General features: G+C 34.1%; 47 protein-coding genes (1 of these 47 only partly in view). 36 read left to right on the top strand and 11 right to left on the bottom strand.

The window, feature by feature from the left end:
- On the top strand, positions 1-1509 hold a 1509-nt coding region (locus tag DFQ05_RS04825; RefSeq protein WP_132704096.1), incomplete at its 5' end, for a T9SS type A sorting domain-containing protein.
- A gap of 114 nt (positions 1510-1623) precedes the next feature.
- On the opposite strand, the gene DFQ05_RS04820 is transcribed toward DFQ05_RS04825, so the two are convergent.
- Entirely contained in the window at positions 1624-4176 is a 2553-nt protein-coding gene (locus DFQ05_RS04820; RefSeq protein WP_132704094.1) for an ATP-dependent Clp protease ATP-binding subunit, read from the bottom strand.
- 260 nt (positions 4177-4436) lie between these two features.
- On the opposite strand from DFQ05_RS04820, the gene gyrA reads away from it, so the two are divergent.
- The gene (gene gyrA / locus DFQ05_RS04815) at positions 4437-6962 is read left to right on the top strand and encodes a DNA gyrase subunit A (RefSeq protein WP_132704092.1); all 2526 of its coding nucleotides are present in this window, start codon (positions 4437-4439) and stop codon (positions 6960-6962) included.
- A 24-nt stretch (positions 6963-6986) separates the two neighbouring features.
- Positions 6987-8270 carry a tetratricopeptide repeat protein gene (locus DFQ05_RS04810; RefSeq protein ID WP_132704090.1) on the top strand — a complete coding sequence of 428 codons (1284 nt, stop codon included), beginning with the start codon at positions 6987-6989 and terminating at the stop codon, positions 8268-8270.
- A gap of 48 nt (positions 8271-8318) precedes the next feature.
- Here DFQ05_RS04810 and DFQ05_RS04805 read toward each other — a convergent pair whose 3' ends face one another.
- Positions 8319-9068 carry a C40 family peptidase gene (locus DFQ05_RS04805; RefSeq protein WP_132704088.1) on the bottom strand — a complete coding sequence of 250 codons (750 nt, stop codon included), beginning with the start codon at positions 9066-9068 and terminating at the stop codon, positions 8319-8321.
- A 9-nt stretch (positions 9069-9077) separates the two neighbouring features.
- Positions 9078-10256 carry an acetyl-CoA C-acyltransferase gene (locus DFQ05_RS04800; protein ID WP_132704086.1) on the bottom strand — a complete coding sequence of 393 codons (1179 nt, stop codon included), beginning with the start codon at positions 10254-10256 and terminating at the stop codon, positions 9078-9080.
- Between the two features lie 112 nt (positions 10257-10368).
- Between DFQ05_RS04800 and DFQ05_RS04795 the strand changes: the two genes are divergently transcribed.
- Positions 10369-12420, top strand: coding sequence for an HD family phosphohydrolase (locus DFQ05_RS04795; RefSeq protein ID WP_132704084.1), 2052 nt, complete (start codon positions 10369-10371; stop codon positions 12418-12420).
- 43 nt (positions 12421-12463) lie between these two features.
- On the opposite strand, the gene DFQ05_RS04790 is transcribed toward DFQ05_RS04795, so the two are convergent.
- Positions 12464-13615 carry a TlpA disulfide reductase family protein gene (locus tag DFQ05_RS04790; RefSeq protein WP_206750662.1) on the bottom strand — a complete coding sequence of 384 codons (1152 nt, stop codon included), beginning with the start codon at positions 13613-13615 and terminating at the stop codon, positions 12464-12466.
- 118 nt (positions 13616-13733) lie between these two features.
- Between DFQ05_RS04790 and mnmE the strand changes: the two genes are divergently transcribed.
- The 27 genes from mnmE to DFQ05_RS04655 all read left to right on the top strand — a co-directional run bounded on the left by mnmE (position 13734) and on the right by DFQ05_RS04655 (position 41435).
- A complete protein-coding gene (mnmE, locus tag DFQ05_RS04785; RefSeq protein ID WP_132704080.1) occupies positions 13734-15125 on the top strand; it encodes a tRNA uridine-5-carboxymethylaminomethyl(34) synthesis GTPase MnmE in 1392 nt (463 codons plus the stop codon).
- A gap of 163 nt (positions 15126-15288) precedes the next feature.
- The gene (locus tag DFQ05_RS04780) at positions 15289-15708 is read left to right on the top strand and encodes a helix-turn-helix domain-containing protein (RefSeq protein WP_241974210.1); all 420 of its coding nucleotides are present in this window, start codon (positions 15289-15291) and stop codon (positions 15706-15708) included.
- A gap of 6 nt (positions 15709-15714) precedes the next feature.
- Positions 15715-16809, top strand: coding sequence for a site-specific integrase (locus tag DFQ05_RS04775; protein WP_132704078.1), 1095 nt, complete (start codon positions 15715-15717; stop codon positions 16807-16809).
- The gene (locus tag DFQ05_RS04770) at positions 16809-17756 is read left to right on the top strand and encodes a DUF6617 family protein (RefSeq protein WP_132704076.1); all 948 of its coding nucleotides are present in this window, start codon (positions 16809-16811) and stop codon (positions 17754-17756) included. Before DFQ05_RS04775 ends, DFQ05_RS04770 begins: the two co-directional genes overlap by 1 nt.
- 158 nt (positions 17757-17914) lie before the next feature.
- Positions 17915-18214: a helix-turn-helix domain-containing protein gene (locus DFQ05_RS04765; RefSeq protein WP_132704074.1), complete on the top strand. Its 300-nt coding sequence runs from the start codon at positions 17915-17917 to the stop codon at positions 18212-18214.
- Positions 18211-18507 carry a helix-turn-helix domain-containing protein gene (locus DFQ05_RS04760; RefSeq protein WP_132704072.1) on the top strand — a complete coding sequence of 99 codons (297 nt, stop codon included), beginning with the start codon at positions 18211-18213 and terminating at the stop codon, positions 18505-18507. Before DFQ05_RS04765 ends, DFQ05_RS04760 begins: the two co-directional genes overlap by 4 nt.
- Positions 18494-19402, top strand: a complete 909-nt coding sequence (locus tag DFQ05_RS04755; RefSeq protein WP_132704070.1) for a BT4734/BF3469 family protein — start codon at positions 18494-18496, stop codon at positions 19400-19402. The genes DFQ05_RS04760 and DFQ05_RS04755 overlap by 14 nt, the downstream gene beginning before the upstream one ends.
- Positions 19399-21153 carry a DUF3987 domain-containing protein gene (locus tag DFQ05_RS04750; RefSeq protein WP_132704068.1) on the top strand — a complete coding sequence of 585 codons (1755 nt, stop codon included), beginning with the start codon at positions 19399-19401 and terminating at the stop codon, positions 21151-21153. Before DFQ05_RS04755 ends, DFQ05_RS04750 begins: the two co-directional genes overlap by 4 nt.
- Positions 21154-21304: 151 nt before the next feature.
- Positions 21305-21601 (top strand): helix-turn-helix domain-containing protein, encoded by a 297-nt coding sequence (locus tag DFQ05_RS04745; protein ID WP_132704066.1) that lies wholly within the window; start codon positions 21305-21307, stop codon positions 21599-21601.
- Between the two features lie 7 nt (positions 21602-21608).
- On the top strand, positions 21609-22841 hold the full coding sequence (locus tag DFQ05_RS04740) for an ApeA N-terminal domain 1-containing protein (protein WP_132704064.1): 1233 nt from the start codon (positions 21609-21611) through the stop codon (positions 22839-22841).
- 44 nt (positions 22842-22885) lie between these two features.
- Positions 22886-24997: a Piwi domain-containing protein gene (locus DFQ05_RS04735; protein WP_132704062.1), complete on the top strand. Its 2112-nt coding sequence runs from the start codon at positions 22886-22888 to the stop codon at positions 24995-24997.
- Between the two features lie 49 nt (positions 24998-25046).
- Complete coding sequence (locus DFQ05_RS13805; RefSeq protein WP_132704060.1) at positions 25047-25364, top strand: DUF6660 family protein; 318 nt, start codon at positions 25047-25049, stop codon at positions 25362-25364.
- A 49-nt stretch (positions 25365-25413) separates the two neighbouring features.
- Positions 25414-27600, top strand: coding sequence for a TonB-dependent receptor (locus DFQ05_RS04725; RefSeq protein ID WP_132704058.1), 2187 nt, complete (start codon positions 25414-25416; stop codon positions 27598-27600).
- Positions 27601-27602: 2 nt separating this feature from the next.
- The gene (locus DFQ05_RS04720; protein ID WP_062618769.1) at positions 27603-28016 is read left to right on the top strand and encodes a Fur family transcriptional regulator; all 414 of its coding nucleotides are present in this window, start codon (positions 27603-27605) and stop codon (positions 28014-28016) included.
- A gap of 56 nt (positions 28017-28072) precedes the next feature.
- Positions 28073-28435 (top strand): DUF3703 domain-containing protein, encoded by a 363-nt coding sequence (locus DFQ05_RS04715; RefSeq protein WP_062619731.1) that lies wholly within the window; start codon positions 28073-28075, stop codon positions 28433-28435.
- A complete protein-coding gene (merTP, locus tag DFQ05_RS04710) occupies positions 28432-29019 on the top strand; it encodes a mercuric transport protein MerTP (RefSeq protein WP_062618771.1) in 588 nt (195 codons plus the stop codon). The genes DFQ05_RS04715 and merTP overlap by 4 nt, the downstream gene beginning before the upstream one ends.
- Before the next feature lie 5 nt (positions 29020-29024).
- Positions 29025-29231, top strand: a complete 207-nt coding sequence (locus DFQ05_RS04705; protein WP_076692386.1) for a GDCCVxC domain-containing (seleno)protein — start codon at positions 29025-29027, stop codon at positions 29229-29231.
- Between the two features lie 11 nt (positions 29232-29242).
- The gene (locus DFQ05_RS04700) at positions 29243-31195 is read left to right on the top strand and encodes a heavy metal translocating P-type ATPase (RefSeq protein WP_062618773.1); all 1953 of its coding nucleotides are present in this window, start codon (positions 29243-29245) and stop codon (positions 31193-31195) included.
- A 60-nt stretch (positions 31196-31255) separates the two neighbouring features.
- Positions 31256-31669: an HYC_CC_PP family protein gene (locus DFQ05_RS04695; protein WP_241974209.1), complete on the top strand. Its 414-nt coding sequence runs from the start codon at positions 31256-31258 to the stop codon at positions 31667-31669.
- 109 nt (positions 31670-31778) lie between these two features.
- Positions 31779-35480 (top strand): efflux RND transporter permease subunit, encoded by a 3702-nt coding sequence (locus tag DFQ05_RS04690; protein ID WP_132704056.1) that lies wholly within the window; start codon positions 31779-31781, stop codon positions 35478-35480.
- Positions 35477-36712, top strand: coding sequence for a TolC family protein (locus DFQ05_RS04685; RefSeq protein ID WP_132704054.1), 1236 nt, complete (start codon positions 35477-35479; stop codon positions 36710-36712). Before DFQ05_RS04690 ends, DFQ05_RS04685 begins: the two co-directional genes overlap by 4 nt.
- A gap of 3 nt (positions 36713-36715) precedes the next feature.
- Entirely contained in the window at positions 36716-37453 is a 738-nt protein-coding gene (locus DFQ05_RS04680) for a heavy-metal-associated domain-containing protein (RefSeq protein ID WP_132704052.1), read from the top strand.
- Between the two features lie 2 nt (positions 37454-37455).
- Complete coding sequence (locus DFQ05_RS04675; protein ID WP_132704050.1) at positions 37456-38040, top strand: DUF2911 domain-containing protein; 585 nt, start codon at positions 37456-37458, stop codon at positions 38038-38040.
- Position 38041: 1 nt separating this feature from the next.
- Positions 38042-38758, top strand: coding sequence for a PepSY domain-containing protein (locus DFQ05_RS04670; RefSeq protein WP_132704048.1), 717 nt, complete (start codon positions 38042-38044; stop codon positions 38756-38758).
- Positions 38759-38769: 11 nt separating this feature from the next.
- A complete protein-coding gene (locus tag DFQ05_RS04665; protein WP_132704046.1) occupies positions 38770-39246 on the top strand; it encodes a DUF305 domain-containing protein in 477 nt (158 codons plus the stop codon).
- Positions 39236-40963, top strand: coding sequence for an efflux RND transporter periplasmic adaptor subunit (locus DFQ05_RS04660; protein ID WP_132704044.1), 1728 nt, complete (start codon positions 39236-39238; stop codon positions 40961-40963). The genes DFQ05_RS04665 and DFQ05_RS04660 overlap by 11 nt, the downstream gene beginning before the upstream one ends.
- Positions 40964-40994: 31 nt before the next feature.
- The gene (locus tag DFQ05_RS04655) at positions 40995-41435 is read left to right on the top strand and encodes a heavy-metal-associated domain-containing protein (RefSeq protein ID WP_132704042.1); all 441 of its coding nucleotides are present in this window, start codon (positions 40995-40997) and stop codon (positions 41433-41435) included.
- A 942-nt stretch (positions 41436-42377) separates the two neighbouring features.
- On the opposite strand, the gene DFQ05_RS04650 is transcribed toward DFQ05_RS04655, so the two are convergent.
- A complete protein-coding gene (locus tag DFQ05_RS04650; protein ID WP_132704040.1) occupies positions 42378-42704 on the bottom strand; it encodes a YegP family protein in 327 nt (108 codons plus the stop codon).
- Between the two features lie 423 nt (positions 42705-43127).
- Between DFQ05_RS04650 and DFQ05_RS04645 the strand changes: the two genes are divergently transcribed.
- The 3 genes from DFQ05_RS04645 to DFQ05_RS04640 all read left to right on the top strand — a co-directional run bounded on the left by DFQ05_RS04645 (position 43128) and on the right by DFQ05_RS04640 (position 44637).
- Positions 43128-43769, top strand: a complete 642-nt coding sequence (locus DFQ05_RS04645) for a DUF6266 family protein (protein WP_132704038.1) — start codon at positions 43128-43130, stop codon at positions 43767-43769.
- 265 nt (positions 43770-44034) lie between these two features.
- Positions 44035-44172, top strand: coding sequence for a hypothetical protein (locus tag DFQ05_RS13665; protein ID WP_199221959.1), 138 nt, complete (start codon positions 44035-44037; stop codon positions 44170-44172).
- A 126-nt stretch (positions 44173-44298) separates the two neighbouring features.
- A complete protein-coding gene (locus DFQ05_RS04640; protein WP_132704168.1) occupies positions 44299-44637 on the top strand; it encodes a DUF4870 domain-containing protein in 339 nt (112 codons plus the stop codon).
- Positions 44638-44716: 79 nt separating this feature from the next.
- Here the strand turns inward: DFQ05_RS04640 and dnaN are convergent, their stop codons facing one another.
- The 6 genes from dnaN to DFQ05_RS04610 all read right to left on the bottom strand — a co-directional run bounded on the left by dnaN (position 44717) and on the right by DFQ05_RS04610 (position 50049).
- A complete protein-coding gene (dnaN, locus tag DFQ05_RS04635; protein ID WP_132704036.1) occupies positions 44717-45835 on the bottom strand; it encodes a DNA polymerase III subunit beta in 1119 nt (372 codons plus the stop codon).
- A gap of 108 nt (positions 45836-45943) precedes the next feature.
- Positions 45944-47611, bottom strand: coding sequence for a gliding motility-associated ABC transporter substrate-binding protein GldG (gene gldG / locus DFQ05_RS04630; RefSeq protein WP_132704034.1), 1668 nt, complete (start codon positions 47609-47611; stop codon positions 45944-45946).
- Positions 47601-48098: a hypothetical protein gene (locus DFQ05_RS04625; protein WP_132704032.1), complete on the bottom strand. Its 498-nt coding sequence runs from the start codon at positions 48096-48098 to the stop codon at positions 47601-47603. Before DFQ05_RS04625 ends, gldG begins: the two co-directional genes overlap by 11 nt.
- Positions 48095-48820 (bottom strand): gliding motility-associated ABC transporter permease subunit GldF, encoded by a 726-nt coding sequence (gldF, locus tag DFQ05_RS04620; RefSeq protein WP_132704030.1) that lies wholly within the window; start codon positions 48818-48820, stop codon positions 48095-48097. The genes DFQ05_RS04625 and gldF overlap by 4 nt, the downstream gene beginning before the upstream one ends.
- Positions 48821-48890: 70 nt before the next feature.
- Positions 48891-49211 carry a putative quinol monooxygenase gene (locus DFQ05_RS04615; RefSeq protein ID WP_132704028.1) on the bottom strand — a complete coding sequence of 107 codons (321 nt, stop codon included), beginning with the start codon at positions 49209-49211 and terminating at the stop codon, positions 48891-48893.
- 1 nt (position 49212) lies between these two features.
- Entirely contained in the window at positions 49213-50049 is an 837-nt protein-coding gene (locus DFQ05_RS04610; protein ID WP_132704026.1) for an SAM hydrolase/SAM-dependent halogenase family protein, read from the bottom strand.
- A 110-nt stretch (positions 50050-50159) separates the two neighbouring features.
- Between DFQ05_RS04610 and DFQ05_RS04605 the strand changes: the two genes are divergently transcribed.
- Together DFQ05_RS04605 and DFQ05_RS04600 are read left to right on the top strand one after the other, a co-directional pair.
- A complete protein-coding gene (locus DFQ05_RS04605; protein ID WP_132704024.1) occupies positions 50160-51113 on the top strand; it encodes a PhoH family protein in 954 nt (317 codons plus the stop codon).
- Positions 51113-51475 carry the start of a phosphoribosylaminoimidazolesuccinocarboxamide synthase gene (locus tag DFQ05_RS04600; RefSeq protein WP_132704022.1) on the top strand. The gene runs 594 nt beyond the window's last position, so the window shows 363 of its 957 coding nt (coding positions 1-363); the start codon lies at positions 51113-51115; its stop codon lies off the right edge, out of view. The genes DFQ05_RS04605 and DFQ05_RS04600 overlap by 1 nt, the downstream gene beginning before the upstream one ends.

Below are 51475 nucleotides of genomic sequence, written 5' to 3'. Positions count from 1 at the left end.
AGTGATATCGAAAAAGTCTCTGGCGATTATGTTCCAAGTTCAGAATGTCCACAGAGTGGTAGTTACACGAACACCTGGACAGTAACAGACGACTGTGGTAATGTCTCAGCCGTTTACACGCAAGTGATAACCATCGTAGATACGACAGCACCAACCTGGAGCACAGCAGACAATGCCTTAGATGTGACTTTAGAATGTGATGATGCGACAGGCTTAGCCGAAGCACAAGCGTTATTCCCAGTAGCTATGGACAACTGTGATATGGATGTTAGTGATATCGAAAAAGTCTCTGGCGATTATGTTCCAAGTTCAGAATGTCCACAGAGTGGTAGTTACACGAACACCTGGACAGTAACAGACGACTGCGGTAATGTCTCAGCCGTTTACACGCAAGTGATAACCATCGTAGATACGACAGCGCCAGTAGTTGAATGTCCTTCTGAGGACATGCAACCTATTTATTTCTGTAACCCTGAAATTGGTGATGACAAATTACCAATAGACATTCCTGAAACCCTACCCGTAATTGATAATTGCGATGATGATGTAGAAGTCATATATTCGGACAGCGGCATAACCTATGATGAATGTGTCTATAGTGTAACACGAACATACACGGCAGAGGACGACTGTGGTAATATGAGTTCTTGTTCTGTTGAGTATACTTGGTCGATTGATTCATACAGTAATTGTGAAACTGCATTTGCGAGATATGAAGGTGATGACATCAATGCAGAAGGCGCATGTTTTATCCCAGATTTTGATAGATGGGGTTGGACAAATCAATTTGTTCCTAGAGAAGAAGCTTATATAATGCCTTTCTATGCAGGAGCTGCTCAATGCGACTATGAGAACAAAGGTACGCAAGTTGGTACTATTAGTATTTTGTACTGGAATGATGAAATCACAGTTACTTATAATCTCGAGACTAATACTGATGGTGGTTTTACAACAGGATATGTATTAAATGAGGCTCACGTCTATGTTGGGTGTGATCCTTATCCTGAAAATAATGGAACTCCTACAGTAGCGCCAGGGCAATATAATTACAATTTAGGTGAGTACTTAGATTATGTTTCAAACTATACTGTAGGACCTATAAGTGCTAGCGGCCCTGTTTACGTTATAGTACATGGCGTAGCTTGTGAAATTGTTTGCAAATGTTCTAATCCAACAAGAGACAGCTTTGACACTTCAGGTTTAGATGGACAGAATTGTTCTTCAAATTTCAAAGAAACTTTAGATGAAACGATAAGCTTTGTTGCATATCCAATTCCTTTTAAAGATTCGGTAACTTTAGAATATGAATTTGATTATGATACTGACGTTAATTTTGATGTCTTTGATGTTAAAGGAACAAAGATTGAATCGATTTCGGACACAAACTATAACAAGGGTAAAAAATCTGAATTAACTCTGAACATGGCTAGATATAATGATCAGATGTACTTTGTAAGATTAACAACAAATAGAGGTTCTATAGTTAAGAAAATAATTACAAGGAAATAATAGAGTGATTAACTTTAAAACTCGCTATTAAAATTACTTTAATAGCGAGTTTTGTATAATAAAAAAAAGCCATTTCAAAAGAAATGGCTTTTCTAATATAATTAAATGAATGTATTACGATTCTTTAGGCTTTTCTGATGATTTTACTTTAATTTTTAAAGTATCATTCTTCTCATCTAAATCCATAGAAATGGTATCACCTTCCTGAATTTTCGAGTTAATTATCTCCTCAGCTAATGCATCTTCAATATATTTTTGGATGGCACGCTTTAAAGGTCTAGCTCCGTACTGAGAGTCGAAACCTTTCTCGGCAATGTAATCTTTTGCTTTAGCAGAGAGTTTAAGTTCGTAACCTAAATCGCTTATGCGCTTAACTAATTTTACTAACTCTATGTCAATTATTTTGTTGATGTCTTCTTTTTCTAGCGTATTAAATACAACAACATCGTCAATTCTATTTAAGAATTCTGGTGCAAACGCTTTTTTTAGAGCATTTTCAATAATTCCTTTAGCGTGGTCTGCTGCTTGAGATTCTCTTGCGGCTGTTCCAAATCCTACGCCAGTACCAAAATCTTTTAGTTTACGTGCACCGATGTTAGATGTCATTATGATGATTGTATTTCTGAAATCAATCTTACGACCCAAACTATCCGTTAGATAGCCGTCATCTAATACTTGAAGCAACATATTAAATACATCCGGATGTGCTTTTTCAATTTCATCAAGCAGTACAACAGCATATGGCTTACGGCGCACCTTTTCTGTTAACTGACCTCCTTCTTCGTAACCTACATATCCTGGAGGTGCACCAACTAATCTAGAAATGGCAAACTTTTCCATGTATTCGCTCATATCAATTCTTATAAGCGCATCATCATTGTCAAATAGCTCGTTAGCTAACACTTTTGCTAATTGAGTTTTACCAACCCCAGTTTGTCCTAAGAATATAAATGAACCAATAGGTTTATTTGGGTCTTTTAATCCAGCTCTGTTACGCTGAATTGCTTTTACAACCTTCTTAACAGCATCGTCTTGACCAATAACTCGACCTTTAATTAAATTTGGTAATTCGGCTAATTTATTAATTTCGGTCTGGGCAATTTTATTAACAGGTATTCCAGTCATCATTGAGATGACGTCAGCGACGTTATCTTCTGTGACAACCTCACGATGTAGTTTAGTTTCGTCTTCCCATTTTTCTTGAGCTAGCGCTAAATCCTTCTCCAAACGCTTTTCGTCATCTCTAAGCTTAGCGGCTTCTTCATATTTTTGCTTTTTAACAACAGAGTTTTTCGTCTCTCTTACTTCTTCGAGTTTTTTCTCTAACTCAATGATTTGCTTTGGCACATCAATATTTGTAATGTGTACACGAGAACCAGCTTCATCTAGAGCATCGATAGCTTTGTCTGGTAAAAAACGTTCCGTCATGTAACGGTTAGTTAATTTTACACAGGCTTCGATAGCTTCGTCCGTGTAATCGACATTATGGTGCTCTTCGTATTTACCCTTAATATTATTTAGAATTTCTATTGTTTCTTCAACGGTTGTCGGCTCAACCAAAACCTTCTGAAAACGACGTTCTAATGCGCCATCTTTTTCGATGTATTGTCTATATTCGTCTAGAGTTGTAGCGCCTATGCATTGAATTTCTCCTCTTGCAAGGGCAGGCTTAAACATGTTTGAAGCATCTAAACTTCCTGTTGCACCGCCAGCACCTACGATGGTATGAATTTCGTCAATAAACAGAATAATATCATCGTTTTTTTCGAGTTCATTCATAACTGCCTTCATTCGCTCCTCGAATTGTCCTCTGTACTTAGTACCTGCAACTAGACTTGCTAAATCCAGTGTTACAACACGCATATTAAATAATGTGCGAGAGACTTTGCGTTTTACGATACGCAGTGCTAGGCCTTCGGCAATTGCTGATTTACCTACTCCAGGTTCACCTATTAAAAGAGGATTATTCTTTTTTCGTCTGCTAAGTATCTGAGAAACACGCTGTATTTCTTCTTCCCGACCCACTACAGGGTCTAACTTTCCTTCTTCGGCTAATATGGTCAAATCACGACCAAAGTTGTCTAAAACTGGCGTTTTAGACTTTTTGTTTCCTTTTTGAGATGTACCACCAAAAGGATTTTGCTTTTCATTTTCTTGAGATTCGCTCATGTCATCATCAGAAAAAGACTCAGCTCTTGGTGTTTCTAAGAAATCATCTTCGTTTGTTATCATAGATTTAAATTCTTCTTTTGTATTATCGTAATCTACCTTCAACTTATTTAATAGCTTAGTTGTAGGGTCGTTTTCATTTCTTAAAATACACAACAGTAGATGTGCAGTGTTTATTGATGTGCTCTGAAACAATTTTGCTTCCAAAAACGTTGTTTTTAAGGCACGTTCGGCTTGTCTAGTGAGGTGTAAGTTCTTTTTTTCGTTAGATGTAACTGACACATTTGGATTGGCAGGACTAAGGATTTCAACTTTTCGTCTTAGCAGATTTAAATCTACATCTAAGGAATTAAGTATATCTATAGCTTTCCCATTGCCATCTCTTAGAAGTCCAAGCATTAAATGTTCAGTCCCAATAAAATCGTGACCCAATCGTAACGCTTCTTCCTTACTGTAGGCAATTACATCCTTTACTCTTGGTGAAAAATTATCGTCCATATAATATATCGTTCAGCATTAAAAATAATAAATTCAATAATCAAAAAAGCAAAAACTATACCTTATTAATATGAAATTAACGAATTGACTAAAAAAGCTAATGAAATCAAAATTTATACTAGGATACTTATTAACGAAATTACCCTTAAAAATTGTTAATAAATACCGTTAAATGTACCGATGAAAAACCGGTCTAAACCCAATGAAATTCCTATATTAGCACGTTATGAAAATTAAGTAAATAAATTAACATTTATAATATGGCAGAAGGCGAAAAATTAATCCCTATTAACATTGAAGATGAAATGAAATCGGCTTACATCGACTATTCGATGTCAGTCATTGTGTCACGTGCGTTACCAGATGTAAGGGATGGATTAAAACCTGTGCATAGACGCGTATTATACGGGATGCACGAATTAGGCGTAAAATCTAATACAGCACATAAAAAATCGGCAAGAATTGTAGGGGAAGTGCTAGGTAAGTATCACCCACATGGAGACACATCCGTTTACGATACTATGGTACGAATGGCGCAGGAGTGGAGCTTACGTTACATGTTGGTCGATGGTCAAGGAAACTTTGGGTCTATCGATGGCGATAGTCCTGCGGCAATGCGTTATACAGAAGCACGTATGCGCAAGATTTCCGAAGACATGTTGGCAGATATCGATAAAGATACTGTAGACCACAAGCTAAACTTTGATGATACATTGAAAGAACCAACTGTTTTACCTACTAGAATCCCTGGTTTATTGGTTAATGGTGCTTCTGGTATCGCTGTTGGTATGGCAACAAATATGCCTCCACATAATTTAACCGAAGTAGTTGACGGAACAATTGCATATATCGATAATCACGACATTGAAATTGATGAATTAATGCAACACATTAAAGCTCCTGATTTTCCTACTGGTGGTACAATTTACGGTTATGATGGAGTGAAAGAAGCCTTTCATACTGGAAGAGGTAGAGTTGTTCTTAGAGGAAAAGCTAATATAGAAGAAGTTAATGGTAGAGAATGTATTATAGTTAATGAAATTCCTTATCAAGTTAACAAAGCAGATATGATTAAGAAAACTGCTGATTTAATTAATGACAAGAAGATTGATGGGATTTCAACTATACGTGACGAGTCTGATAGAAACGGAATGCGCATAGTGTATGTATTAAAACGAGATGCTATTCCTAACATTGTTTTAAATAAGTTATACAAATATACAGCGCTTCAATCGTCGTTCAGTGTTAATAATATCGCACTCGTTAATGGACGACCAGAAATGTTAAATCTCAAGGACTTAATACATCACTTTGTTGAGCACAGACACGAAGTGGTTGTTAGACGTACTAAATACGAATTAAAGAAAGCTGAAGAGCGTGCTCATATTTTAGAAGGATTAATTATTGCTTCTGATAACATAGATGAAGTGATTGCCTTAATTAGAGCATCCGCCAATGCAGATGAAGCTCGCGAAAAACTGATAGAACGTTTTAAACTTTCAGAACTTCAGGCGAAAGCTATTGTAGAGATGCGTCTACGTCAATTAACAGGTCTAGAACAAGATAAGTTAAGAGCCGAGTACGAGGAATTAATGAAAACAATAGAAGACCTTAAAGATATCCTTGATAAGAAAGAGCGTCGTATGGACATCATTAAAGAGGAATTAAGAGAGGTACAATCTAAATACGGGGATGAACGTCGTTCTACTATAGAGTACGCTGGTGGCGATTTAAGTATTGAAGATATGATACCTGATGAGAAAGTAGTTATAACTATATCTCATGCAGGTTATATAAAACGAACATCATTAACCGAATATAAGACTCAAAATAGAGGTGGCGTTGGTCAAAAGGCGTCTACGACACGTAACGAAGATTTCTTAGAGCATCTATTTGTTGGTACAAATCACCAATACATGTTATTCTTTACACAAAAAGGTAAGTGTTTTTGGATGCGAGTTTATGAAATTCCAGAAGGAAGCAAAACATCTAAAGGTCGTGCGATACAAAACTTAATAAATATTGAGCAGGACGATAAAGTCATGGCGTTTATTTGTACTCAAGATTTAAAGGATGAAGCGTACATAAATAGTCATTATGTAATAATGGCAACAAAAAACGGCCAAGTAAAGAAAACATCATTAGAGCAATATTCTCGACCAAGAACTAATGGTATTAATGCAATTACCATTAAAGAAAACGATGAGTTGTTAGAGGCTAAACTTACTACCGGAGAAAGTCAAGTCATGTTAGCACTGCGTTCTGGTAAAGCCATTCGTTTCGAAGAGGCTAAAACACGTCCAATGGGTCGTAATGCGTCTGGTGTTCGTGGTATAACGCTTCAAAATGAAAATGACGAAGTTGTTGGTATGGTCGCCGTTGATGATATGGATAGTAATATCCTAGTTGTATCAGAGAACGGATACGGTAAACGCTCAAGTTTAGAGGACTATCGAATCACTAATCGAGGAGGAAAAGGCGTCAAAACCATATCAATTACCGAAAAAACTGGTAAATTAGTGGCAATTAAAAACGTTACAGACGAAGATGATTTAATGATTATCAATAAATCTGGTATAGCGATTCGTATGGCCGTTTCCGATTTACGAGTTATGGGTAGAGCAACGCAAGGTGTAAAACTCATTAATTTAAAAGGAGACGATTCTATCGCAGCAGTAGCCAAGGTAATGAAGGATGATGAGGAAGAAATTGACGTTGAAGCTCCTGAAAATGCTGATACCACAGACAATGGCACGGCTATTGATAATACAGAAAGCGAAAACTAAGATTAACTAAAAATAAATTTTAAAATGAAAAAAATTATAACTTTAATTTGTGCTTTAGTAATTAGCACGATGTCGTTTGCGCAGAAAAACGAGATTAAGGCTATAGAAAAAGCACTAAAAAATAACGATTTTGCCACAGCTAAGGCAAATGTACAGTCTGCAGAGTCTTTATTATCTAATATGGATGATAAGATGAAGTCAAAATTTTATTTTATTAAAGCTGAGTCTTTTTATGCAAATGGAAATGCATCAGATTCCGATTTAGATAAAGCGATAGAAGCATTAGAAATTTTGAAAGAACATGAGAAGCAAATAGGCAAGCTTAAATATACTGATGAAGCCAACGAGATTAAATCAAGAATGCTTGAATCTGTATTAAAAAAAGCCGACGAAGCATTACAAAATAAAGACTATCTAAAAGCGTCTAAGAAATTTAGTAGGGCCTATAATTTGTCTCCTCAAGATACTAGCTATTTGTATTATGCTGCTTCTACTGCTGTTTCAGCAAAAGCATATGATACTTCATTAGGATTTTACGTAAAACTTCGTGATTTAGGGTATACAGGGATTAAAATGAATTATTATGCTACCAATGTCGACACTGGTAAGGAAGAGGTTTTTTCTACAGAAAAAGCACGAGACTTTTCAGTACAGGCTAAATTACACCAAAATCCTAGAGACGAAATGTCTGATTCTAAGGCATCAGAAATCGCAAAGAATATTGCTTTAATTTACGTTTCTCAAGATGAAAATGAAAAAGCTTTAGACGCCATTGAATACGCAAAAAAGAATTTAAAAAATGATTATAATCTAGTTTTAGCAGAAGGGAATATTTACCTAAAACTCGATAATAAAGAAAAGGCTTTCGAATTATTCAAAAAAGCTTTAGCTATGGAGCCAAATAATGCAAGTCTAAATTTCAACGTTGGTGTTTTATCGATGAATTCTGGTGCTTATGAAGATGCCTCAAATGCTTTTAAAAATGCCTTAAGGATAAAACCAGATTATTCAGATGCAGCACTTAATTTATCTACAATAGAAATAAACAAAGGAAATGCTCTTAATGATGAAATGAATAGTTTAGGAACATCCGCCGCAGATAATAGAAAATACGAAGAGCTTAAGAAAAAGAAGATTGATTATTTAACAGAAGGTGCCAATATACTTGAGAATTTTATAAGTAACAATCCGAATGTAAAAAATATGGATATATTAAATCAACTTAAAAGTATATATAGCTTTGTAGGTGATACGGTAAAATTTAAGATTATTAAGGAAAAAATTGAAGCAATAGAAGCAGGCAATTAAAAAACATCTATAAAAAAAAGCGGTCAAAATTAATTTTGACCGCTTTTTTTATATCACTTTTTTTATAACTCTTAATTTATGGGTGTGCTTATTAGATTCAACATTATAAATCCCACTATGGTCTAAGCGGTCTATTCTTACTTTGCCGTGCGCATGAATTATATAATTGTCTTCCATAATTATACCAACATGGATTATGTCTCCATCAGCATTATCAAAAAAAGCTAAATCACCTGGTTCACTTTCTTCAATAAAACTTAGAGCATCGCCTTGCGTGGCTTGTTGGGAGGCATCGCGCTTCAAAGTATAACCATTAAGCCTGTATACCATTTGGGTAAAACCAGAACAATCAATTCCAAAAGGCGTTTTACCGCCCCATAAATAGGGAGAATTTAGATACAAGAATGCCGTTTTTATGATATTGGATTTATCTTTTTTATCTGTTTCTTTATGTCCATCGAAGGTATGTTTTAAGATATCACATCCGTTTAATGTGGCGCCTAAAGGTATGGTGTATATACCTTTTCTTTCGTCAGCAACATATTCTAATAAATCTCCTGATAAAACAGGTATAGATTTAGATATAGTTTCATAGTTTTCATTAGAAATTTCCAAATACTGCTTATTATCTATCCAACCTTCATATTTATCGTAAGAGATGCGAATGCGGCTCCATTTCTTTCGTTTTTCTAGTACCTTAAATGTTTCACCGTACAAAACTTGCGACACAAGCTCCGATGTGTCACTAGGTTCTAAACGCATAGGTACAATTCCAAGATTACAGATGCCGTATTGCATAGATGATTCTTAAGAGCGCTCTAAAACTAATGCAGAAGCACCACCACCGCCATTACATATAGCAGCTGCTCCGTATTTAGCATCATTTTGTTCAAGAACATTAAGTAGAGTTACTAAAATTCTAGCACCGGAACATCCTAAAGGGTGACCAAGTGATACTGCACCACCGTTAACATTTACATTTTTATCGTTAAGACCTAAAATTTTCATATTTGCTAAACCAACTACAGAAAACGCTTCATTAAATTCAAAATAATCAATATCACTTAATTGTAAATTAGCTTTTGCTAAAGCTTTTGGTAAGGCTTTCGCAGGGGCAGTAGTGAACCATTTTGGTTCTTGCGCTGCATCGGCATAGCTCTTAATGGTGGCCAAAGGCTTTAGCCCTAATTCAAGAGCTTTGTCTTTACTCATTAGTACCATTGCAGCGGCACCATCATTTATCGTAGAAGCATTCGCAGCAGTTACGGTTCCGTCTTGAGTAAAGGCCGGACGCAACGCTGGTATTTTTTCCATTTTAACGTTTAGATATTCTTCATCTTTATTAACGATAATGGCATCTCCGCGTCTTTGCGGAACTTCGACAGAGACAACTTCATTATCAAATTTACCAGAATCCCATGCAGACTTAGAACGATTGTAAGATTGGATAGCAAAAGCATCTTGGTCCTCACGCGAAAATTTATATTCTTCAGCGCAAGCATCTGCACACACACCCATAGCGTTTTTGTCATAAGCATCAACCAAACCATCCTTTTGCATGCCATCTTCCAAAGAAGCTGGACCAAATTTTGTAGCAGTACGTGCATGAAAGTAATGCGGTATTAAACTCATGTTTTCCATTCCGCCGGCAACAATTATTTCTGCATCTCCAAGTTGAATTGACTGCGCGGCTTGCATTATAGCTTTCATACCAGAGGCACAAACCTTATTTACAGTTGTACAAGGTACAGTGTCAGGAATCCCTGCATAAATAGCAGCTTGTCTCGCCGGTGCTTGTCCAGTACCAGCTTGTACTACATTTCCCATCAACACTTCTTGTACCATTTCTGGTTTTAAACTAATCTTATCCAATGCACCTTTAATGGCTACTGCTCCTAATTTTGGTGCCGGTACAGTAGATAACGCTCCCATAAAACTACCTATCGGAGTTCTTGCAGCAGATACAATAACAACTTCTTTGCTCATGATTGCTTTCTTTATTTTAATGATGCGAATTTAATGATTTTTGAATGATTAGATAATGAAAACTGATTTAAACAAACTTCAAAAACTATATATTTATTACATTTGATTATATATGAAGGAACTTATTAATAAATGGTATAGAAATCATGCGCTTATCTATAAGTTGCTACTACTTCTAAGTACTACGTTCTTTATAGTTTACCTTTTTCCAAAGACAGGGAAATTTAGATACTCGTTTGAAAAAGGCAAGCCTTGGCAGTCCGAGAATTTATACTCACCCTTTGATTTTGCCATTAAAAAATCAGAAAGTCAACTCGAAAAAGAACGCGAAACTGTTATCAGTAACAGTGAAGTTTATTTTGAAATTGATTCTGAAGTTGCTGCGTCCGTAAAAGATTCGTACTTACAAAAATTTAATGCAGTATTTAAAGACTCATTAACAGGATTCGAGGATAGAGTTCTCTTGTTTAAGGTTGGTCAAAACGCTTTAAAATACTTGTATCAACATGGGATTTTAAATTCTGTGTTTAATTATCCAGACAATCAAGATGTAATTTTAGTTGAAAACAATAAGGAATTAAATAGAATTCAGTTTGGAGAATTAATAAAGCAAAGTGAAATAAGGAGCTATCTTGAGCGATTACTTAATCAAAATAATTTAACGAAGTATAACAAAGAATTTCTAGCTTTGTTTTTCGATTTAATTGAAGGTAATGCTAGTTTTAATAAGTCACTTACCAATAAGGCTTTAGAGGCTGAATTGTCAAAGGTATCACCAACGAGAGGTGTAGTCTCCGAAGGGACTTTAATTATATCCAAAGGGCAAGTTGTAGAAGAAGGCCAATACAATATTCTTAACTCTTTAAAGTCAGAATACGAGTCTCAGGTATGGAGTTCTAATAGCTATAATTGGGTAATTGTAGCCTATACGTTATTAGTAGCCTTAACTTTATTAATGTTGTTATTATTTCTTAGAAAGTATAGACCTAAGGTATTTGAAAATAATACAAAAGTTACTTTTATATTTTTCAATGTGGTCGTAATGATTTTGCTAACTACATTGGTGATTAACTATAATTCACAATACTTATATGTCGTACCATTATGTATTTTACCTTTAGTTTTAAAGGCCTTTTTCGATGCACGATTAGGACTTTTTGCTCATGTATTAACAGTTTTACTGCTTGGTTTTATAGTACCCAATAGTTATGAGTATATGTTTTTGCAGATTATTGCAGGTATTGTAACAATCCTTACAGTTTCAGAATTATATAAAAGGGCAAATCTTTTTATTTCAGTAGGTCAAATAACACTGATATATATAATTGCCTATTTTGCATTTTTTGTTATTCATGAAGGCCAGATATTTACATTAAAGTGGACAACTTTTGGGCTATTTATCTTGTGCGGATTAGCAACGCTTTTCGTGCAGCCATTAATTTATATCTATGAAAAGTTATTTGGATTGGTTTCCGACGTTTCATTATTGGAGCTATCAGATACAAACACAAAACTTTTAAAAGAACTTTCTAATAAAGCGCCAGGTACGTTTCACCACTCGCTCAATGTAGCAAATTTAGCTGAAGCATCTGCGAATGAAATCGGTGCCAATGCAATGCTGGTTAGAGTAGGTGCTTTATATCATGATATTGGTAAAATGAAGAATCCTACTTTTTTTACAGAGAATCAGTCTACAGGAATTAACCCTCATGACGAATTATCTCCTAAAGAAAGTGCTAGTGTAATAATAAATCATGTCTTAGACGGAATAGAAATTGCGAAAAAGAATAATCTACCAGATCGCGTTATCGATTTCATAAGAACTCATCACGGAACCAGTTTGGTTTATTATTTTTATATGAAAGAGAAAGCGGCAGACGATACTGTTTCAGAGGAAGATTTTGAATATCCTGGACCCAAACCATTTAGTAAAGAAACAGCAATTTTAATGATGTGCGATAGTGTTGAAGCCGCATCAAAAAGCCTTAAATCTCCAACAAGTACTAAGATTAATGACTTTGTTGAAAGCATCATTGATAAGCAAGTGGAAAGCGGTCAGTTTTTAAATGCAGACATCACATTTAAAGATATAGAGGCAATCAAAAAAGTATTGAAGCTTAAACTTGCAAATATTTATCATCTTAGAATTGAGTATCCAGAATAAAATAAGCCAGTTAAAAACTGGCTTTTTTAGATAGTGCTATACCTTAATTCAGAAGCTCTTCAATCTTTTTTTCTAAGGCTGGACCTCTTAAGTTTTTAGCAATTATTTTTCCTTCATTATCTAGAACGAACATAGCAGGAATAGCATTGACATTGTATTTCTTAGCAATTTCATCAAAGTAGTTTAGGTTAGATACTTGGTGCCAAGTCAATTTATCATCTTCAATTGCTTTTAACCATGCTTCTTTAGGATTTTGTTGCCCTCTACGACCATCTAATCCTACACCAATAATCTCTAATCCTTTATCGTGGAATTTTTCATAGACCTTTACTACGTTCGGATTTTCTCTTCTGCACGGTCCACACCATGCGGCCCAAAAATCTACAATTGTAATTTTACCTTTAGAAACAACGTCACTTAATGCTAATAATTCTCCGTTTGGTGTTGGAGCCGAAAATTCAGGAGCTTTTACTCCAATAGCTGTGGCTTTTTCTAATTTTTTAATTTCTAGTAATTGGTCTATTCTTTTTTTTATTATTTCGCCATCGGATGTATTTCTAATCTCAGCAGGCATTTTATTGAATAGTTCATTTGCCATTTCTATATCGACATCGGTACGTCTAAGTTCATTTTTGAATACTTCTATTGCAGAATAATCATCTAAATTTTCTCTTATATATTCTAAACCTATATTGGCCAATTTTTTTGATTCGATATTTATTTTATTATCTAATTCCGACGATTTCAAAGTGTCATTTTTTAGTTTGGCTTGTCTATAAGAGATGGATAGTTCTTTAATCCCAGATTTTATAGTTTCAATCCTTTTTCTAAAGTCTATAAGTTTTTCATTCGATTTTAAACCAAGAATTTCAGATTCCATTAAATTTTTGTCATTTATATTAATTTCAATTTGGGAATTTTCTAGAATAATAGGGAGTCTTCCATTAATGCCATTAACAGTTAAAAAATACAACGAAGGATGGTCTAGGGAACCATTTAAAACAAACTTCTCCTTCATGATAATTGCTGTGTCTACTGAAATCATTCGCCCACGTTCATCCATTTTGTTTAGGTATACTCTAATTCCATTATACAAGCCTTCCGCAGTACCATTTATTACATAATCTGTTTTAGGTTCGGTTTTACAGCCTAAAATAGTTAAGCCTAAATAGGCAATACAAAGTAACTTTTTCATCATTCAAAAATTTAATTGAACAAATATAAAAAGTCTATTAAAAGTATAGCTATATGATTAGTGCAAATAATATCTTAAAATATTCAAAAGCCTTACTTTTGTTTAAATTTTTGATGAGATGGTAACTAACGACACTATAGTAGCATTGGCAACAGCATCTGGGAGTGGAGCTATAGCGGTAATACGGCTTTCAGGTAAAGACGCTATCGAGATTTCTAATCAATTTTTTAAATCCGTAAGGCCTTCTAAGACGTTGCTCAATCAGAAGACACATACAATACATTTAGGTCATATTGTAGACGGTTACAGAGTTGTAGATGAGGTCTTACTATCCATTTTTAAGAATCCAAATTCTTACACAGGAGAAGATGTTATAGAAATTTCTTGCCATGGCTCTACCTATATACAACAAGAAATTATACAACTATTTTTACGAAATGGTTGTCGAATGGCAAACGCTGGAGAATTTACACTTCGCGCATTTTTAAACGGAAAATTAGATTTAAGTCAAGCTGAAGCTGTAGCCGATTTAATAGCTAGCGATAACGCTGCTTCGCATCAAATAGCTATGCAGCAAATGCGCGGTGGTTTTTCTAGCGAGATTGCCAAACTACGAGAAGAACTAATGAATTTTGCTAGTTTAATAGAACTTGAACTCGATTTCTCTGAAGAAGACGTAGAGTTTGCAGATAGAACACAATTTAAAGAGCTGATTGATAGAATTATATTTGTTTTAAAGCGCCTTATAGACTCATTCTCAGTTGGTAATGTTATTAAAAACGGAATACCGGTTGCTATAGTGGGTGAGCCCAATGTTGGTAAGTCAACATTATTAAATGCGCTTTTAAACGAAGAACGGGCAATCGTTAGTGACATAGCAGGAACAACACGAGATACTATTGAAGACGAAATTTCTATCGGAGGTATTGGTTTTAGATTTATTGATACAGCAGGAATACGAGAGACTGAAGATGTTGTAGAAAGTATAGGGATAAAAAAAACGTTTGAGAAAATGGAACAAGCACAAGTGGTTGTTTTGTTATTTTCTGCTGAAGAATTTAAAACTGAAAGCCAACGCTTGAAAATTGAAATCGAAAAAATAAAAAACCGTTTTCCACAAAAGCCTTTGGTGATTATTGCGAATAAGATTGACAAACTTTCAGATGACGAGTTGAACAATTTAAAATCTGAATTTGAAGACATACATTTATTATCTGCAAAAACTGGTATTGGGGTAGAAGAATTAAAAGAAAAATTAATTGGATTTGTTAATACAGGATCCCTCCGAAATAACGAAACCATAGTCACTAATACACGTCATTATGATGCACTTTTTAAAGCCCTAGAAGAAATATCTAAAGTGAAATCAGGATTAGAAATGGGACTTTCTGGTGATTTAATGGCTATAGATATCCGGCAAGCCCTATTTCATTTCGGTGAAATCACTGGTGAAATCACAACTGATGATTTATTAGGGAACATTTTTGCAAATTTCTGCATCGGGAAGTAACTTACTTTCTTTTTATTGTTAATGTATTGATTTTATTGACTTTATAGAATTTTATCTTCTCTTTTTTGTTGCTTTTTTGCTCTTTTTTAACTAAATTTGTTGTATATCTGTTGCCTTAAATACGGATTTGTTGCCCAAATCTGTTGGCTAAAAGATTGGCGAAATGATGCACCATATTGCCCCACGTTGCACCATAACGCTACATAAAGCACCATTTATGAGCAGTAATTTATACATCCCAAAAACCTGTAAACATTGCGGTAATGCTTTTACAGCACGCACAACAGTAACTAAATACTGTGGTGATACTTGCGCTAAAAAAGCCTATAAGGCACGTAAGCGTAAAGAAAAAGTACAAGCTACTCTCACAAAGGATATGCAGCAGCAAAAGGAAGCTGTCCAAATTCCAAACCTCAACACGGTAAATAACAAAGATTTTTTAAGCGTGACAGAAGCTTCACAATTGATTGGTGTAAGTAGATGGACCATTCAAAGAATGATTCAACAAGGACGCTTAAAAGCAGTCCCTTTTGGAAGAAAACGTATTGTAGCCAGATGGCAAATAGAAAACCTCTTTAATTAACATCCTATGAAAGTAACATTAAGACAACGCAAAAAGAATGATAAGATAAGTCTGTATTTAGATTACTATCATAAAGGAAAACGCAAAACCGAGTATTTGCGATTATACCTTACACCTAATCCTAAAACTAAAACTGAAAGAGAGGTTAACAAGAAAACCAAGCAATTAGCAGAAACCATTTGCGCACAACGTCAAATAGAAATACAAAATGGTATTTATGGCTTTCAGGATATTGAGAAATTAAAAGGAAGCTTTATTACTTATGTTACGGCTTTAGCTGAAAAGAAAAACACAAGCTCTGGCAACTACGGGAATTGGAACAGTATGCTAAAACATTTGAAAATCTTTTGTCCTACGGATGTAAGTTTCCAAGATTTGGATAAATCATTTGTTGAGCGTTTCAAAGAGTATTTAGACAAAGATGCTATGGCAAGAGCAGGTAAAAAATTGTCTCAAAACTCTAAATATTCATACTATGGTAAATTTTGCGCAGCTTTAAAGCAAGCGGTAAAGGATGGTATTTTAAAAGTCAATCCAGCTAATGGTGTAGATTATTTCAAACAAGGAGAACCTCAACGAGAATTTTTAACGCTTGATGAATTACAAAAAGCAGTTAACACAGAATGTGAATTACCACTATTAAAAAATGCGTTTATATTTTCAGCCCTTACCGGATTACGTTGGTCAGATATTGAAAAATTGTTGTGGTCAGAAATCCAACACTCTAAAGAAATGGGTTATTACATACGTTTCAGACAAAAGAAAACCAAAGGAGCAGAAACTTTGCCAATATCAGAACAAGCAAGAGAATTATTAGGTGAAGCAGGAAAACCCGAAGCAAAAGTTTTTGAAGGCTTACATTATAGTGCTTGGTCAAATCTAAAATTGCAACAATGGATGTTAAAAGCAGGTATTACTAAAAATATTACTTTTCATTGTGCGCGTCATACCTATGCCACTTTACAATTAACTTTGGGTACAGATATTTACACAGTATCAAAATTATTAGGACATAAAGAGTTGAGAACAACACAGATTTATGCCAAAGTAATTGATGATAAAAAGAAAGAAGCTGCTAACCGTATTCAATTGGATTTATAATGAAAGGAAATGTATTTGCAAGTTTGGTATCGATTACCAACGGGTTACATAGAGACAATAGATCAGAACGAGAATTTAATTTTTTGGACTCTGAATTAAAGGAACTACCAAAAGCTGATAATGCGGTTTTTAAAGTAAACTTTAAAAGACCTTTGAACAGTAAAAAAGAATATTACTTTAAGCTGATTTCAAATGATACCGAAACTGAATTAGCAGCATTAAAATCCGAATTTCCAACCGATGCAGGAGAACCCGAAAGCAAATACAGATATACAAGACAATTTAATAAATACGATAAGTATCTAAAGGATATTGCCGCCTACATCAAAAAGCAGTCTATAAGTAACGATTTAGGCAACGATACTGATTACATCATCAATTACTTAAAAGTAGCTGCAATTCGCTTATACATTGAACTACAAGAACAATACGGACAATTTTCAGAAACTGGGTTATTCTCAATTCAAGAAATAGCAGAAAAATATTTTAGTGATACTGATTTTGATACTTCAGTATTTGTAAAATTAGAAGTAGATAAAAAAGAGGTAGTTAAAAAGCCATCTAAACCGAAAAGCAAACAAAAAACCTCATTTGGATATTTAAAAGATGATTCTGAATGGTTGTCTAAAATATTGAGCAGGCTTCAATTAAGTATTGATTTACTTGATGCAAAAACAGATGTTAAAGACTTGCATAATTTATTAGTGGCTAAAGATTTTAAAGGTTTTCAAAAGAAAATCTATTTAGATTGTAAAACAACCGAGTTTAAATATGTTGTTAAACGGTTGCAGCCACATTTCAAAAATATGACACCCACTTTAATTGAATCTACGGGTTTATTTTATACAAAATTGGGTAAACCATTGACAGCTCAAAATCTTTATACCAAAAGTAAAGCACCTCTAAAAAAGGAAACCATTGATAATATCTTCAAACAAATACAATAAAAAACAATGAGATTATTTAGAAATCTCATTGTATTCTCACACTCATATAAAACTCTCACACTTTAAAAATCATTGATTTTAAACCTTTGTCCTGTTCTTGAAAACCAAGAATGACATTTGGCCAGATGTCCATTTCTATTACTTAAAATTAATTAGTTATGGACGAAATATTAGAACGTCTTAAAATTATCGAAGCACACGTTTTAGACAGAAACATTATTGTAAAAAACGTATTGAGCTTTAACGAAGCCTGTAAATTTTTGGAATTGTCACAATCCCATTTATACAAGCTTACGAGTACTGGAACCATTCCGCATTACAAACCGAATGGTAAGAAAATTTATTTCAACAGAGTTGAACTGGAGCAATGGTTATTAACTAACCGTGTTGATTCACAAGATGAAATCGAACAGCAAGCTGCCGATTACTTAATTAAGAAAGGAGCGGTGAAGTTATGACTGAAATAATCGATTTACTCTTGGCACTCTCACAAGAAATAAAGGACTTAAAAGCACGTATCGAGTTGTTACGACATTCGAGAGCAGAAGTACTAAAAGATAAGTGGATAGACAACCAAGACGTATTGCAGACCTTACACATCAGTAAGCGAACCTTACAGACCTTTAGAGACAACGGAACACTACCTTATAGCAAGGTAAAGGGTAAGTTTTATTACAAGGTTTCCGATGTGGAGCAATTGCTTCAAGATAACTACTACAACCATAATTTCAAACGAGATGGAAGTAAGTAGAGAGGCAATTTTAGACAAAACACATTACGGCTTAAAAATTTATGCCTACGTGTTAAGACAGTATTATCCTGAAACAACAGTCCTTTCTGTAAAAGGAAGGGACTGCGGGATAACCCGAAACCCTTTTAATGGTGGTAACGAAACCTTACGGATTCATATTGATGGTGTAATAGCAACACATCGAGACACAGAGCTAAAGACCTTTAACGGTGATGTATTTGATTTTGCACAATACCATTTTAGAATTACCGATGAAGAAGAATTGTTGCTCAAGATTAACCAAGAATTACATCTCAATTTAGAAGTCAAGGAAAAAAGCGAATTAGATTGGTTGAATGGTCCAGACGATACCTGGTATGCTTACTGTAGCTTTTTCAAAGCCCCAGTTCGCAATGTGTTTCCTGCGGAAACTATGCGGTTACATCAAGTATTTGCATTAATCACAAGTGATAAATACAAAAGAATTACTGAAGATTTAAGAGCAATAACCGATGTAAAAGAAGCACGTAAATTCAAAGCGAATCGCTTTGATTACGTCACCTTTTCAGGAACGTTTGAAAAGCGAAATGATAGTAATTTGTTACAGCATTCCAATCTATTAACTATTGATTTTGACCATTTAGATAATCTTCAAGAGTTAAAAAAGCAATTACTAAACGATGAATACTTTGAAACCGAAATGCTATTTACATCACCATCTGGAGATGGACTAAAATGGATTATCAGAATTGATGTTTCAGAAGTAACACATTCAGAGTATTTCACCGCAGTAGCCAATTACATTAAGCATACCTATAATATTGAGGTTGACCAGTCAGGTAAAGACGTTTCCAGAGCGTGTTTTTTACCATACGACCCAACAGCCTTTTTACATAAAAGACACCAAGCATTATGACCAAAATATTTAATCCAAAAGAATGGTTGGAAGTTCCAGAAGAGCAACCGCAACCAACAAGCAACAACGCAACAACATTTGTTGTTGCTGTTGCTGATAACGACATTGAAACCTACATTTCTACAATTGAGCAATCAGGTATAGACATCACAGGAAATTATGCCACTTGGAGAGATTTAGGATTTTCTTTGGCTGAAGAATATGGAGAGACAGGAAGAGATTATTTCCACAGAATAAGTAAAAACTATGTAGGTTATGATTCAAAAGAATGTGACGAACAATTTAACAAATGCCTAAATGCAAAAGGTCACGGCATTACCATTGCAACGTTTTACCATTATGCACATCAGGCAGGTATAAAACCGATGAAGCAACAAAACAACAACGAGATTGTAACAAATGTAGCAACTGTTGTTGATGTACCAGAGCAAGCAATGCCAACAATACCGGATGAGGTATTTAATAGCTTACCGCAGTTTTTACAACAAGTTGTAAATCCTGCGAGCAGTCAAGAGGAAAAAGACATTTTGTTATTGGGAGCTTTAACCGCTTTTAGTGCCTGTTTTCCTAAACTCTTTGGTATTTACGACCAACGTAAAGTCTTTGCCAATTTATATCTTTTTGTTACTGCACCTGCATCTGCAGGTAAAGGCAGGCTTAACCAAATTAAAAATTTGGTAGATCCTGTACACAAGTTAAAGCGTGAACAAGCTAAAGTGCTAAAGCAACAATTTAATACAGAAATGGCAACCTATAATATGAACAAGGGTAAAGATGAAAACTTGGAGAAACCAGGTAAACCACCCGAAAGGATGTTGTTCATTCCTGCTAATAATAGTGTTACGGGTGTCTATCAATTAATTTCTGATAATGAAGGCAAAGGACTGATTTTTGAAACTGAAGGAGACACATTAGCACAAGCTTTTAAAAGCGATTACGGTAATTATAGCGATGGTTTTCGTAAAGCCTTCCATCACGAAACCATTAGTTATTATCGTAGAACCGACAGAGAATATGTGGATATTGAAAAACCGTGTTTATCTACTGTATTATCAGGAACACCCAAGCAAGTAGCTACATTAATCCCGAATGCCGAAAATGGTTTGTTTAGTCGTTTTATGTTTTATTATATGAATATAAAACCTACTTGGAAAAACGTGTTTTCAAGTAATAATAATGTTGGGTTAGATGATTATTACTCACAATTAGGAAAGGTATTTTTGGACTTGTATAAAACCCTCAAAAACAATCCCGAAATTGAAATAAGGTTAACTACACCTCAACAACAGCAATTCAATACGTTTTTTGAATCCTTACAGACTAAATACATCAACTTACAACCCGAAGAGTATATTGCAACCATAAGGCGATTAGGCTTAATTGCATTTCGGCTAATGATGCTATTCACAGCATTTCGCATTATGGAAGATGGTGATGTGAATCAAGTAAAAGAATGTGAGGATGTCGATTTCAAAAATGCGCTAACTATCATTTCTATTTTAGTAAAGCACAGTAGTAAAGTGTTCAATGATTTACCAATAGAACAAAAAGCGGTAAAACGCTTAAACAGAAAGGAAAGGTTTTTAGAAAGCTTGCCAAAACAATTCAGTAGGCAAGAGTATTTAGATTTAGCCACCAAACAAAACATCCCACATAAAACGGCAGAAGGCTACATTACCAAATTTGTAGAAGCAGGATTAATACATAGAGAAGCACATAATAGCTATTCAAATCCTGCAAAATCATTATAAGGAAATTGAGGAAACAAAGGAATTTGCGTATGTGTTTCCTTAAATCCTTAACTTCCTCACTTTCTGTTAATAACTGTTTATATCTTTTTGTTTTCCTTTAGCTTCCTTTTCTTAAATTAGACAAAATCTGACAAGTCTAATTAATGCTATTATGGAGTTTGGAGAATACATACGCTCATTGCGCGAAAAGCGCAATTTGTTATTAAGGGAAATGGCTGCAAACGTCAATATGGATGTGGCTTATTTAAGCAAGATTGAACGAGGAAACCGTATGGCAAGACGAGAGCAGGTAATAGCATTTGCAAAAGAATTAAAAGAAGATGAGAACAAATTAATTAAGCTTTGGATGTCCGAACAGATTGTACAAATGATAAAAAATGAAAAGGACAGTACGGAAATCCTCAAAATAGCTGAAGAGAAAATTAGTAAGATTGTTAAAAAGCAGTAAAAATTAAATGTTTAAAGAGAATAAATATTTCGGTGAGGTATGGTTTAAGGAATCACAAGATGTGAAGTGCTTCTGTGTCCTTGAGCTAAAAGATAACAAGATATTTATAACCACAAATTTGAATAAGAAATATGCAGCATACCAAATTGAAGTGATTTATGGAATGTTCACAGGTTTAGGTTATGTAACCTTTGTTAATTGTAATATACAAAATAGTAGTACAGGTATAATTGAAACTAAAGTATATCGCCCTAAATACACCTTTGTGTGTGCTCATCACTTAATAGAACCGGTAAATTTAAAAGTGAGTGAATTTCAAATTGACAATGCAGCAATTGTAAAGTGGGTTAGAAAAATGAATTGGTATAATTCATTTGAAGATAAGGTTGAAAAACAAGAAGACATAAAACACCAAACAGTTATTTCACAAGACTTAACTTTAACAATAACAAAATCTACTTCATACACTTCCAATCACGACTTTTTAAGAATGGATAACATAGGCTATGTAGACTTCAAGTCTACAAAGAATTTGAGTATTCTGGAAAGCATTGAACTTTACAATTCATTTCAAAAAATATTTCATTTCATTTACGGTAAATCTGTTCAGTTTAAGTCCTTTAATTTTAAGTGTTTAAGTTGTGGTGAGTGGGCTTCATTATATTATAAGGATGATTTTAATAAGGAGAACATTTCTGGTTTTATTACACTTGATTATGATACAATTAATGAAGACTTATCTAAATTAATCAAACATTGGTTTACGAATCCAGACATTACTTATTGTGCCGATATAATAATTGAAAATTTATTAACTGTAAAGACAAGTCATAGTAGAAGGTTCACTAATTCATATTCAGCCTTTGAAGCTTACAGTTTTAAATTTGGTAAAACTCATAAAAACCCAACTGTAGAAAAATATTTATTAGAACATAAAGAGTTAATTCATAGAATTACTTCAATTCCAGAAAGCGAAATCAAAGGTTATGTTTCTAAAATAGTAAGACATAGGGATTATCTAACTCATCGAAATAAGACAAAGAATAACATTTTTTCTCAATTTGAGTTGCTATACATTTCCTTTTTATTGGATTATATAGTCGGTATAGGTTTAATGAAAAAGATGGAAGCTTCAGAAGAAGTAATTGAGAAGATAATGTTAAGGGCAAAATCTACTTATCAAGATATGCAGTCGGTTAATAGATTGTTGAATAAGGATATTTTAGAGATTAATACTTAAATAATTTAATTATGTAGGAAGTAATAACAAACACCTCATTATCTATGCAAGAACACTTAAAAACCAACATACTCAATTTTAAATGGCCAAGTAGTACACCTGTCATATATCTATCGTTAGAAGATATTGAGGGTAGCCATCCCATCCATAGATCAAAGTTTTCAAAGCAGATAAAAGAGGCGTTTCCAGATACAGATTTATCAGGTTTAGAGCATATTTTTACCACATTTACCCAAGAAATACCCAATGCCCCAAGTATCAAAATAAACTTGGTAAAGGATAAAGAACTACGCATATACAAACAATTCCTGAAGCACCAATTAAAAAACTACTTTTTAGAAAAGGGCTATATCGTAGTCAAAAACTTTGTACGTGATGTACAAGTGTGGATACCTTCAAAAAAAGGGAATACAGTAGACTATAATTTATACTACAAATTTTCATTTAAGATACAGTTTGCAAAACTTACAGATTTACCAGAGCTAATAGTCTCATATGATGGTACGTCAAAAGTGCTAACAAAGTCAGTTCAGGATATTGAGGAAACAGAGTTTATTAAGCGTTGCGTGTATGGTCAAAAGACATTCAATTACCAAATGGACCTCGATTCAGAGGATAGAGAAGACTTTTACAATAGCATAGATTTTAGTCAAGCCTTTCCAATATTCAATTTACAATTGGCAAGAGCTATAAGCATTCCAATTGAAGAATTAGAAAGGCCAAAAAACAAATACGAAAAGTATGTGACACTCATTTCCAATTTTGCAGAAAAGTATTTGTTTACAGAAGACTTCAAAGCCTTATTCCCTTTTAAGCAAGATGCCTTTATAGATGTTCCTGGCAACCGTATTAATCATATAAATCCTAACTTGGGCTTATTAGAGTTTGGTAAAGACCAATATGGCAATAAGAAAACCCATTTAGTGCCTAAAAAGGCAATGAATATCTTAAGCCCATATCGCAGACCAAACAATCAAAATATCAAGATATTTTTCATTTGCCACACCTCTCATAAAAACGATGTATTGAAGTTTTATGACAATTTTAAAAATGGTGTACAAACAGAGAAAGTTTTTTACAAAGGTTTAGAAGCCTATGTAAACATCAAAGCATCATCATCTAAAGAACACTTTATTGAGTTTACCAATGAAAACGACCCGATTCCAGAAATAATTGAAAAGTTGGAGAGCTTAACCTTCGACCACGATAATATAAAATACGCAGCATTTTATTTAAGCCCATTCGATAGGTTCACACCAGATCCAGACGACCGCGAAATTTACATCCGTATTAAAGAACTGTTTTTAAACGAAGGCATAGTTACTCAAGTGGTAGATTATGAAAAAATGGTAGTCAATATTGAAAATCAATACAACTTCCAATTTTCATTACAAAATATGGCATTGGCTATCCACGCTAAATTAGGTGGCGCACCTTGGAAGCTGGCAGTAACTGATAAAAAGGAATTGGTGATTGGTGTAGGAGCATTTACCAATCAAGGAGAAAACAGAAGGTATATAGCCAGTGCGTTTAGTTTTCAAAACAATGGTTTGTTTAGAAATTTTGAATATTTCAACCAAAACGAAACAGAGTTACTGGCTGGGAGTATTTTAAAAGCTATTAGGGATTTTACGTCTGTAGCAGAAGCAGATAAGGTAGTGATTCATTTTTACAAGGAAATGAAATATGAGGAGTTAAAACCCATAATAGAAGGGATGCACAAACTAAAATTAGGAGTGCCTTTATACATACTAAACATCAACAAAACAGAATCCGAAGACATCATTGCCTACGACTTAAATTGGGATAACAAACTAATGCCGGTTAGTGGTACATACATTCGTATTGCCGAAAATCAGTTTTTATTGTTTAACAATGCACGTTATCCAAGCGACCGTTTTTATTCAGATACCGATGGTTATCCATTCCCAATTAAAATAAAAATAAGCAGTCCAGATGAAGATGCTTTTGAAGATGTAGAGGTGATTGAAGAATTGTTAACCCAAGTATATCAGTTCAGCAGGTTGTATTGGAAATCTTTACGCCAACAAAATGTACCAATTACAATAAAATATCCCGAAATGGTAGCCCAAATAGCACCTCGTTTCGAAAACGGTGTTCCAGAGGATGCAAAAGACACACTATGGTTTTTGTAATTTCTTTTTTGCACAACCATTGCATCACTAAATTTTTATCTTTGTAACTGTGAAGTTTATAACAATCATATTATCCTTAATAATACTATTGCTTTCGGCAAAACCTTGTTCTGATGGTCAAAACATAGAAGACCAACATCAAGACGCAATAAGTGTTAATCACAACCATCAAGAAGATAGTGACGATACTTGTTCTGTAACTTGTATTTGCAATTGTTGTGGTATGTCTATTACTTACGAACCAATCAAGACATTTAATTTAAAACTCAATATTGAAATTTCATCGGAGTTAATTTCTACATATCAACCTATCTATAGGTTCAATTTCCTTTCCAACATTTGGCAACCGCCACAAGTAATAAGCTAAAGTAACACGATTTCAAATCAATTATTTAGTTAATTACAAATATAATTCAATGAATAAATACATATTGAGCATAAAGCTCATATTAATACTTTGCTTATCATTACAGGCACAAACATCAGACATACAAATTAAAGTCATCACAGAGGCAGAAAATGAGCCGTTAATGGGTGCTACCGTTTACTTTGAAGCATTAGAAAAAGGTGCGGTTACCAATTTTGATGGGATTGCAGAATTTACAGAAATACCAGATGGCGAACATCAAATAGTAATTTCCTTTTTAGGTTTTGAAACATTAGAAACCACAATTCAAATTCCAAGTAATATAGAATTAGTGTTTAAGCTAAAAGAAGGTGGTAACGAATTGGATGCTGTTGTACTTCAATCTACAAGAAGTACAAGAACTGTACGAAAAATACCAACTCGTATCGAGTTTATAGGTGCAGAAGAATTGGGCGAAAAAGCAATAATGAATCCTACTAATATTTCAATGGTACTTCGTGAAAGTACAGGAATACAAATGCAACAAACATCATTAAGTAGTGGTAGTACCAATATCCGTATTCAAGGATTGGATGGCAGGTACACACAGCTTTTAAGAGATGGGTTTCCATTATATGGTGGTTTTTCAAGTGGTTTAAGTATTTTGCAAATACCACCTTTAGACTTACAACAATTTGAAATAATCAAAGGAAGTTCATCAACACTATATGGTGGTGGTGCAATAGCAGGATTAGTGAATATGGTATCTAAAACACCAGATGAAGAACCTGCATTAGACATTATGCTCACACAAACACAAGCATTAGGAAGTACAGCTAATATCTTCTATAGTAAAAGAGATGAGAAATTTGGTTTTTCACTCTATGGTTCTGGTTACTATCAAAAAGCATACGACCCAGAAGATGATGGCTTTAGCAACCTACCAAAAACAACATCAATTTCTTTCAATCCTAAATTGTTTTATTATCCATCGGATAAAACAACACTTTGGTTTGGATTAAACGGAACGTATGACGATAGAATTGGCGGAGATATAACTAAAATTGAAGATGGCGAAAATGGGATTCATCAATACATAGAAGAAAACAATTCAAAACGATTAAGCAGTCAATTTGTATATGAGACCCAATTAGATTCTGTTAGCGCATTACAATTTAAAAATAGTGTTTCTTTTTTCGATAGGAATTTAACTGTTCCTGATTTTAATTTTGATGGTCAGCAAACAAACACTTTTACTGAAATCTCATATAATACAGCATCAGAAAAAACAGATTGGATAATTGGTGCTAATCTATATACCTCAAATTTTGATGAAAATGATAACGCACAATTACAGCGAGACCAAAAAGATGTAACCTTTGGAGCATTTGCAAATAACATTTATGATATTTCTGATAATTGGATATTAGAAACAGGATTAAGAGCAGATTACAATACTGATTTTGGTTTCTTTCCACTTCCAAGAATTTCATTACTCTATAAAAATAATAGTGGATTTTCAAGTAGAATTGGTGGAGGTTTAGGGTATAAGATTCCAGATATTTTTACTGAAGAAGCAGAGTATATCAATTTTGAAAATGTACTTGCTATAGATAAATCAACAGTAGATGCAGAACGTTCTTATGGTTTAAATTTCGATGTAAACTATCAAACACGTTTAACTGATGAGATTGGTTTTTCTGTGAATCAATTATTCTATGTTACAGCAATAAATAATGGACTGCTTTTAAATTCAACAAATAACGGATTATTTCAGTTTGAAAATGCAACAGATGAAATCTTTAGTAAAGGAGCAGAAACAAATATTAAATTCACCTACAAAGACTTTAGATGGTTTTTAAACTATGCATTTATTGATACCAAACTAAATTATTTACCTGGTAATCCACAGAAGCCTCTAACCGCAAAGCATAATGCAGGTAGTGTTGTAATGTACGAATCTGAAAAATGGCGAATTGGTTATGAAACCTACTATACAGGAAAACAATTTTTATCTAATGGAACTGAAACTACAGATTTTGTTACAATGGGTTTATTAGTTATGCGTAACTTTAAATTAGGTAGTGTATTTGTGAACTTTGAAAACTTTACAGATAGAAGACAAAGCAGATTTTCACCTTTGGTTTTACCACCTCACGAAAATCCCGTTTTTCCTGAAATTTACGCACCTACAGATGGTTTTATTTTTAGTGTAGGGCTTATTATTAAACCATTTGGTAACGAAGATGATGACTAATTATGGAAACGATAGAACAAGTATTAGAGTCAAAAGATATTCGCGTAACAGCAATGCGGTTGCTAATTTATAAGTTTCTTGCGGAAAAGAATGTTGCAGTAACCTTAAGTGATATTGAAAATGCTTTTGGAAAAGCAGATAGAACAACGCTTTACAGAACAATAAAAACTTTTGAGGAAAATGATATTGTACATCAAATAGACGATGGCACAGGGATAACAAAATATGCGTTATGCGAAAAGGGATGTAATTGTGATATAAAAACCGATTTACACTTACATTTCCATTGTAACAATTGCAATGAAACGATTTGCCTAACAGAACATAAAATACCGCAAATTAAAGTACCTGATGGTTTTGTGTCAGAGAATGTAAATTTGGTGGTAAAAGGTATTTGCGATAAGTGTAGTGGCTAATAATTGCACTTCCATTGCACTTACTATTAAAGTACATTTATCCAAAATTAGTGGATATGAAGTTTAATACTAAAATACCTAAACATCTGAAACAGGCGTATAACGAAGAATTAAAACTATACAGTTTCTGTTTAGAAAATAAGCATTTTAGCAATGCTTGGTATCATTTAGAACGTAGTCATATAATAGGACAATCTTATCCTATAGAGCATACCTATTCACATTGGCTAATGCTAAAGTTTGGATTTAGACAAAAAGATACTAAAGAAGTATTCGGTCAAATTATTAGATTGCTTGTTGGTGGCTGGAAATCATTTATAAATCACGTTCCTCTTGGTAACACAGGTGGCGCAAACGTACCACCATTAAAACGTATGCCTATTCCAAATGACATTGAAAAATTATTATATATAGAATGAAAAATAAATTAGCGGTTACAAGTATCCTAACAGCAATCACAGCTTCATTGTGTTGCATCACACCTGTTTTGGCATTAATTGCAGGTACAAGTGGTGTAGCTTCAACTTTTTCTTGGATAGAACCATTTAGACCTTACTTAATAGGGCTAACTATATTAGTTCTTCTCTTTGCTTGGTATCAAAAATTAAAACCAGAAAAAGAAATCGACTGTGAATGTGAAACGGATAAAAAACCAAAATTTATTCAGTCAAAAACCTTTTTAGGAGTTGTAACAGTATTCGCAATAGTGATGTTGGCATTACCATACTACTCAAGTATGTTTTATCCAAATTCAGAGAAACAAATTGTTATCGTTGATAAATCAAATATCAAAACAACAGAGTATAAAATAAGTGGAATGACTTGTGCCAGTTGTGAAGCTCACGTAAACCACGAAGTAAATAAACTTAACGGAATTGTAAACTCAAAAACATCATACAAGAATGGTAACGCAATCATTGAGTATGACCAAACTAAAACTAATGAATTAGAAATTGAGAAAGCAATTAATTCTACGGGTTATAAAGTAACTGATAAAAATTAAAATTGATGCAAACTATATTAAAATCGGAAATCACTTGCCCAACCTGTGGTCATAAAAAGAAAGAAGATATGCCAACTAACGCTTGTCAATTCTTTTACGAGTGTGAGCATTGTAAAACGGTTTTGAAACCAATCGAAGGAGATTGTTGTGTGTATTGTTCTTATGGTACAGTTCCTTGTCCACCAATTCAACAAAACAAAAGTTGTTGCTAAAACAAAACTAAATGAAAAAAAAGAAAGTCAATTTAAGAGATTTAAAACCAAATTCAGAAGAACAACATTCTCACGATGATGGTCACGACCACGGAGATGGAAGTGCATTCAAGACATACATTCCTGCTATTATAAGTTTTGTTATGTTAATGGTAGGTATCGCTGTAGATTATTTTGATGCGATTCCTCAATTTGAAGGATTGATTCGAGTAGTTTGGTACACTTTAGCATATATTCCAGTTGGATTTCCTGTAATTAAAGAAGGATGGAAAAGTCTTATAAAAGGCGATGTTTTTACCGAGTTCTTTTTAATGTCTATTGCCACCATTGGTGCGTTTATCATTGGCGAATATCCCGAAGGTGTTGCAGTAATGCTATTTTATGCAGTAGGAGAATTATTTCAAAACGCAGCAGTTAATAGAGCAAAAGGAAATATTAAAGCCTTATTAGATGTTCGACCAAAAGAAGCTAATGTATTTCGTGATGGTGATTATATAAGTGTGTCGCCAGAAGCTGTAAATATTGGCGAGAAAATACAAATTCGAGTAGGTGAAAAAATTCCATTGGATGGTATTTTATTATCCGAAAAAGCATCTCTAAACACCGCAGCATTAACAGGCGAAAGCAAACCAGATTCTATTCAGAAAGATGCAAAGGTTTACGCAGGTAGTATCAATTTAGAAAGTGTTGTTGAAGTTGAGGTAACCAACACCTTTGAAGATAGTTCTATTGCGAGAATATTAGACTTGGTTCAAAATGCTACAGCTCGTAAGTCTAAAACAGAATTATTCATCAGACAGTTTGCTCGTATCTACACACCAATTGTAGTGTTTTTAGCTATTGGTGTAACTTTTATACCATACTTTTTTGTAGATGATTATGTGTTTAGAGATTGGTTATACAGAGCATTAATTTTCCTGGTAATATCTTGTCCTTGTGCGTTAGTGATTTCAATTCCATTAGGATATTTCGGTGGATTGGGAGCAGCTTCAAAAAATGGAATATTATTTAAAGGTGCTTCATTTTTAGATGCAATGACCAAGATAAATACTTTGGTAATGGACAAAACAGGAACGGTAACCAAAGGAGTTTTCAAAATCAAAAGCATTAAGACCTTTGATTGGGATGAAGAAGAATTTATGAACTATCTAATGGCAATGGAAGAGCAATCTACACATCCTATTGCTAAAGCTATTATGGAATACCAGAAAGGAACCAACAATTTTGAAGCAAATAAGGTTTCTGAAGTTGCAGGAAAAGGGTTAAAAGGTATGGTAAAAGGTAAAGAAGTTTTGGTTGGAAATAAGGCTTTAATGGTATCCAATAATATAGAAGTGCCTAATGAAACTGAATCTATCGTGGAATCTATTGTCTTGGTAGCTATTGATAATGTTTTTGCAGGTTATGTGGTAATTGCGGACGAATTAAAGGAGGATGCTAAAGAAACCATATCAAGTTTACATAGGGTAGGGATTAAAAAAATAATGATGCTTTCAGGAGATAAAGATTCCATAACTCAACAAGTGGCAAAGGATTTAAAAATAGAAAATGCCAAGGGAGGTTTATTGCCAGAGGATAAATTAAATGAAGTTGAAGCATTAAAGAAAAATCCACAAAATAAAGTAGCCTTCATTGGTGATGGTATTAATGATGCACCTGTTTTAGCAGCAAGTGATGTAGGTATAGCAATGGGCGGATTAGGTAGCGATGTAGCCATAGAAACAGCCGATGTTATCATTCAAACCGACCAACCTTCAAAAGTAGTGAGAGCTATTAAAATAGGCAGTTCCACTCGAAAAATTGTATGGCAGAATATCATTTTGGCTTTTGGTATTAAAGTAATTGTACTGATTTTGGGAGCAGGAGGTTTGGCAACAATGTGGGAAGCTGTATTTGCAGACGTAGGCGTGGCTTTATTAGCAATTCTAAATGCGGTAAGGTTACAGAAAATGAAATGGAGTTGAGCATTAAACTTCTGTTAATTAAATAAGTATTTGTTAAAATTTCGTAACTTTGCAATTACAATGAAAAAAGTATTGCATAAAATAATGGCTTTCGCAATGGCTTTTGTAGTGTTATTCTCTACAATGTCATTTACTGTGAATATGCATTATTGCGGAGATACGTTAGTAGAAACTGCTATTTTTCATAAAGCCAAAGGGTGCGGAATGGAAATGGAAAAGCCTTCAACCGAAGGATGTTCTATTACCAAGAAAAATTGTTGTGATGATAAACAATTAGCAATTGAAGGTCAAGACGAATTACAATTGCAAGTTGACAAAATCACATTTGAACAACAAGTATTTTTAGCTTCATTTGTTTACACTTACATTAACCTTTTTGAAGGTTTAGAAAATAACGTTTCTACTTACGAAGAATATAAACCGCCACTCGTCATAAGGCAACTCTACAAGATTGACGAAACATACTTAATTTGATTTTTAAACAATAGACTTTTTTATCCTATGACTGCAATGTCGTAAGGATAATTTGCTGTATTCGGTGTTTTTCTTACACCAATGTCTAACTGTTTAATAATCAAAGCCAATGCTCAATAAAAGCATCAAATTTTTAATAGAAAATAAACTCGTTGCAGTTCTGCTACTCGTCCTTTTTGTAGGATGGGGAACGGTTAATGCACCTTTCAATAGGGATACTGGTTTCTTACCAAGTAATCCAGTTGCTGTAGATGCCATACCAGATATAGGCGAAAACCAACAAATCGTTTTTACCAAATGGGATGGTCGCTCACCACAAGATATAGAAGACCAAATTACCTATCCATTAACCACATCATTATTGGGTATTCCTGGAGTAAAAACCATTCGTAGCTCGTCTATGTTTGGCTTTTCCAGTATCTACATCATTTTTGAAGAAGATATAGAGTTTTACTGGAGTCGAAGTCGCATTCTCGAAAAACTAAATTCCTTACCAAGTGGTTTATTACCTGATGGTGTTAATCCTGCTTTGGGACCAGATGCTACAGGATTAGGTCAAATATTTTGGTACACACTCGAAGGTCGTGATGAAAATGGAAATGTAACGGGTGGTTGGGATTTGCACGAATTACGTAGTATTCAAGATTACTATGTAAAATATGCATTGTCATCTGCAAGTGGTGTATCTGAAGTTGCATCTATTGGTGGTTACGTGCAAGAATATCAAGTTGATGTAAACCCAGAGTTAATGCGTCAATATAATATTGGCTTGCACCATATTGTAAAAGCAGTTAAAGAAAGTAACCGAGATATTGGAGCACAGACTTTAGAAATCAATCAAGCCGAATATCTGGTACGTGGTTTGGGTTATGTGAAATCCATAGCAGACATCGAAAATGCAGTTGTAACTTCAGAAGATTACACAGCTATCAAAATTAAAGATGTGGCAAAAGTGTCTTTAGGTCCTGCAACAAGACGTGGAATTTTAGACAAAGAAGGTGCAGAAGTGGTTGGTGGTGTTGTAGTAGCACGTTATGGCGCTAACCCAATGGAAGTGATTAATAATGTAAAAGCCAAAATAAACGAATTAAGCGCAGGACTACCTACAAAAACGTTGGCAGATGGTAGAACATCACAAGTAACTATAGTACCATTTTACGACCGTACAGAATTGATTCAAGAAACATTGGGTACACTCAATGAAGCCTTAACTTTAGAAATACTCATTACCATTTTGGTCATTATCATAATGGTATTTAATCTTCGTGCTTCCGTATTGATTTCAGGGCTATTACCTGTTGCGGTGTTAATGGTATTTATAGCAATGAAGCTCTTTGGTGTCGATGCCAATATTGTAGCACTATCAGGCATTGCTATTGCTATTGGTACAATGGTAGATGTTGGTGTCATACTTTCAGAAAACATCGTAAGGCATTTAGACGAAAACGAAAACAAATTACCAATAAACACAGTCGTTTACAACGCAACAGCAGAAGTATCTGGTGCAATCGTAACCGCAGTAATGACAACCATTATCAGTTTTATTCCTGTATTTACAATGATTGGTGCAGAAGGAAAACTATTTAGACCATTAGCATTTACTAAAACCTTTGCTTTAACAGCGTCCATAATTGTAGCCTTATTTCTAATACCACCGTTTGCGGCCTTTTTATTCCGAAAAAAGAGCATTCAAAAACATTTTAAATATGCTTTAAACGGTGTTTTAATAGTATTAGGAATAGCAGCAATAATTTATGGATATTGGTTAGGTGTCATACTCATCGCTTTTGGTGTGACAGCTTTATTGAATCTTCAAAACAAGATTTCAGATAAACAGGCAAACTTTGCCAACATCATCATTTCGGCTTCAGCAATTGTATTCTTATTAGCAGAATATTGGCGACCGTTAGGCGTAAATAAAAGCATCTTCTTAAACCTCATTTTTGTAGCTATTATTTGTTTTGGTTTGTTAGGTGTATTTGGATTATTCATTAAATACTACACACGTATTTTAAGATGGTGTTTAGACAATAAATTATTATTTCTTTCCATACCTACAGCAATTGTCATTGCAGGATTTTTCATAATGAAAAATACAGGTAAAGAGTTTATGCCATCATTAAATGAGGGTTCTTTTCTGTTAATGCCTACCTCAATGCCACATTCGGGTGTAGAAGAAAATAAGCGCGTTTTGCAACAATTGGATATGGCAGTAGCAAGTATTCCAGAGATAAAAACTGTTGTTGGTAAAGCAGGAAGAACTGAATCGGCTTTAGATCCTGCACCATTATCAATGTATGAAAACATCATTCAATACAAACCAGAATATATGCTGAATGATAAAGGAGAACGTCAGCGTTTCAAAGTCAATGAAGACGGTGAATACATATTAAAAAATGGTATGTCATTGCGAGCGGAACACCGTGAAGCGTGGCAATCTCTAAATGCAAAAGAACAACTAATCCCAGACGATGATGGCGAGTTTTACAGAAACTGGCGACCAGAAATACAATCACCAGACGATATTTGGAACGAAATTGTAAAAGTCACCAAATTACCAGGTGTCACATCAGCACCAAAATTACAACCTATTGAAACTCGATTGGTAATGCTACAAACAGGTATGCGTGCACCAATGGGAATCAAAATAAAAGGACAAGATTTAAAAGAAATTGAAGCCTTTGGAATGCAGTTAGAAACCATTTTAAAAGAAGCTGAAGGTGTAAAGGATGAAGCCGTTTTTGCAGACCGTATTGTAGGTAAACCGTATTTACTTATTGATATTGACAGAGAAAAAATTGCACGTTATGGTGTAAGTATTGAAGAGGTGCAAAACGTATTAAAAGTAGCTGTTGGTGGTATGTCATTAACCCAAACCGTTGAGGGTCGTGAGCGTTATGGCGTTCGTGTACGTTATCCAAGAGAATTACGAGCAAATCCAACCGACTTACAACAAATTTATGTACCTGTTGAAAAAGGCAGTCCTGTACCTTTAAACGAATTGGCAACCATTCGTTACGAACAAGGACCACAAGTCATAAAAAGTGAAGATACCTTTTTGGTAGGCTATGTGTTATTCGATAAAATGGATGGTTATGCAGAAGTAAATGTAGTTGAAAATGCACAGGCGATGATTCAAAGCAAGATTGATGCAGGTGAATTAATTGTACCAAAAGGCATTAACTATCAATTTACAGGAACTTATGAAAACCAATTACGTGCCGAAAAAACCTTATCGATAGTTGTGCCTTTAGCATTGGCTATCATCTTTTTAATTCTGTACTTCCAATTCCGTTCTGTCGGTACATCCTTAATGGTTTTTACAGGGATTGCAGTAGCGTTTGCAGGTGGTTTTTTAATGATATGGTTGTACGGACAATCGTGGTTTTTAAACTTCAGTGTCTTTGGTGAAAACCTGCGTGATTTATTCCAAATGCATCCCATTAATTTAAGTGTAGCTGTTTGGGTAGGCTTTATTGCGCTTTTTGGAATTGCCACCGACGATGGTGTGGTTATGGCAACCTACTTAACACAGACATTCGACAGAAATTCACCAGAAACAAAAAAGGAAATTAGAGCCTCTATTGTGGAAGCAGGTGAAAAACGTATTAGACCGTGTTTAATGACTACAGCAACAACCATTTTAGCACTCTTGCCTGTACTCACATCAACAGGACGAGGTAGTGATATTATGATTCCTATGGCAATACCGAGTTTCGGTGGAATGTTAATAGCTTTAATCACCTTATTTGTTGTGCCAGTTTTATATAGCTTGAAAGCCGAAGTTCAACTTAAAAGAGCATCAAAATGAAATATAAATCAATACACATAAAAATCGTCTTGGCTCTTGGCTCTTGTTTCTTGAGTCTTTTTGTAAACGCTCAACAATTAGAAACATTAATTGATGAAGCGTTAGAAAACAATCCCGAAATTCAAAAATTTGAGTTGCAATACAAACGAGTTTCAGAAAAAGTGAATGAAGTCAATACGATTCCTAATACTGAATTTGGTGTAGGTTATTTTGTAAGTGAACCAGAAACACGAACAGGCGCACAACGTTTTAAAGTGTCAGCAAAACAAATGTTGCCTTGGTTTGGTACAATAACGTCAAGAGAAAATTATGTGAGTGCATTGGCAGATGCTAAATACGAAGACATTGTTATTGCCAAACGAAAATTGATGGCATCGGTAGCACAATCCTATTACAAGTTATACGCCAATAAAGCTAAACAAGACGTATTAGCTCAAAATATCCAACTATTAAAAACCTATGAAACACTGGCACTCACATCTGTTGAGGTTGGTAAAGCATCAGCAGTAGATGTATTGCGTTTACAAATGCGTCAAAATGAATTGCAACAACTCAAAGATGTATTGTATCAACAATTTTTATCTGAACAAACGAATCTAAATAACCTTTTAAACAGGGAAAATGATGTTGAGGTTACTGTAGTAGATAGCTTAACCATTCCAATAGAAGATTTTGAAATTAATACTGAAAATCTATCAGTACATTCTGAATTGTTGAAGTATGATAAACTCTACCAATCCATTGAACAATCCGAATTGTTAAACCAAAAAGAAAGTAGCCCAATGATTGGTTTTGGATTAGACTATATCAATGTTTCCGAAAGGCCAGATATGAATTTCTCGGATAACGGAAAGGATGTTGTAATGCCAATGGTATCGGTTTCAATCCCCATTTTCAATAAGAAATACAAATCTATTTCTAAACAAAACGAACTGGAACAGCAAGAAATTAATTATCAAAAACAAGAGCGTTTAAACAGTTTAAAAACAATGTTAGATAAAGCTATTAACGACCGTATATCAGCAAGGATAAGTAATACTACAGCAACAAAGAACATCAAGCAAGCTAAAGATGCAGAACAAATTCTCATCAAAAGCTATGAAACTGGCACTATTGATTTTAACGATGTTTTAGATATTCAAGAGTTACAATTAAAGTTTCAAATGGGCCAGATAGAAGCGATTAAAAATTATTATTTACAGAGTACCATTATTAATTATTTAATTCAATAAAATATGACACATACATATAAAATTACAGGAATGACCTGTGGCAGTTGTAAAGCATCTGTAGAAAAAAGTTTAAGTAGCATAGATAATGTTACCAATGTTGAAGTTAATCTCGAAAAAGGAGAAGCTGAAGTTACAATGAGTAGCCACGTTGCTACAGAAACACTGAAAGAAGCGTTACCTGAAAAATATACACTATCTGAAAAGAAAGAAAAGAATGTTTTTGTTTCTTCAAGTATGTCGGCAATGCCAATGGGAGAAGAAAAAAGTAAGTTACAGCAATTAAAACCTCTATTGCTTATTATTTTTTATATCGCTTCAGCGAGCACATTACTACATTATAAAAATTGGAGTTGGAGTGCATTTATGCTCGACTTTATGGGCTTATTCTACATCGTGTTTAGTTTCTTCAAAATGTTAGATTTAAAAGGCTTTCCAGAATCATTTAAAATGTACGACCCATTAGCAAAAAAAGTTCCTGCTTATGGTTGGGTTTATCCATTTATTGAAACTGCTTTAGGTTTAATGTTTTTGATGCGATTTGAAGTTGAAATTGCTTTAATAGTAACGCTTGTTGTTTTAGGTATTACAACTGTTGGAGTTACAAAAACATTATTGGATAAAAAATCTATTAGATGTGCTTGTTTAGGGACAGCTCTGAAACTTCCTATGACTGAAGCCACATTTATAGAAAATGCCATTATGATTGTGATGGCGGTATTAACGTTAACAAATATTCTTTAAGAATGAGAAAAATACTGCAAATATCCGTGATTATTACACTTCTTTTCGCCTGTAAAAACGAATCCAAAAAAGAAGTAAAAGATGAGCATCAACATAATGCGGTTGAAAAGACAGAAACACAAAAGAAGAAACCATTAAGCCCGCATACTTCAACTATGGCAATGATTGGAGATGCACACATTCATATAGATTATTCATCACCAGGTGTTAGAGATAGAATAATTTTTGGCGGTTTATTGGCTTACGACCAAGTATGGCAAGCAGGAGCACATATGGCAACGTGGGTAGAGACCAATAAGGATTTGCAAATAGAAGGTAAAACACTTCCTGCTGGCAAATACGGATTTTTTACAATTCCCTCAAAAGAGGAATGGACAGTTATATTTAATTCTAATTGGGAGCAACACGGTAAAGATGAATATGATGAAAAGGATGATGTAATTCGCTTTAAAATAAAACCTAATTTTTCTGAAGAAATAAAGGAACAATTAGAATACAAAGTCAATAAAATAGACGATAACAATGGAAGCATTTCATTGGCTTGGGAAAAGGTTAAAATAGAGTTTCCATTTAAAATAAATCAATAAAATGGTAAACAGATATACAGCATTAAAGATTAGAAAAACCCATAGATATTTAGGCTTGTTTTTAGGTATTCAGTTTTTGTTTTGGACAATTAGTGGTTTATACTTTAGTTGGACAGACATTGATGATATTCACGGAGACCATTTTAAGAATTTAGATTATCAACCTCAATCTTTCAATAATTTAATAAGTCCATCACAACTCAATGTTGCTAATGGCATCAATACTATTGAATTGAGAGACATTAACAATACACCTTACTATTGGGTAAATAAAAAACAATTATACAGTGCTATTGATGGAAGCCCAAAGAATAGCATCACAAAAGAAGAAGCACTTTACATAGCAAAAAACTATATGAAAAGTGATTTGGTAGTTGAAAATCTAGAGCAAATTAATGAGACTGGTAAGCACCACGAATATAGAGAAAAGTTATTGCCAGCCTATGTTATTTCATACAAAACAGATGAAGCATTAAAAGCTTATGTATCTGTTAAAGATGGTAAATTTCAAACCGTAAGACATCGTAGTTGGCGTTGGTTCGATTTCTTATGGATGACGCATACAATGGATTATGAAGGAAGGGATAACTTTAATACAGTTGTTTTAAGAGCATTCTCGTTGTTAGGCTTAATAACGGTTTTGAGTGGCTTTTTACTATGGTACACATCGTCACCATCAATCAGAAAAATATTAAAGAGAAAAAATAAAAATAAGTAAACTAAAATATTATGGAAAATCACAACAATATGAAAAAGTCAAACTATAAAAAATTTGGTCTAATGATGTTGGTATCATTTGTAATGATGTATGCCATTATGTTTTTAAATGTGTTCGAATTAGACCACGTAATGTTGAGCGCCACAAGAACCTATATGACGTTGCTGATGGTTGCGCCAATGGCTATTTCAATGCTGTTATTTATGTGGAAAATGTATGAAAACACTAAAGTAAACTATGCTATTATTGGTGTTTCCATTATTGTGTTTGTTGGATGTCTTTATGGTTTAAGAACACAAACACCTATTGGAGATATTCAATGGATGAAAGCAATGATACCGCATCATTCATCGGCTATATTAACAAGCTCGAATGCTAACTTTGAAGATGCTGAAGTTCAAAAATTAGCAAATGACATTATTGAAGCACAAGAAAAAGAAATTGCTGATATGAAAGCAATGATAAAACGATTAGAAAATGAAAAATAATAAGATAGTAATTTACATTGGTATTCTCGCTATTGGACTGTTATTAGGTTGGTTGCTATTTGGTGGTTCATCAAAAGAAGAAGCAGACCATAATCACGATGAAAAAGCAGAAACTAATCAAATGTGGACGTGCTCTATGCACCCACAAATTATGCAACCCGAAGCTGGCGATTGTCCTATTTGTGGTATGGATTTAATTCCTGCCGAAGCTGGAGCAGATGGGTTGGCTGCTGACCAGTTTAAATTGACTGCAAATGCTATGGCATTAGCTAATATTCAAACGTCTGTTATTGGTAAAGGAAATGCTGAAGGTAATACGATTAAGCTATCGGGTAAAATTGCTGAAAACGAGGAATCCAATGCAGTACAAGTCAGTTATTTTTCAGGTAGAATTGAAAGATTGAATATCAATTTTACAGGTGAAGAAGTACGCAAAGGGCAGCTATTAGCAACAATCTATTCACCAGAATTATATGCAGCACAACAAGAACTCATTACAGCAGCATCTTTAAAAGAATCACAACCTGCTTTGTATAAGGCAGTTCGTAACAAATTGAAGTTATGGAAGCTATCTGAAAATCATATTAATCAAATAGAAGAAACTGGAAAAGTAAAAGAAAACTTTCCAGTATATGCAACCGTTTCTGGTACAGTTACCGAGAAATTAGTAGAACAGGGTGATTACATCAAACAAGGTCAACCTTTATTAAAAATTGCAAATCTAAACACGGTTTGGGCAAACTTTGATGTCTATGAAAATCAAATTGATTTATTTAAAAAGGGACAAGAAGTTTTAGTGACTACAAACGCTTATGCTAATAAGGAATTTAAAGGGAGAGTAGATTTCATTGACCCAATATTAAATACCAAAACAAGAACGGTAACATTGCGTGTAGTTCTTAATAACAAAGAAGATGTATTTAAACCCGGAATGTTTGTATCTGCAAAAATTAATGGTGTTTTAAATAAAAATAAGAAAGTGCTATCAATTCCTGCATCTGCTGTATTATGGACAGGTGAGCGTTCTGTGGTGTATTTAAAAACCAGTCAAGACCAACCTGTTTTTGAAATGCGTGAAGTGAAATTAGGTAATCAAACAGGAAATGAATACGAGGTTTTGGAAGGATTGTTTGCAGGAAATGAAATAGTAACTAACGGAACATTTACAGTGGATGCAGCAGCCCAATTGCAAGGTAAAAAATCAATGATGAATAAAGATGGTGGTAAAGTAATGACAGGTCACGAAGGACATACAATGGATATGATGACAGAAAAAGTTGATTTTAATAGTACTGTAGAAAAGTCATTTCAGGCTGTAATTGAAGCTTATATAAACTTGAAAGATGCTTTAATTCAATCTGATGTGTCGTTAGCATCATCCAAAAGTGAAGCATTTAGAAAAGCATTGGAAGAAATTCCGCCAAGTCAAAGAGAAGAAACACATAACTACTGGTCTATATTACATAAAACATCTAAAGGAATTAATGAAAATGTGAGTTTGGAACATCAGCGTAAACAGTTTCAGACAATTTCCGATAAGCTCATAGAAATGGTTAAAAACTTTGATAAGGTAAATGATAAGCTATATGTGCAGTTTTGTCCTATGGCAGATAGCAATAACGGTGCGTATTGGTTGAGTAAAGAAGAACAAGTTTTAAACCCATATTTTGGTGATGTAATGCTTAAATGTGGCGAGGTTAAACAAACAATAGAATAAATAAACACAGATAATAATTAAATTTTTAAAAATGAAGAAAGTAATTTTAAGTGTAGCTGTAATAGTAGCTATGGGATTAACAAGTTGTAAAAATGAAACTAAAAAAGTTGAAGAAACGACAACAACAGAAGTATCAAAAGAAATTGCAATGACAGATTTATCTTTTGGTGTAAGAGGTAATTGTGGTATGTGTAAAACTACCATTGAAAAAGCAGCCAACGGAGTTGAAGGTGTAGCAAGTGCTAATTGGGATGTCGATAAAAAGAAGATTGATGTATCATTTGATAGCTCAAAGACAGATGCTATGGCAATTCACAATGCAATAGCAGCTTCAGGTTATGACACTGAAAAAGTAGCAGGAAACGAAGAAGCATACGATAGTTTACCAGGTTGTTGTAAATATGACCATAATATGGCTATGAATCAGTCTGGAGAAATAAAAGCTGATGACCATTCAAATCACGACCACTAAATAATAGTAAAAGAGTCTTTTTCGGAAGGCTCATTTATTACATTTAAACTTTTCAAAGGGCAGGTAATAAGGTGTTCGTTAGTTGTTCCATTTTGTTTCATAAAGCATAATCACAAATGCGATGCATTAGTGCTTACCATACATAGCACTACTGCGGTGACACATCCGCGTTAGCACTATGTATTTGCTTTACTTCACACACTACACAACTTCCTCACCCGCAGCTACTCTTGCACCCTAAAACCCAATAATGTATGCGCTTGTGGCGCATATAAAAATAATTAGGGTACAACCGCTGCTTAATAATTTGGCTCGCCTGCTGTTCGCTTCGGGCTAATCAGGGTGTCACAGTTTTTGAAGGCATCCATTTTGCATATAAAATAACCGCTTCAAGTAAAATGAAATTTTGGATTAGTTTTAAAGTGTATATAAATGTTGATTAAATAGTCTTCAAATCACAAAGCGGATTATTCTATATTGCAAACCCACAGCAAGAGTAACGCATTCATTCAGCTATTTCAGCAACCATACATATCATTTTCAAAATGACAATTGTTCGCAATTATACAGCAGAAATCCTCAATTTCTTGTATATCCTTTAAAGCCTTAAACTCGAATTTAATTAATTGAAAAACTCACAATTGCTAAATTTTAAAAATGAAACCATCCTTCAATAGCTTCATTCAATTGTTACACTTGCTTTCCACGCTACACCCAAACCATAGCCAACGGCATCAAAAAACTGCGCCACCCTTGCGTTTTCAACGTAGGCGTGGTAGCCTTATCAGGCTATTTTCCCACACCACCCTTGCTCAACTCGCTGGCGGCTCGCTATTATGGCTATCGCCATACGCTACGCGATTACCTGCTAATTAAACATTGTCGAAAAAAGAAAACCCTCAAAAAGACGGCTGTTGCTATTATAATGATTTTAGTTTAAACTTAAACTTCTACAACAGAAGCATTTGGAGCATTAGTTTTAACTGAAGCTATACCATTTTCCATTCCAGAGGAAGACTCATACATTTCACTGGTTCCAATCACTTGACCGTTACTGGCCTTTAAATTAAAATAATGTTTCCCATTACTCGATATTTTTCTATCGAACTTACTATCATCTTGCGAATTTTTGCGTACCGATTCAATACCATTCATACAACCAGCTTTTGCTGAATAACCTTCACTTGCTAATATGGTTTGACCATTGTTAGCTTTTAACCTAAAACGATACTCACTTCGAGCATCCTGATATACTTCAAATTTTGCCATAATGTTTTTATTTATAATTATCCTTAAAGATAGGGAAAAGCAAAAAAAGGCAACAAATATAGATGGCTTCCTTCATCCCACGCTTATCATACTATAAAGTTCAAGCCCTACGGGTTTTGAAAAAAATATTGCACCTTTGGTCAGGCGCAAATTTCAAAACCCTTTCCATTAGCAATATTTTTCTCAAAAAACTTGACAGTATGTCAACGCCATCAACGAAACGGCTTTCTTTTTTCTCTTTTTCTTTGTAAAAAAAATGTTCATTTTTTTATTTCTGATGCAAAAGGAAGCAATCCGAAGCAACAAAATCCATATCTAACGAATAGCATAAAACTTGCCATATATTCAATCGGAAGGTACAACTTCGTGTTAAGTCCGTACCAAGTCCGAAGAAAAATAAGTTTCATTTAAATTATTTATGTTATGGGTAAAATTTCCCAAGGTATTTTAGGAGGGCTTTCAGGTAAGGTTGGAAACATTATCGGTGGAAGCTGGAAAGGTATTGACTATATTAGAATTAAGCCTTCAAGTGTAGCCAATCCAAGAACTGTAGGTCAAGTAAACCAAAGAACCAAGTTTACTACTACTTTAGAATTTTTACAGGCTGTAAAGCCTTTTATAAAGTTAGGTTATAAAGGTTTAGCTGTTAAGAAAACAGAATTTAATGCTGCGATGTCGTATGTATTAAATAATGCGATTACAGGTACTGAACCTAACTTTGTTATTGACTATCCAAACGCTTTAGTAAGTCGAGGAGGTTTATCTGGTGCGTTAAACCCTACGACTGATTTGGCAACAGCTGGAGAAGTAACGTTTGGTTGGGATGATAACTCTGCTGAAGGTAACGCGAATGCTACTGATAAAGCGATGTTGTTGGTTTACAATCCATCAAAAAAGGAATCTATTTCTTTACTTGATGGAGCAGATAGAACAGTAGGTTCTCAAATTGTTCCAATCCCAACAACTTATGCAGGAGATACAGTAGAGCTATTTATGGCGTTTATTTCTGCTGATGGTAGTCAAGTATCAAACAGTATTTATTTAGGCTCTGGTACAGCTAATTAATGCTTGGTGTTTTTATTTGGAAACCGCTCTAATCGAGCGGTTTTTTTATGCTATATTAGTAACTCAATTTATTAATGTTTACCCTTTATTGACTCTTTTTATGCGTTTTTTGTACCCTATTTGTTGCCCAAACGCATTAACACTAATAAACATAAGGGTAGTTAAATATTGTATTGGGAAGTAAATCAACTTTTCTAACTGACTTTTATCATATTTCATGTTTATGTTTTGGTATAGTTTTACAACAATACTAAAATTTTAATTTATGGTTAACTTACTAACTACACTTTTATACGATTGGACCAACGGCGTTATTATGATGGGTGTTTTTGCTTTAGTGGTTATAATCTTAATTGGTGTTCTAATTAATTTTATGACTAAAAAGAATAAAACCGATAATTAATTTAGGCTTAATGGATTGCCAAAGAAAATTAGAGCACGTTTGTGCTCTTTTTTTGTAACATTTTTAAAATCTTGACGTCTTATAATAAAAACAATAATCATGGAGTCTAATTATTACGAGGTATCAATGCGAAAAGATAATCAGTTATTGGTTATAACCCATTTGTGTCAATTATTAACCTGCTTTACTGGATTTGGTGGTTTAATTGTGCCGCTAATTTTATGGGTAACGCAAAAAGATAAAGTCGAAGGAATGGATGCGCACGGAAAAGCAATTATTAATTTCCAGTTAAGTATTATTATATATACAATCATAAGTATTCCACTTATTATTCTTTTTGGACTTGGAATTTTATTACTTATAGCTATAGGTCTGTTTGCTTTTATCTTACCTATAATAAATGGTATAAAAGCTAGTAACGGTGAGTTACCTAGCTACCCATTATCTCTTAATTTTGTTAGTTAGTTATTTTGTAAAAGAGGTAATCAAAAAAGGCTCACTAATCAGTGAGCCTTTTTTATGATATTATGTATTCTTTCCTCATTTAGCTATTTAGCATCACAGGCATAACTAGCATGGTAACATGTTCGCCTTCATCAAGACCATCTGTTGGTGTTAGGATACCAGCTCTGTTTGGTAAGCTCATTTCAAGTTGTACGTTATCAGAACTTAGATTATTTATCATTTCTGTTAAGAAACGAGAATTAAAACCTATTTGCATGTCGTCTCCTTGGTAATCACAGCTTAGACGTTCTTCTGCTTTGTTACTATAATCGATATCTTCTGCCGAGATATTTAACTCTGCACCAGCGATTTTTAGTCGAATTTGATGTGTTGTCTTATTAGAAAATATACTAACACGTCTCACTGAGTTTAAAAACTGAGTACGGTCTATTACTAACTTATTTGGGTTTTCTTTTGGTATTACCGCTTCATAATTCGGGTATTTCCCATCAATTAAGCGGCACACTAATTCTGAATTATTAAAAGTAAATTTCGCATTAGAGTCGTTATACTCAATTGTCACGGGTTCTTCACTTCCAGCCAAAATGCCTTTTAAGAGATTTAATGGCTTTTTAGGCATAATAAATTCCGCTACACCTTCAGCCGAAACATCTTCACGCGTGTATTTTACCAATTTATGTGCATCTGTAGCTACAAACGTTAAATTCTCTGGTGAAAATTGAAAAAACACACCGCTCATTACTGGTCTTAAATCGTCATTTCCTGCGGCAAAAATAGTTTTGCTAATTGCAGTTGCTAAAATATCACCTTCAATTTTTGTCGTGCTAGGGTTGTCTAAAGCGACAGCTTTAGGAAATTCAGCACCATCGGCATAGGCAAGGGCGTATTTTCCGTGGTTTGAGCTTATTTCCACAGTATTGTTATCTTCAACAATAAACGTTAAAGGTTGTTCAGGGAAAGTTTTTAATGTGTCTAACAATAATCTTGCAGGTAAAGCAATACTGCCTTCAGAATCACTTTCTACATCAATTGTAGAAATCATTGTTGTTTCTAAATCGCTCGCAGAAACCGTAAGGCTTGACTGATTTAATTCAAACAAAAAATTATCTAAAATTGGTAAGGTGTTACTACTGTTTATTACACCGCCTAATACTTGAAGCTGTTTTAATAAATAGGTGCTTGATACTATAAATTTCATATATAGATATGGTATTTCTAAATTTTTAATCTATTTACAAATATATCTCAATAGCGCGGCTTTTTGAAACAAACTTATTAACATTTGTTAGCCATCTATGCATGTGAGTTATCTAGCGTACTTTCGTTTTCTTAAGAAATTAAATAGCAGTCCAAATAAGCCCAAAAGCAGTAGAGGTAGGGCTATATTAACAAGTTGCCAAGTGCCTTTAGATGCTTCAATTTTTTCAGAATCTAAAAATGCCACTTCTACAGACTTTGCTCTAATGTTTATAAGTCCGGAGTCGTCTAAAAGATAGTTAACGGTATTTAGTAAAAATTCTTTATTACCATAGGTTCTTCCTGTGATACGCTCAAATCCTAGTTGAAGCGGTCTATTACGAGACACTTCGTTTTTTATTACATCGCCATCAGAAATAACAACCATCTTGGTTGGCACACTTTTCTCGATATAATTATCAATGTCGAATGGTAAAACACGATTTTTATAAACCGAATTAAACTCGCCTTCTAAAAGTACAGCCAAATTCTGTTTTCCTTGATTGTAATTTTCCGTATCTGGCTGTTGTGTTACTGAAGATAGTGATATATTTTTTAATGGTCCTTCTAACTTTGTGCGTTCTGACGACTGCAGGAGTACCGTTTTCTTAATTGTATTCTTAAGCGTGTCTATTTGACTAGCAAAATCGAATTTTACCAAGTCAATATTATCGCTAATTGGATGTTTTAAATCCGAAGTTGCTAAAGGCGAATATTGCCATTGTACAGGTTGAAATTGTGTATTACTACCTTCGCCAATGGCTAGCGGAATCGGAGCAGAGTATAAATCCTTAACTAAGTTTTGATTTATTCGCACGCCGTACTGAAAGAAAAAATCAGTTAGGTTTAACTCTTTTCCAACGCTTACTGAAGTCCCTTTTTCGTTGTACAAGCTATCTTTATCCATGATTATAGACTCTGTTAGCCAAATACTTTTTCCACCAGACATGGTATATTGGTCTAAAACCAATTTTTCGTTTTCAGAAAATGCTTCACTTGGTTTAGCCGAAATTATAAGGTCGTACTGCTTTAAATCGTTTAAGGTTTTTTTGGGGTTTGTTGCAACCGAGTCTAAAGTAAACTGAGCCAGGTTGTAATAGGGTTTTACAGTCTGAAGGAAATCTGCAATATAGATATCTCTAAGCTGTCCATTACCTTTTAAGATGGCAATAGATTTGGATTTTTCTTTAGTAATTTGGTTAAAGGCATCCGCAAAATTATACTCCAACTGTTGAATGGAGCTAGCAACTTGCGTTTGTAAATCTTCGGTTATACTTTTTTTAAAAAGCGGAATCTTAACAGTTCTGCCTTGATAGCTTGCAAAGCCCCAAGGAAAGAGAAGCTCTTGAGTTATTTTTCCACTTACTTTTTTACTATTTACATAAGGTTCCAGACCGCTGCGAGTCAATTCGCTTATGACACGGTCACGATTATCTTCATCTGCAAGTGGATTAATATAATTGACTTTTATAAGCGGATTTATAGCCTGAAATTCTTCGATAAGCTGCTTAGTCTCTGTTTGCAATAACTTAAATTCCGATGGTAAATCACCTTCTAAGAATATATCAATAATTAATGGGGAATCCGCTTTATAAATAATTGTTTTTGTAGTTTCGGAAAGTGTGTAACGACCGTCTTTCGTTAAATCAAAACGTTTATAAACAGCATTACCTAGAATATTAACTATAATAATTGCTATTAAAACGATTAGTATATATGCTATTTTATTAGTCCTCAACGGTATCAAAAATTATAGGTTCTGTGTATGTTTTTAGCGATGCGACTTTATTGTTTTTAAAAGATATTTCAACATTACTCTTTTCGTCTGTAAATGCACCAGGCTCAATACCTAATCCATAGTTCCATTTATTAGTATCATGTGCCTTTTTTTCATCATCCCAAGTTAGCCATTCGGCTTTTCCTAGAAGTGTTTCTATTTCGGTTTTTGTTTTCCCTTTTAGAGTATCTGTTTCTATTGTAGAATCTATCATCTCGTAACGTAAAGCAGGTTTTTCTAACCAGGCTTCAGAATTAAAATATTTTTGATGATGATAACTGCTAACAATATTTATAAAAGGATATACAACATAGAAATAGGTTAAAGGTGTTAACACTAAACTTATAAGAAACACTAACCATTTTCTATTATCTACGGTTTTTAAAAACAAAAACAGCAGTATAAAGACAATTGCCATTAAAATTACTAATGTGGGTGTAATTATCATCTAGGTTGTTTTATGTTTAGCTTAGTAAGCAAAATAAATAATGTAGCGATGCTTATAAAGTATAATAAATCTCTTGTATCTATAACGCCGCGACTCATACTCTTGTAGTGAGATGACATACCTAAATTTTCTAAACTAAAGCCAGAGCCAAATAGGTTATAACTAGCAATACCATCAAACCCAAAATAGAAGATAAAAGAAATAAAAATTGCCATAATAAATGCAACAATTTGGTTGTCTGTAGTACTCGAGGCGAAAATGCCAATTGCAGTATAAGCAGCTACCAAAAAAAGCAAGCCAAAATAAGAGCCAAGTGTACTACCCATATCTAGATTTCCTTTAGGATTTCCTAATTTATAAATGGTAAACACATAAAGCAAAGTAGGTATTAAAGCAATGGTAATTAACAGAAAAGCCCCGAAATATTTACCTAAAATAATCTGAAAATGTGATAGAGGCTTTGTAACCAATAATTCCAAGGTACCTTGTTTTTTCTCATCACTAAAACTGCGCATGGTTACTGCAGGAACCAAGAAAATTAAAATCCACGGCGCTAGTAAAAAGAATGACGATAAATCTGCATAACCATTATCTAAGATGTTAAACTCTCCAGTAAATATCCAAAGAAATAGACCATTAAGTAATAAAAATACAGCAACTACCAAATAGCCTATTGGTGATGCAAAAAATGTGCTTATTTCTTTTCTAAGTATGGCTAGCATATTAACTTCAGTATTCAGTATTCAGTATTCAGTATTCAGTATTCAGTATTCAGTATTCAGTATTTTGTATTCAGTTATTTATATTTCTAACATCTCCATTAAGCGAAACGAGTTTATCTACACTCCAAGCTTCTGGTTTGGCGTTAAACAAGGGTTTGGTTTTTGCCCAAACACCCTTAAATAAATCAGATGTTCTGTAAGTATTTAAATCTGCTTCCGAGGTCCAATAGCTGTACGTAAAAAAAATATTCGTATTGGTTTGGTCTCTGTACAATTCTAATAAATGGCAACCTTCAAACGCACGAATCTTGGATTTATTTGCTTCAAAATTAGACAAAAATGTATCTATTTTTTCAGGTTGAAAACTCATTTTTACAATTCGTATTAACATTTTAAAGCTTATTAAATGTTACCGTGACCGTATCCATTGCTTTTAAACCCATTAAAGTAGACGCACTACCCACAGTACTGCAATTACTTTTATAGACGGCAATTTCTAAATAATTCGAGGCATTAAACACAACTAAAGCCTTGCCCTCATCATTACGTTTCTCTTCCGGGATATCAAAGTTAATAATATCACTATAGCGGTCGTGAACAGTATTAAATTTATAGTTCCTTGCGGCTATCTCGTAGCTTCGTGTTTTTTGTATGGACTCAAAAAACTTTCGCTTAATGTTGGTAATTACATTTCCATAATTATCTATGTAAATAATGGTGCCAATAATCTGAGTTTTATCATCGTTAACAAAGGGTACTAAATATTTAATCGGTTTTATATTGTTAATAACTTTTCCAATCACTTCTAATGTTCCACCTCGAGCAATATGGCAAGCAACTTTTACAAAAACATCTAATACAGGAAAGCTCGTTTGTATTTTATCGTGTATGTTAATCTCTACAATTTTCTCTGGTGAAATGTCTTGGCAAATCATACTCATAATGCCGTTGTTGGCACAGATAAAATAGTGGTCGTCTAATTTTACGGCAATATGCTTATTTTCTGGGCTTAGTTCTGAGTCAATCCCAATAATATGAATTGTTCCTTTAGGAAAACTACTGTAAGCATTCTGTATGGTGTAAGCCGCTTCGATAATATTAAATGGCGAAATAGAATGCGAAACATCAACAATTTTTATATCAGAAAGCTCGCTGTAAATAGCACCTTTAACTGCACCTGCAAAGTGGTCTTTTTCTCCAAAATCTGTAGTTAAGGTTATGATTGGCATTTACTAATTGTTAATATTTTTTTAACTTATCGAGAGATTAAATTGTTAGATTTGTTGAAAGACAAAACTAATAAAATTGAACTGATATATTCATTAAAAACAACTCGCTTTTGAACGAACTTATCCTTGAACTTGAAGAAATTTCCCCTAAAGAATTTTTCGGCGCACAAAACGCCAACATAACCTTACTTAAAAAATATTTTCCTAAACTAAAAATAGTCGCTCGAGGCAATAAAATTATGGCGTATGGAGACGAAGAACTTTTAGAAGAGTTTGATCGTCGCATGACTATGCTAATGATGCACTTTGGTAAGTACAACAAACTCGACGAAAATGTTATCGAACGCGTCTTAACCAGCCAGACAAGTGATGATTATAACACGTCCGAAAAAAGCGGAGAAGTCATAGTTCATGGTGTGGGCGGAAAACTAATCAAGGCACAGACTGCAAACCAACGTAAGTTGGTAGAAAGTATGCGCAAAAACGATATGGTTTTTGCGATTGGCCCAGCTGGTACCGGAAAAACCTATACAGGTGTAGCACTTGCAGTACAAGCCTTAAAAAACAAACAAGTAAAGCGCATTATTCTTACACGTCCGGCAGTAGAAGCTGGCGAGAATTTAGGATTTTTACCAGGCGATTTAAAAGAAAAGTTAGATCCATACATGCAGCCGCTTTATGACGCGTTGAGGGATATGATTCCTGCGGAAAAGCTAGCAAGTTATATAGAAAAAGGCGTTGTGCAAATTGCGCCATTGGCCTTTATGCGTGGCCGTACATTAGACAATGCTTTTGTAATCTTAGACGAAGGCCAGAATACAACGCATAATCAAATGAAAATGTTTCTAACCCGTATGGGCAAAAACGCCAAGTTTTTATTAACTGGCGACCCGGGACAAGTCGATTTACCAAGACGAACTATTTCGGGGCTTAAAGAAGCACTATTAGTGCTTAAGAATGTAGAAGGCATAGGCATGATTTATTTAGACGATAAAGATGTTATTCGCCATAAATTAGTAAAGAAAGTTATCGCAGCATATAAAGAAATTGAAAATAGAGATTAATGAGCCGAACTATCGTAGACACAGATTTTAATTTTCCTAATCAGAAAAGTGTTTATAAAGGAAAAGTAAGAGAAGTATATAACATTAATAACGAGCAATTAGTAATGATTGCTACAGATAGGCTTTCTGCTTTTGATGTGGTTATGCCCAAAGGTATACCGTATAAAGGACAAATTTTAAATCAGATTGCCACACAAATGATGAAGGCTACTGAGGATTTAGTCCCAAATTGGTTAGTGGCTACACCAGACCCAAATGTTGCTGTAGGTCATTTGTGCGAACCCTTTAAGGTAGAAATGGTTATTCGTGGTTACATGTCTGGTCATGCGGCGCGCGAATATAAACTGGGCAAACGACTACTT

Origin of the sequence: Winogradskyella wandonensis (genome assembly GCF_004346845.1) — a bacterium.
Classification (GTDB): domain Bacteria; phylum Bacteroidota; class Bacteroidia; order Flavobacteriales; family Flavobacteriaceae; genus Winogradskyella; species Winogradskyella wandonensis.
The sequence above is the reverse complement of the archived record's forward strand: the minus strand, read 5'-3'. Positions and strand labels throughout refer to the sequence as shown.

Bases quoted from the DNA above. Each gene is read 5' to 3' on its own strand.
- DFQ05_RS04625 (WP_132704032.1), bottom strand. From the start codon at position 48,098: ATGATAATTACACCCACATTAGTAATTTTAATGGCAATTGTCTTTATA.
- DFQ05_RS04705 (WP_076692386.1), top strand. From the start codon at position 29,025: ATGCAAACTATATTAAAATCGGAAATCACTTGCCCAACCTGTGGTCAT.
- DFQ05_RS04750 (WP_132704068.1), top strand. From the start codon at position 19,399: ATGACCAAAATATTTAATCCAAAAGAATGGTTGGAAGTTCCAGAAGAG.
- DFQ05_RS04690 (WP_132704056.1), top strand. From the start codon at position 31,779: ATGCTCAATAAAAGCATCAAATTTTTAATAGAAAATAAACTCGTTGCA.
- DFQ05_RS04790 (WP_206750662.1), bottom strand. From the start codon at position 13,615: ATGAAAAAGTTACTTTGTATTGCCTATTTAGGCTTAACTATTTTAGGC.
- DFQ05_RS04685 (WP_132704054.1), top strand. From the start codon at position 35,477: ATGAAATATAAATCAATACACATAAAAATCGTCTTGGCTCTTGGCTCT.
- DFQ05_RS04680 (WP_132704052.1), top strand. From the start codon at position 36,716: ATGACACATACATATAAAATTACAGGAATGACCTGTGGCAGTTGTAAA.
- DFQ05_RS04655 (WP_132704042.1), top strand. From the start codon at position 40,995: ATGAAGAAAGTAATTTTAAGTGTAGCTGTAATAGTAGCTATGGGATTA.
- DFQ05_RS04640 (WP_132704168.1), top strand. From the start codon at position 44,299: ATGCGAAAAGATAATCAGTTATTGGTTATAACCCATTTGTGTCAATTA.
- DFQ05_RS13665 (WP_199221959.1), top strand. From the start codon at position 44,035: ATGGTTAACTTACTAACTACACTTTTATACGATTGGACCAACGGCGTT.
- DFQ05_RS04755 (WP_132704070.1), top strand. From the start codon at position 18,494: ATGGAAGTAAGTAGAGAGGCAATTTTAGACAAAACACATTACGGCTTA.
- DFQ05_RS04725 (WP_132704058.1), top strand. From the start codon at position 25,414: ATGAATAAATACATATTGAGCATAAAGCTCATATTAATACTTTGCTTA.
- DFQ05_RS04800 (WP_132704086.1), bottom strand. From the start codon at position 10,256: ATGAGCAAAGAAGTTGTTATTGTATCTGCTGCAAGAACTCCGATAGGT.
- DFQ05_RS04665 (WP_132704046.1), top strand. From the start codon at position 38,770: ATGGAAAATCACAACAATATGAAAAAGTCAAACTATAAAAAATTTGGT.
- DFQ05_RS04740 (WP_132704064.1), top strand. From the start codon at position 21,609: ATGTTTAAAGAGAATAAATATTTCGGTGAGGTATGGTTTAAGGAATCA.
- DFQ05_RS04695 (WP_241974209.1), top strand. From the start codon at position 31,256: ATGAAAAAAGTATTGCATAAAATAATGGCTTTCGCAATGGCTTTTGTA.
- DFQ05_RS04650 (WP_132704040.1), bottom strand. From the start codon at position 42,704: ATGGCAAAATTTGAAGTATATCAGGATGCTCGAAGTGAGTATCGTTTT.
- DFQ05_RS04810 (WP_132704090.1), top strand. From the start codon at position 6,987: ATGAAAAAAATTATAACTTTAATTTGTGCTTTAGTAATTAGCACGATG.
- dnaN (WP_132704036.1), bottom strand. From the start codon at position 45,835: ATGAAATTTATAGTATCAAGCACCTATTTATTAAAACAGCTTCAAGTA.
- mnmE (WP_132704080.1), top strand. From the start codon at position 13,734: ATGGTAACTAACGACACTATAGTAGCATTGGCAACAGCATCTGGGAGT.
- DFQ05_RS04660 (WP_132704044.1), top strand. From the start codon at position 39,236: ATGAAAAATAATAAGATAGTAATTTACATTGGTATTCTCGCTATTGGA.
- DFQ05_RS04795 (WP_132704084.1), top strand. From the start codon at position 10,369: ATGAAGGAACTTATTAATAAATGGTATAGAAATCATGCGCTTATCTAT.
- DFQ05_RS04805 (WP_132704088.1), bottom strand. From the start codon at position 9,068: ATGCAATACGGCATCTGTAATCTTGGAATTGTACCTATGCGTTTAGAA.
- DFQ05_RS04775 (WP_132704078.1), top strand. From the start codon at position 15,715: ATGAAAGTAACATTAAGACAACGCAAAAAGAATGATAAGATAAGTCTG.
- gldF (WP_132704030.1), bottom strand. From the start codon at position 48,820: ATGCTAGCCATACTTAGAAAAGAAATAAGCACATTTTTTGCATCACCA.
- DFQ05_RS04610 (WP_132704026.1), bottom strand. From the start codon at position 50,049: ATGCCAATCATAACCTTAACTACAGATTTTGGAGAAAAAGACCACTTT.
- DFQ05_RS04735 (WP_132704062.1), top strand. From the start codon at position 22,886: ATGCAAGAACACTTAAAAACCAACATACTCAATTTTAAATGGCCAAGT.
- DFQ05_RS04780 (WP_241974210.1), top strand. From the start codon at position 15,289: ATGATGCACCATATTGCCCCACGTTGCACCATAACGCTACATAAAGCA.
- merTP (WP_062618771.1), top strand. From the start codon at position 28,432: ATGAAAAATAAATTAGCGGTTACAAGTATCCTAACAGCAATCACAGCT.
- gyrA (WP_132704092.1), top strand. From the start codon at position 4,437: ATGGCAGAAGGCGAAAAATTAATCCCTATTAACATTGAAGATGAAATG.
- DFQ05_RS04765 (WP_132704074.1), top strand. From the start codon at position 17,915: ATGGACGAAATATTAGAACGTCTTAAAATTATCGAAGCACACGTTTTA.
- DFQ05_RS04645 (WP_132704038.1), top strand. From the start codon at position 43,128: ATGGGTAAAATTTCCCAAGGTATTTTAGGAGGGCTTTCAGGTAAGGTT.
- DFQ05_RS04715 (WP_062619731.1), top strand. From the start codon at position 28,073: ATGAAGTTTAATACTAAAATACCTAAACATCTGAAACAGGCGTATAAC.
- DFQ05_RS04820 (WP_132704094.1), bottom strand. From the start codon at position 4,176: ATGGACGATAATTTTTCACCAAGAGTAAAGGATGTAATTGCCTACAGT.
- DFQ05_RS04770 (WP_132704076.1), top strand. From the start codon at position 16,809: ATGAAAGGAAATGTATTTGCAAGTTTGGTATCGATTACCAACGGGTTA.
- DFQ05_RS04675 (WP_132704050.1), top strand. From the start codon at position 37,456: ATGAGAAAAATACTGCAAATATCCGTGATTATTACACTTCTTTTCGCC.
- DFQ05_RS04760 (WP_132704072.1), top strand. From the start codon at position 18,211: ATGACTGAAATAATCGATTTACTCTTGGCACTCTCACAAGAAATAAAG.
- DFQ05_RS04615 (WP_132704028.1), bottom strand. From the start codon at position 49,211: ATGTTAATACGAATTGTAAAAATGAGTTTTCAACCTGAAAAAATAGAT.
- DFQ05_RS04670 (WP_132704048.1), top strand. From the start codon at position 38,042: ATGGTAAACAGATATACAGCATTAAAGATTAGAAAAACCCATAGATAT.
- DFQ05_RS04700 (WP_062618773.1), top strand. From the start codon at position 29,243: ATGAAAAAAAAGAAAGTCAATTTAAGAGATTTAAAACCAAATTCAGAA.
- DFQ05_RS04745 (WP_132704066.1), top strand. From the start codon at position 21,305: ATGGAGTTTGGAGAATACATACGCTCATTGCGCGAAAAGCGCAATTTG.
- DFQ05_RS04720 (WP_062618769.1), top strand. From the start codon at position 27,603: ATGGAAACGATAGAACAAGTATTAGAGTCAAAAGATATTCGCGTAACA.